This window comes from Kineococcus sp. NPDC059986 (assembly GCF_040702905.1).
Taxonomy (GTDB): Bacteria; Actinomycetota; Actinomycetes; order Actinomycetales; family Kineococcaceae; genus Kineococcus.
Map to the genome: position 1 here is coordinate 1 of NZ_JBFBND010000030.1, position 55,899 is coordinate 55,899.

Genomic DNA, 55,899 nt, shown 5'->3' on the forward strand with positions numbered 1-55,899 from the left:
TGACCCTTGGACTCCAAACCCCACCCCGAGCTGGCAAGCCGAGATGAGGGTAGATCCCAAAGGAATCCCCGATCCCCACCCACTGTGGAGTGAAGACCATTGGGGGTTGATACATATGGCATCAACATATTTCTAGCGCACTGTTGAGTTCTCAAGAACCGGACGCACCCACCCCGACAAACCCACCATCAAGCGGGCCAGCGGAAGAGGGGCAACTTTCCCACCTTAACCGAACACCAGGCCAAACCTCAACCCAGCCCCGCTCAGGCATCTTCCGGTTTCGCCTGCCCCGCGCGAACCCCTCAGGCTGTGACCGTCGGCGTCCGCCCCGTTGCTCGCGGCGACATGAAGAACATTAGACGGGGAGGCGTCGCGGAGGCAAATCGCCTCCGTCCTCCCGGGGTGACCTGTTGGCCTGCAACGGTTCACACCCGTTCTGCCGGTCGCCACGCCATCGGCGGCCCGTCTTGGGAGACTGACCCTGTGACAGAGGCCACGAACTCCACCGAGCCGGCTCCCGACCACCGGAGCGCCGAGCACGCCCGGATGGCGGAATCGCCCGGGGCCGACGGTCCCTGGCGGCTGTGGGGCCCCTACGTGTCCGGTCGTCAGTGGGGCACCGTGCGGGAGGACTACACCCCGGGCGGCGACGCCTGGTCGGCGTTCCCGTTCGACCAGGCCCGGGCCCGCGCCTACCGCTGGGGCGAGGACGGACTGGGTGCGGTCTGCGACCGCTTCGGGTTCCTCAACCTCGGGGTCGCCCTCTGGAACCGCAAGGACCCCTTCCTCAAGGAGCGGCTGTTCGGCCTCACGAACGGGGAGGGCAACCACGGCGAGGACGCCAAGGAGTACTGGTGGGCCCTCGACGGGACCCCTAGCCACTCCTGGATGAAGTGGCTCTACCGGTACCCGCAGGCGGAGTTCCCCTACGCCGAACTGCGCGCCGAGAACGCCCGCCGGGGTCGGGACGAGCGCGAGTACGAGCTCGGCGACACCGGCGTCCTGGACGAGAACCGCTTCTTCGACGTCGAGGTCACCTACGCCAAGGCGGGACCGGACGACCTCTGCATGGTCGTCACGGCCACCAACCACGGCCCCGACCCGGCCCCGCTGGACCTCGTCCCCCAGGTGTGGTTCCGCAACACGTGGGCGTGGGGCTGGGACCGGCGGCGCGGCTCGATGACGCAGCTGGTGCCCCCGACGCTGGCCGTGGGGGGACTGGAGTCCGTGGAGTGCGAGCACGGGCACCTCGGGCGCTACCACGTGAGCGCCGAAGGCTCCCCCGAGGTGCTGTTCTGCGAGAACGAGTCCAACCTCGTCGAGCTCTTCGGGGCGTCGTCCAACCCCACCGCGTTCACCAAGGACGGCGTCGACCGGCGCATCGTCCACGGGGACACGTCCGCCGTGAACCCCCGCGGCCAGGGCACGAAGGCCGCCTTCTGGTACTCCTTCGACGCCGTCGCCCCCGGGGAGACCGTGCAGGTGCGCCTGCGGCTGTCCCCGCAGGCCCCCAGCAAGGGGACCTTCGGGCCCGGCTACGACGCCGTGCTGCGCGACCGGGCGCTGGAGGCCGACGAGTTCTACGACCAGGTCATCCACCGCGACCTCGGCGAGTCCGACCGGCACGTCGCCCGGCGCGCGTACGCGGGGCTGCTGTGGACCAAGCAGCTCTACCGCTACGACGTCCGACAGTGGCTGGGCGGTGACCCCGAGACCGAACCGGCGCCGGACTCCCGCAAGGCCCGCGGTGCGCGCAACGTCGACTGGAGCCACCTCTCGCTCGCCGACGTCATCTCGATGCCCGACGAGTGGGAGTACCCCTGGTTCGCCGCCTGGGACCTCGCCTTCCACGCCATCCCGCTGGCGCACGTGGACCCCGAGTTCGCCAAGGAGCAGCTCGTCCTCATGTGCCGCGAGTGGTCCATGCACCCCAACGGGCAGCTGCCCGCCTACGAGTGGGCCTTCGGCGACGTCAACCCTCCCGTGCACGCGTGGGCGGCGTGGCACGTCTACCGGCTCGACGGCTACCGCGACCAGGGCTTCCTCGTCCGGGTGTTCACCAAGCTCCTGCTGAACTTCTCGTGGTGGGTCAACCGCAAGGACTCCAGCGGGTCGAACCTCTTCGAGGGCGGCTTCCTCGGGATGGACAACATCGGCCTGTTCGACCGCTCCGCCGAGCTGCCCCCGGGGTACCGCCTGGAGCAGTCCGACGCCACGAGCTGGATGGCGTTCTACTGCCAGCAGATGTTCAAGATCGCCCTCGAGCTGTCGCGGCACGACCCGGCCTGGGAGGACGCCGCGACGAAGTTCCTCGAGCACTTCCTGTCCATCGCGCAGGCGATGAACTCGTTCGGTTCGCACGACGCGTCGCTCTGGGACGAGGAGGACGGCTTCTACTACGACGTCCTGCTGCGTCCGGACGGGTCCACGGACCCGATGCGCGTGCCCTCCATGGTCGGCCTGCTGCCGATCCTGGGGTCCACCGACGTGCCGTCGTGGATCGCCGAGGAGACGCCCGACCTCACGGCGCGACTGCGCTGGCTGCAGAAGCGCCGGCCCGACCTGACGCTGCCGCTGCTGACGCGCTCGACGCCGGAGGGCCGGCGGATGCTGCTGTCCCTCGTCGACCGGCCGCGGCTGGTGCGGATCCTGGAGCGGATGTTCGACCACGACCAGTTCCTGTCGCCCTTCGGCATCCGCTCGCTGTCCGCCGCGGTCAAGGAGGAGGTCTGGACGTCCGTGGAGGGGCAGAACTCCTCGGTCGTCTACGAACCGGGTGAGTCGCGGACGGGCATGTTCGGCGGCAACTCCAACTGGCGTGGTCCCATCTGGTTCCCCGTGAACGTCCTGCTGGCTGACAAGCTGCGGACGCTCGGACGCTTCTTCGGCGACGACCTGACGATCGAGGTGCCCAAGGGGTCCGGGCGCCGCATCAACCTCGTGCAGGCCGCCGACCTCATCGACAACAGCCTCGTCAGCCTGTTCCGGCCCGTGGAGGGACGCCGACCCGCCGACGGGCAGCGGATCGAGGCCAGCGACGACCCGCTGTGGCGCGACCACATCACCTTCAACGAGTACTTCGACGGGGACACCGGCGAGGGGCTCGGCGCCACCCACCAGACCGGGTGGACCGCGCTCGTCGCGCACCTGCTGCACCCGCGCCTGCCCCCCAGCCCGCCGGCGCGCTGACGCGGGTGGGCGCAGCGCACCGCTGCTGACCCTGCGCGACCGGGACGGGCCGGACGGGGACGCCCGGACGGCGCATGTCCTGTCATCCGACGCGGGTCGATGTCAGGCTGGAGGGACCGGCCACCGCGGCCGGGCTGGGACCGGGGGGCGAGGACGTCGATGGCACCGCTCGCGCTGCTGATCGCCGCGGCTGCGGCGATCACGGCGGCGACGGGTGTGCTGACGTTCCGTCGACGGCGCGAGACGCCGGCTGCACTCCCCCTCACCGCCGCGCTGGCCTCGGTCAGCCTCTGGGGGGCCTCCGTCGTCCTGCAGAACGCGACGCTCCCGGAGCGCTGGATCGACCTCACGGTCTTCCCGCAGTTCCTGGGGGTGGGTGCGTGCGTCCTGTCGCTGCGGCTGTTCGTCGACGCCGTCAGCGGCCGGACCCTGCGGGCGCGGCGCGTGCTGCTGTTCAGCGTCGAACCCGTCCTGCTGCTGGTCGTCCTCGCGGTGGACCCGCACCTGCACCTGTTCCACGCGACCGTGCAGCACGTCGGGGACCCCGTCCGCCGCGTCGTCACGGCCGGGCCGCTGTTCTGGGTCACCGTCGTCTACAGCTACGCCGTCGTCCTCAGCGCCGCCGGCACGCTGTGGAACCTGCTGCGCGGCACGCGCGGGATGCTGCGACGGCAGGCCACCACGATGCTGGTGGCGATCCTCGTCCCCTTCGCCTGCAACGTCCTCGTGGTGGCACCGGGCATCGCCTTCCCGATCGACATCACGCCCCTGGCCTTCGCGGTGACCGGGGTCCTCTTCGCGTACGCCGTCCTCCAGCAGGACCTGCTGCGGCTGGTGCCCGTCGCCCGCTCGCTCGTCGTCGAGACGGTGACCGACGCGGTCTTCGTCGTCGACGCCCGCGAGCGCCTGGTCGACGTCAACCCCGCCGGTCTGGCCCTCCTGCGACCGGGCGCCGGCCCGCGCGACACCGTCGTCGGCCGCCCGTTCGGGGACCTCGTCGCCCCGGTCGTCGCCGAGGCCGTCGCCGCGGGCGAGGGCGAACGGGACGTCCGGCTGCCGGCCGGGGAGCACCTCGACGTCCGCACACGGTGGATCCGCGACGACCGCGGCAACCCCCTGGGCCGGGTCGTCGTCGCCCGCGACGTCACCGAGCGGTACCAGGCCGCCCAGGCGCTGGAACGCGCCAACGACCGGCTCCGGGCCCAGGTCGCGACGATCGAGCGGCTGCAGGCGGACCTGGCCGAGGAGGCCTCCCGCGACCCGCTGACGGGGCTGCGCAACCGCCGCCGCTTCGTCGACGACCTCGCCACCCGCCTCGCCACGGCGGCCGAAGCCGGTCACCCGCTCTCGCTCGTCCTGCTCGACGTCGACCACTTCAAGTCGATCAACGACGCGCACGGGCACGCCGTGGGGGACGACGTGCTCGTCGAGGTCGCCCGGGCCCTCGGCGCGCACGCGCGACCGGAGGACGTCGTGCGCTACGGCGGGGAGGAGTTCGTCGTCCTGCTCCCCCAGCTCGGCAGCGACGCGGCGCGGGTGCGGGCCGAGGAGCTGCGCGCCGCGTGCGCCGGGGTGCGCGTCGGGATCGAGTCCCTGCGCATCACCATCAGCGCCGGTGTCGCGACCGCCCCCGAGCACGGGGCGACGCCCGACGAACTGCTGCTGGCGGCCGACCGCGCCCTGTACGAGGCCAAGGGCGGCGGCCGCGACCAGGTCGCCCTCGCGGACTAGCGGCTCACCAGATCCGGACGCGGTCCGCCGGGTCGAGCCACAGGCCGTCGCCCGGCGCCGTGCCGAACGCGTCGTGGAACTCCACGAGGTTGCGGACGACGGCGTTGCAGCGGAACTCCGGCGGGGAGTGCGGGTCGATGGCGAGGCGGCGCTCGACCTCGGCGGGGCGGACCTTGCCGCACCACACCTTGGCCCAGCCGAAGAACAGCCGCTGGCTGCCGGTGAGGCCGTCGACGACCGGGGCCTCCTCGCCGCCGAGGGCGATCTCGTAGGCCTTGTGCGCGATCGTCAGACCGCCCAGGTCCCCGATGTTCTCCCCCACCGTCAGCGCGCCGTTGACCTTCTTGCCCGGCGTCTCCGGCGGTTCGAGCGCGTCGTACTGCGCGACGAGCGCCTGGGTGCGCTCGCCGAACTCGGTGCGGTCGGCGTCGGTCCACCAGTCGTTGAGGTTGCCGAGCCCGTCGTACTTCGAGCCCTGGTCGTCGAAGCCGTGGCCGATCTCGTGACCGATGACCGCACCGATGCCCCCGTAGTTCTCGGCGTCGTCGGCGTCGAGGGAGAAGAACGGCGGTCGCAGGATCGCCGCGGGGAAGACGATCTCGTTCATCCCCGGGTTGTAGTAGGCGTTGACCGTCTGCGGGGTCATGAACCACTCGCTGCGGTCCACGGGCGCGCCGAGCTTGGCCAGTTCGCGGTCCACCTCGAAGGCGAACGCGCGGCGGACGTTGCCGAGCAGGTCCGTCCGGTCCACCGTCAGGGCGGAGTAGTCCCGCCAGCGGTCCGGGTGGCCGATCTTCGGCGTGAACTGGCCGAGCTTCTCCAGCGCCCGGTCCTTCGTCTCGCGCGTCATCCAGTCCAGGGCCTCGATGTCCTGGCGGTAGGCCTCGACGAGGTTCGCGACGAGCTCCTCCATGCGGGCCTTCGCGGCCGGCGGGAAGTGCTCGGCGACGTAGAGCTCGCCCAGCGCCTCGCCGAGGTTGCCCTCGACGAGCCCGACACCACGCTTCCAGCGCTCCCGCAGCTGCGGGGCACCCGTCAACGTCGTGCCGTAGAAGGCGAAGTTCTCCTGCACGAAGTCCTGGGACAGGAACGCGGCGCCCTGGTGCAGGACGCGCCAGCCGAGCCAGTCCTTCCAGGTCTCGACGGGTGTCGCGAGGAGCACCTCGGCCATGCCCGTGAGGTAGCTGGGCTGGCGGACGACGACCTGGGCGAAGGCGGAGGCGGGCAGTTCCGCGGCCTCCAGCCAGGCGGCGAGGTCGAGGCCCGGCAGGAGCGCGTCGAGGCCGGCGCGGTCGACCTTGTTGTAGGTCGCGTTGGCGTCGCGGTTCTTCACGCGGTCCCAGTGGTGGGCCGCGAGCGCCGTCTCGAGGTCGAGGACGCGCTGCGCCGCACCGGCCGGGTCCGGGCGGTGGCCGAGGGCGAGGATGCGCTCGACGTGGCCCCGGTAGGCCTCGCGGATCGCGGCGTACTGCTCCTCGCGGTAGTACGACTCGTCGGGCAGGCCGAGGCCGGACTGCGTCAGGTAGACGACGTACTCGTCGGACTTGGCGTTGTCGGTGTCGACCCAGTAGGCGAAGGGACCGCCGACGCCCGAACGCTCGAAGGCGCCGAGCTGGCGGACGAGGCCCGCGTGGTCGGTGATCGCGTCGACGGCGGCGAGCTCGGGGTCGAGGGGCGTCGCGCCGAGCGCCTCGATGCGCTCGGTGTCCATGAAGCTGGCGAAGAGGTCGCCGATCTTCTGGCGGACGGTGCCGGGAGCCGCCTCACCGGTGGCCGCGGCCTCCGCGGCGGCCTCGACGATGGTGCGGCACTCGGCCTCGGACTGGTCGCGCAGGCGGATGAAGGCCCCGTCGACGGCGCGGTCGTCGGGGATCTCCGTCGTCGCGAGCCAGCGGCCGTTGACGTGCCGGAAGAGGTCGTCCTGGGGACGGACCGACGGGTCGACGTCGCTGCCCGCGGGCTGGGCGTCCGTGATCGAGGTCATGACCTCACAGTAGGACGGATCCTCCGCCACACCGAGAGCAGGAGGGCGACGTTGATCACGACGGCGCCGAGGACGACGAACGCCATGGCGTGCGCGTCGCCGCCCAGCAGGCCGACGAGGACGCCGACGAGCCCACCGACCCCGGACTGCAGGGCCGTCACGAGGGCCGCGGCCGCTCCGGCGCTGTCGCCGTAGGGCTCGAGGGCGAGGGTCACGGCGTTGGGCATGATCAGGCCCAGGCAGAGGAGCAGCAGGTACAGCGGGGCGGCGAACCAGAGGATCTGCCCGGACCCGGCCAGCAGCGAGACCGTGAGGGCGACGCCGAACACGAGCGCCCCGGCCACCCCCACCCGCAGCAGACGGGCCGAGCCGAAGCGCTCGACGAGGGCCGCGTTGAGCTGGGTGCCGCCGATGAGCGCCGTCCCGTTGAGCGCGAAGAAGACCGCGAACCCGGTGCCGGTGAGGCCGAAGCCGTCCTGGAGCACGAAGACCGACGTCGAGACGTAGGCCATGATCGTCGCGAGCGCGAGACCGGGCATGGCCGCGAGCGCGAGGAAGCGCGGGTCGCAGACGAGCTCGCGGTAGCCGGCGAAGGTGCGCAGCACGCGCCGGGCGCGTTCGGGGACGACCGGTGCGGCCTCCACCTCGGCGCGCGCCTGCGCGGCGGAGTCGCACAGCTCCCGCCGCGTCTCCGGCAACGCACGCCACACGGCGATGAGGACCCCGGCGCCGGCGAGGACGAGCAGGCCCAGGACCGGTCGCCAGCCCGTGTGGTCGGCGATGAACCCGCCGACGGTGGGCGCGAAGAGCGGCGCGACGCCGATGACGAGGACGAGCCGGGACTGCAGGCGCGCCGCCGCGGGGCCGGTGAAGAGGTCGCGGATGACGGCCATGCCGATGACGGCCCCGGCGGAGGCGCCGACCCCGGACAGCACGCGGAAGGCGACGAGCGTCGGCAGGTTCGGGGCCAGGGTGCACAGGGCGCTGGCGACGACGTAGACGCCGAAGCCCACCATCGCGGGCCGGCGGCGGCCGAAGGCGTCCGAGAGGGGCCCGACGACGAGCTGGCCGAGCGCGGACCCCACGAGGACACCGGTGATCGTCAGCTGGGTGCGCGCGTGCGTCGTGCCGAGGTCCTGCGCGACCTCCGGCAGCGACGGCAGGTAGAGGTCGATCGTCACGGCGCCGAGGGCGGCCATGGCGCCGAGCAGGACGACGAGGCCGACGGTCGAGGGGCGGCGGGTGGTGGGCGCGGTCTGGAGCGCGGACATGCGCGGGAGGTCCTCGGGGGCAGTCGCGGGGTGCCTCGCACAGCTCCGGGCGGGGCTCGACGCGGCAGGACGCCGCCGTCCCCTCCACCCTAGGGCGAAGGGGGCGACGGCGTCCTGCCGGATTGCGGACCCGGTACCGGTCTAGTCGCGCGGCCGGCGGTCAGCCTTCACGGGGAACTCCCCGGTGTAGCCCATGCGCTCCTCGGCGGCCGCGAGGACCCGCTTGCGGACGGAGAACCAGCCCAGCACCAGCAGCGGGACGATCACCACGAGCGCGAGGACCGTCGGACGGCTGTCGGGGTCGTAGGCCATGATCACCAGCACCGCGACGAGGAAGGCCAGGACGAGGTAGCCCGTGAACGGTGCCCCGAAGAGGCGGTAGTCGGGGCGCTGGACGATGCCCTTCTTCGACCACGCGTGCAGCCGCATCTGGCACAGCACGATCGTCCCCCAGCTCGCGACGATGCCCAGCGCCGAGGCGTTGAGGACGATCTCGAAGGCGCGGCCGGGGGCGACGTAGTTGAGGACGACGCCCAGGACCGCGACGACAGCCGTGATGGCGATCCCACCGAAGGGGACCCCGCCCCTGTTGACCTTCATGGCGAACCGGGGCGCCGACCCGTTCTGAGCCATCGACCGCACGATGCGGCCGGTGGAGTACAACCCGGCGTTGAGGCTCGACAGGGCCGAGGTGAGGACGACGAAGTTCATGATGTCGCCCGCCCCGGGGACGCCGATCTTCGAGAAGAAGGTGACGAAGGGGCTCTCCCCGTCGCGGTAGGCGGTGTACGGCAGCAGCAGCGCCAGCAGGACGAGCGAACCGCAGTAGAAGACGACGATGCGGATGATCACCGTGTTGATCGCGCGCGGCATGATCTTCTCGGGGTTCTTCGTCTCCCCTGCCGCCGTCCCGACCAGCTCGACCGCGGCGTAGGCGAAGACGACGCCGGAGATGACGACGACCAGCGGAACGGCGCCGGTGGGGAACCAGCCGCCGTTGTCGCTGATGACGCTCAGCCCCGTCGGCTTGCCCTCGATCGGGAAGCGGCCGGCGAGGAAGACGATCCCGATGAGCAGGAAGGCCGTCAGCGCCACGACCTTGATGAGGGCGAACCAGAACTCCATCTCGCCGAAGATCTTCACCGAGACGAGGTTGAGGCTCAGGACCACCACGAGCGCGATGAGCGCGAGCAGCCACTGCGGCGCCGACGAGAAGGTCTGCCAGTAGTGCATGTAGGTCGCGATCGCCGTGATGTCGACGATCGCGGTCATCGCCCAGTTGAACCAGTACATCCAGCCCGCGACGAAGGCGGCCTTCTCGCCGTAGAACTCACGCGCGTAGGAGACGAAGGACCCCGAGGAGGGGCGGTGCAGGACCAACTCCCCCAGGGCCCGCAGCATGAGGAAGACGAAGAACCCGCAGACGGCGTAGACGATGAAGAGGCCTGGACCCGCGTCGTGCAGGCGCTTGCCCGCCCCCAGGAACAGCCCCGTGCCGATGGCCCCCCCGATGGCGATCATCTGGAGCTGCCGGTTCCCCAGGCCCTTGTGGAGGCCGTCCTCCTCGTGCGAGAAGTCGCGCTGAGCGGTCGCCTGCCCCGCTCCGTTCCCCCGGTCGTCGACTGACATGCAGCTTCCTCTCATCGGTCGTCGCCGTCGTCGCTGACGGAGTGGACCGGGGAAGGCAACCAGATCCGGATCACCTGCGCATTCCCAGGACGTTTCCGGTGTGTCACACGACCCGGTCAGACGACCAGGGAGAGGCGCTCCTCGAAGGTGTACTCGTCCACGAGGGGGACGCCGAGGACCAGCGCCGCCCGCACGGCGGTCGAGCCCGAGCCGGCGTCGTTGGCGACGAGGACGTCGGTGCGCTCGGTGACGGCCGCGTCGACGTGCAGACCGGCCCGGCGCGCGCGGGCCTCGAGGTCGGCGCGGGCCGTGAGGAAGTGGCCGCTGAAGGCGACGTGCTGACCGGGACGGAGGGTCACGCCGTGGTGATCGGCAGGCGCCGCCCGGTCCTTGACCCGGCCCCTACCCTGGCGGGGGTGCAGCGATCGACCGTCACCGCCCTGCTCGTCATCGCCACCGCCCTGTCCGGCGCGGTGCTGGTGCTGCTGACGCCCTCGTTCTTCGACGGCACGCCGCCACCGGCGTGGGTCCTGTGGCCGGTCGTGGGCGTGCTCGTCGCGTCCGGGGCGGCGCTCGTGCTGCACCGCTCGCAGCCGTAGGTCACGCGCGGTCCTGCAGCGGGCAGGCCTCCGGAGACCGCTGCCGCTGACCGGGCACGGCCGCGGAGTGGCGCGGGGTCCGGCGGCCGGCGCGAACGCTCACGACGAGCCCGGCGACACCCGCGACGACGACCAGCGCCGCGTAGCCGTCGACGACGGGGCGCAGTCCCAGGTGCGGGGCGAGGAAGCCGGCGACGACGGCGGGCAGGCCGAAGGCCAGGTAGCTGACGACGTAGACGGCGGCCAGGACACCGGCGCGCTCGTGCGCGGGGGCCGTCCCGAGGACGGCGCGCAGAGCCCCCTGGAAGCCGGCGCCGAAGCCGACACCGGACAGGACGGCACCGGCGAAGAAGACCGGGACCGACAGCAGCGTGAGCCCCAGCGTCATCACGGCCGGCCCCAGGACGAGGCCCGCCATGCCCAGGGTCACGACGCGACGCGGCTCCTGGCGGCGGGTGAGGACGCCCGTGACGGCGCCGACCCCGGCGACGGCGGCGACGACGAGTCCCCCGACGACGTGGTTGCGCAGCCCGAAGACCCCCGCGACCACGGACGGGCCCAGCCCCAGGCACAGGCCACCGAGGCCCCAGCTGCCGAGGAAGCCGGGGAGGTTGGCGGTGAAGGCGCCGCGGGAGGACGTCGGCAGCTGCACGACGGGTCGCAGCGAGCGCAGGGCGCCGGGGGCGCGCTCGACCACGTCCGGGGTGAGGGCGACGGCGACGACCGCGACGAGGAGCAGCGCGGCGAGCACGAGGTAGGTGAGCTCGGTGGGGGCGGGCCCGAACTGCACGAGCACCCCGGCCCCCAGTCCGCCGGCCATGAGGCCCGTCGGGGGTGCGGCGCCGTTGACGAGCTGGGCCAGCGGTGCCCGGTCCGGACCGGCCAGGTCGAGCAGCCAGGCGCCGAGCGCGCCGATGGCCGTGCCCGTCGAGAAGCCCTGCAGCGCCCGGCCGGCGACGAGGGTGGCGACGTCGGAGGCCTGGGAGAAGACGAGCATCGAGACGACGACCCCCACGAGGGCCGCCAGCACCACGGGACGGCGGCCGAGGTGGTCCGACAGCGACCCGACGGTGAGCAGCGCGACGAGCAGGACCGCGGCGTAGACGGCGAAGACGACGGTGACCGCGGCCGGGCCGACGCCCCAGAGCTCCTCGTAGACGGGGAAGACCGGCGAGGGCGCCGAGCTGGCGGCGATGAGCAGTCCGAGCGTGAGGGTGACCAGGACGAACCCCGTGCGGGGACCGGTCGCGGTGCGGGACACGTGCGCTCCTGGGGGCGTCGAGGGAGGTGTCTCCAGGAAACTACCCGTGACCCCCAGCTAACGCAACACGGTTTGCGTTAAGGTGGGCCTCATGACGCCGGCGATGACGCGCCCCGGCGGGCGCAGCGCGAAGGTCACGGCTGCGGTCCACCAGGCCGTCGTGGAACTGCTCGCCGAGGGCGACGCCCTCACCGTCCCGCAGGTGGCCGCGCGGGCCGGCGTCAACGCGACGAGCGTCTACCGGCGCTGGGGCGACGTCGCTGGACTGCTCGCCGACACCGCGCTCGTGCGGTTCGGGACGAGTTCCGCCGTCCCGGAGACCGGCTCGCTGCGCGGGGACCTGCTGGCGTGGGGCGCGGCGCTCGTCGAGGAGGCCGGACGTCCCGAGGAACTGGCCCTGCTGCGGGCGGCCGTCGCCGTCGGACCGGCCGATCCCGGTGCGCCGGAGGGTTTCGAGTCCGCCTGCTCGGCCTGCCTCGTCGGCCGCAGCAGCCAGGCCGAGGCGGTCCTCGCGGCAGCGCAACGGCGGGGGGAGGAGGTCCCGACCGCGACCCGCGTCCTGGACCACCTCGTCGCCCCGATCTACTTCCGTGCCCTCTTCGGGCTGCCCGCCCCGTCCGTGGAGGTGCTCGTGGAACTCCTCGTCGAACGGCTCGTGTCCCCGGCTGCCGCCCAGGCGACGTCCAGCCCGCCCGGGTAGGTTCGGAGCATGGGAGTGACTCTCGCCAAGGGTGGAAACGTCTCGCTGGCCAAGGTGGCCCCGAACCTCGACGAGGCGCTCGTGGGCCTGGGCTGGGACGTGCGCACCACGACCGGTCTGGACTTCGACCTCGACGCCAGCGCCCTCATGCTCGGGACGAACGGCAAAGTGCTGTCCGACGGGCACTTCATCTTCTACAACCAGTTGGTGAGCCCCGACGGGACCGTCCGCCACACCGGCGACAACCGCACGGGTGAGGGCGACGGCGACGACGAGAGCATCGAGATCGACCTGCGCAGCGTCCCCGCCACCGTCGACAAGATCGTCTTCGCGGTGTCGATCCACGACGCCGAAGCGCGCCGGCAGAGCTTCGGGCAGGTCGTCAACGCCTTCATCCGGCTCGTGAACCGCACCGACGGCACCGAAGTCGTCCGCTACGACCTGTCCGAGGACGCCTCGACCGAGACGGCGATGGTCTTCGGCGAGGTGTACCGCTACAACGGCGAGTGGAAGTTCCGGGCCGTCGGGCAGGGGTACGCGTCGGGGTTGCGCGGGATCGCGCAGGACTTCGGGGTCGACGTCTCCTGACGGCGCCGGGGACGCATCGTTGGACCCTCACTGTCGTTCATCGACAGTGAGGTCCCAACGATCCGGACCCCGCGGAGCGGCCGAGGGGCGTCAGATGGCGCAGCCGTCCGGACCGCAGGCGTCGGCGTCCTGGTCCCCGACGAGGGTCAGCGGGTGGCTCTCGGCCCACGCCTGGCGCAGGACCTGCGCGAACTGCTCGGTGGGCTGGGCGCCGGAGATGCCGTAGGTGCGGTCCACGACGAAGAACGGCACCCCGCTGGCGCCGAGGGCACGGGCTTCTGCGACGTCGGCGCGCACCGCGTCGAGGTAGCGGTCCTCGGCCAGGACCGCGCGGGCCTCCTCGGCGTCCAGACCGACCTCGGCGACGAGCCGCACGAGGGTCTCGTCGTCACCGACGGGCTCACCCTCGGTGAAGTGGGCGCGCAGCAGACGCTCCTTGACCGCCCCCTGGAGCCCGCGGTCGGCAGCGAGGTGCAGGAGCTGGTGGGCCTTGACGGTGTTCGCGGGGACGGAGACGTCCTGGTGGAACTCCAGGCCCTCGGTCGCGGCGGTCTCGTCGACGTGCGCGATGAGGCCCTTCACCTGCTCGACGGGCTGCCCGAACTTGGCGGCGAGCCGGTGGGCGTGGGCGTCGCTCGGGCCGTCGGCCCGCTCGTGCACCGTCTCGGTCGTCGGGTCCAGCTCGAAGGACCGCCACACCACCTCGACGTCGTCGGCGTGCTCGAAGTCGCGCAGGGCGCTCTCGAACCGGCGCTTGCCGATGTAGCACCACGGACAGACGACGTCGGACCAGATCTCCACCTTCATGGACGCTTCAACCACTCCGGGCGCGGGGCTCTTCCCCGCGTCCGGGTGACGTCCGCCGGGTGGGCTCAGTCGCCGCCGCCCCCGCCGCCACCGGAGTCGCCCCCGAAACCGCCGCCGGAGTCACCACCCCAGCCCCACCCGCCCCCGGAGTCGTGGGAGTGGCTGTGGCTGTGGCCCCAGCCGGAGTGGTGGTGGGTGTCGGGCAGGTCGACGAACCCGCTCGAGGAGCCGGAGTCGCCGCCGAAGACGGCCGGCCAGCTGATGTCGTCGCGGTGCTTCTTGGGCGGGGCCGCGGGACCGAGCCTGCGGTCACCGGGCCGCGAGGCCGAACACAGGTGACCGACCACACCGGCCACGACCACGATCACTGCGAACGAGACGAAGAGCGTCACCACGACTGCCTCCTCCGGCCTGGAGCCCCAGCAGGGGCTCGATGCCTCACGGTGGCACGGAACCGCCTGCCGCGCTAGTGGTTCACTCCGACGGACGGTCCGCTGGGCGGGCATCGCGCCGCCACGTCACGACGCGGAAGCGGGGGCCGGTCGAGGACGTCCGCCACTGCCCCTCCTCGACCCGTCGCCAGGGGTCACCGACCGCGGGGGCGTACGTGTCACCGGCGACGTCGAGGTCGACCTCGGTGACGACGAGGACGTCCGCGCGGGCGTGCGCCGCCGCGTAGACCGCCTGCCCGCCCACGACCCAGACGTCCGCCCCGAGGCCCAGGGCGACGTCGAGGTCGGTGACGACCTCCGCTCCGGGGGCGTCGTACCCGGCAGCGCGGGACAGGACGACGTTGCGGCGTCCCGGGAGCGGGCGGAAGCGGGGCGGCAGCGACTCCCAGGTCGCGCGCCCCATGACGACGGTCGCCCCCGCGGTCAGCGCGGAGAAGTGCGCCATGTCCTCGGGGATGCGCCACGGGATGCGGCCGTCGACCCCGATGACGCCGTCACGGGACTGGGCCCAGACGAGGCCGATCATCAGACGGCCACGGGCGCCTTGATCGTCGGGTGGTGCTGGTAGCCGACGACCTCGAGGTCCTCGTACGCGACGTCGAAGAGGGGCTTGGGGGCCACCCGCAGCGTCGGGAACGGGTACGGGGTCCGGGTGAGCTGCTCGCGCACCTGGTCGACGTGGTTGTCGTAGATGTGCACGTCCCCGCCGGTCCACACGAAGTCACCCGGCTCCAGACCCACCTCGGCGGCGACGAGCACGGTCAGCAGGGCGTAGCTGGCGATGTTGAACGGGACGCCGAGGAAGAGGTCGGCGGAGCGCTGGTAGAGCTGGCACGACAGCTTCCCGTCGGCGACGTGGAACTGGAAGAACGCGTGGCACGGGGCCAGCGCCATCTTGTCGAGCTCGGCCACGTTCCACGCCGAGACGACCATCCGGCGGGAGTCGGGGTTGGTCCGCAGCGTCTGCAGGACCTCGCTGATCTGGTCGACGTGCCGGCCGTCCGGCGTGGGCCAGGAGCGCCACTGGACGCCGTAGACCGGGCCGAGGTCGCCGTTCTCGTCGGCCCACTCGTCCCAGATCGTGACGCCGCGCTCCTGCAGCCAGCGCGCGTTGCCCTCGCCGCGCAGGAACCACAGCAGCTCCAGCGCGATGGACTTGAAGTGGACGCGCTTGGTGGTGACCAGCGGGAAGCCGCGGGAGAGGTCGTAGCGCATCTGGTGGCCGAAGACGCTGCGCGTGCCCGTGCCCGTGCGGTCGGACTTGGGGGTCCCGTTGTCCAGGACGTGGCGCAGGAGGTCCTCGTACTGGGTGTCGATGCGGGACTCGCTCGTCTGGTCGGCCACGGTCAGGAGCCTACGTGGACGTCGAAGTCCCGGTCGTCCGCCGCCTCGCCGCGCACGACGGCGGCGAGGCGGGCCAGCCAGGCCGCACCGGCCACGTCGTGGACGGTGTGCCGGGGTTCCAGGACGGGGTACGGGGTCGTGGGGACGCCGTCGGCGGGACGGACGTCGACGTGCACGACGTCGTGGCCCTGGGCGTGCAGCCAGTCGGCCATCGCGTAGTCGGTGCGGGAGTCGCCGACCGTGCGCCAGGCCCGGGGCATCTCGCCGTCGCGCGCGAGCATCCGCAGGGCCATCTCGGCCCCGCGGTCCTTGCCGAGGAGCACGGACTCGATGTCGGTGGAGATGATCGTCGGGTCGATCCGCCAGTCCACCGCGCCGCGGGCGTCGGGCAGGGTGGCGCCCTTCCACGTCACGCCGAGGTCGAGGTCGGCGAAGACCTGCAGCGCGGCCTTCTCGTAGTCGGGCTGGCGCGCGAGGTAGGTGGCGGAGTCGACGTCGAGGCGCTGCTCCAGCGACACCATCGCCCGCTTGCCGCCGTCGACGAAGAGGACGTCGGCGAAGTCGGTGCGCGCCAGGGCCTCCAGGCGGTCGACGGCCTCGCGCGGAACGGCGACGGCCTCGTCGACCTCGACCGGGCCCATGCCGTCGGCCGTCACGCTGAAGGTCACCGCGCCCTTCTCGCAGACGGCGTGCAAGCGGGCCGCGGCCGGCAGGCCCGCGGCGAGCACCGGACCGACGACCTGCTCGCGCAGGAACGCGTCGGACCGCCCCGTGTTGAAGACGACCGGGATCCCCGCGGCGAGGAGTTCGAGGAGGCTGTCGAGCAGGCCGGGGGCACTGATCGACCGCGTCACGGGGCTGGCGATCGGTCCGTCGACGTCGAGGAGCAGGCCGAAGGCGGGGGCGGTCGTCACCGTCCGATCCTCCCACCCGCGGGGGGCTCCCCCGCGGTTCCGTCAGGTGAAGGCGTCGAAGACCGCGCCGACGACCTTGAACGGGAGCTTCACGACGGCCCACCCCAGGGACAACAGGTCCACGGCGTCGCTCGCCCCCTCGACCACCTCACCGGCCACCTCGCGGCGTCGCCTGCGCCGACTCCCGTGCTCGTCCCTGCGTCCCAGCACCACGTCAGTCCCCCGAGCTCTTCTGCAGGTCCCGTGCGAAGTCCAGGGCGATCACCCCGACGAGGAGGAGCGCCCGCAGGTCGCGCTCGAGCGTCGGGTCCGTGCGGAGCACGAACTCGTCCGCGTCGACGAGCGCGCGACGCAGGGACCGGGGCCGTCGCTGCACCCCGCCCAGCAGGTCCCCGCCCTTGCGCAGGCTCGTCGGTCGCGGATCGGCGTGCAGGGTGACCGTCCACTCGCGGCCGCCCCACGCCCCGCCGGTCAGGCGGGCGAGGACGCCATCGAGGGTGGCGAGCTCGAAACGGGGCGCGCCCCAGGAGTTCTCCTGCCGCACGCGGCCCAGCTCGGTGCCGTCGGGCCGCACGGCGTGGAAGTCCTGCCGGCCGGGACCTCCCGGCCGCTCGACGAAGAGCACCGGGTCGCCGGCGACGAGGACGACGGAGCGGGACGACCTCACGTGCCCGAGGAACCCCGGCCGCAGCTCCTCCTCGACGGCGGCCAGCGCGGTCCCGTCCGCGCCGAGCACCTCGTACTGGTGGCGGTGGGAGAACGGCTGCTCGTGCTCGTGCAGCACGAGCTCGGGGGTGTCGAAGACCGCGACCACCTTCGCAGCATGGCGCAGCGGCGGGGCGTTCACCGGCCGTTCAGTGCACGGAGTGCGTGAGGGGGACCCCCGGCCGGTAGGCGAGGTGCGTCACGGACGGGGCGTCGAGGACGTGCAGGTCGGCGCGGGCCCCGACGGACAGGTGGCCGACGTCCGTGCGGCGCAGCGCGCGGGCGCCCCCGGCCGTGGCCGCGTGCACCGCCTCGGCGACGGTGAGGCCCATCTGCAGGACGGCCGTCGCGACGCAGAACGCCACCGAACTCGTGTAGCTGGAGCCGGGGTTGCAGTTGCTGGCGATCGCGACGGTGGCACCCGCGTCGAGCAGTCGGCGGGCGGGCGCGAGCGGTTGGCGGGTCGAGAGGTCGCAGGCGGGCAGCACGGTCGCGACGACGTCGGAGCCGGCGAGGGCGTCGACGTCGGCGTCCGAGAGGTGGTTGCAGTGGTCGACGCTGGCGGCGCCGACCTCGACGGCCAACCGGACCCCGGGCCCCTGCCCGAGCTGGTTGCCGTGAACGCGCAGTCCGAGCCCCGCGGCCCGGGCGGCGAGCAGGACCGTGCGGGACTGCTCCTCGTCGAAGGCACCCGTCTCGCAGAACACGTCGGCCCAGCGCACGTGAGCGCGCACGGCCTCCAGCTGCGCTCCGACGAGCTCGGCCAGGTAGTCGGCCGGCTCCTGCCCGGGGGCCACGATGTGGGCCCCGAGCCACGTCACCTCGTCGGTGAACTCGGCCGCCAGCAGCGCCGCGCGCAGTTCCTCGGCCGGCGTGAGGCCGTAGCCGGTCTTCGTCTCCAGCGTCGTCGTGCCCTGGGCGCGGGCCTCGGCGACGTGTCGGCGCAGGCCGCGGCGCAGCTCCGCGTCGGTCGCCGCGCGGGTGGCGGCGACGGTCGTCGCGATGCCCCCCGCCGCGTACGGGCGCCCCGCCATCCGGGCCTCGAACTCGTCGGTGCGGTCACCGGCGAAGACGAGGTGGGAGTGCGAGTCCACCCAGCCCGGGAGCACCGCCCGCCCGCACACGTCGATCCGGTCGTCGGCGTCGGGGGCCTCGCGGGCCGGTCCCGTCCACGCGACGACCCCGTCGTCGACGACGAGCGCGGCGTCGCGGATCCGCCCCAACGGGTCCTCGGCCGTGGCGCGTCCGGGGTCGTTCGTCGTGAGTTCGGCGATGCCGGTGTAGAGCGTGCTCACGCGAACCTCCGCAGGACCTCGGCGACGCGGTCCTCCCGCACCGCACCGTGCACACCCTGGCGGACGCGGACCTCTCCCGCCACGACGACGTCGCTCACGTCCTGGGCGGTGGCCGTCAGCGCGAGCTGCGCCGGCTCGGACCCCGCGGTGCGGACGGAGTCGGTGCGGACGGCGACGAGGTCGGCCGGCTGGCCGACGGCGATCGTCCCGCCCTCCAGGCCGAGGCTGCGGTGGCCGCCGGTCGTGAGGGCCGCGACGAGGTCGGCGGGGTCGAAGACACCGCGCCGCAGGGACCCCAGCCGGGCCGCGGCCTCCAGACCGCGGGTCTCCAGGAACGGGTCGACGACCGCGTGCTGGTCGGTGCCGAGGGCGAGGACGGACCCCGCATCGGCCAGCGCGCGGGCGCGGCCCACCCCGTCGCCGAGGTCGGCCTCCGTCGTCGGGCACGCCACCACGGACGCCTGCCGCGCGCCGAGGAGCGCGACGTCGGCGTCGGTGACGTGGTTGGCGTGCACGACGGACAGGGCCGAGCTGAGGGCGCCGGCGCGGTCGAGGAGTTCGGTCGGGGTGCAGCCGTAGGCGCGGCGGCAGGCCTCGTTCTCGGCGGGCTGCTCGGACAGGTGGACGTGGACCGGGCCGCCGAGGTCCCAGGCCGTCTCGGCGACGACCGAGAGGTCGGCCGGGCCGACGGCGCGCACCGAGTGGGCGGCGACGCCGACGCGGAAGAACTCGTCCGTCGGGACCTGCCGGACCCGACGGGCCCACGCCCGGGCGTCGCCGTCGGAGAACCGGCGCTGCTCGGGCAGGACGGGTTCGCCGGGAGCCGAGGTGAGGTAGAGGGCGTCGAGCAGGACGAGACGGATCCCCGCCGTCCGCGCCGCGTCGCGCAGGGCCAGCGCCATGGCGTTCGGGTCGTCGTACGGGGTGCCGTCGGGGCGGTGGTGCAGGTAGTGGAACTCCCCGACGGCGGTGAAGCCCGCGAGGACCATCTCGGTGAACGCGGCCGTCGCCAGCTCCCGGTAGGAGTCGGGGTCGAGGCGCCCGGCCACCGCGTACATCGCGGTGCGCCAGGTCCAGAACGTCCCGCCGTCGCCGTGGGTGCGGCCGCGCAGGGCGCGGTGGAACGCGTGCGAGTGCGCGTTCGCGAACCCGGGGAACACCACGCCCGTCAGCACCTCGTCGCCGGGTTCGGCGGCGACGCCCGGGGTGAGCGCCGTGATCCGGCCGGCCGCCACCTCGAGGCGCACGTCGCGGACGACCCCGCCGTCGATCCAGGCGGCTTCCGCGTGGAAGGTCACCGTTCCCACATGGGGACGCGCAGACCGCGTTCGCGGGCCACCTCGGCGGCGCGGTCGTAGCCGGCGTCGACGTGCCGCATGACGCCCGTGCCGGGGTCGTTCGTGAGGACGCGCTCGATCTTCTCCGCGGCCAACGGGGTTCCGTCGGCGACGGTGACCTGACCGGCGTGGATCGACCGGCCGATGCCGACCCCACCGCCGTGGTGCAGGGACACCCACGTCGCCCCCGACGCGGTGTTCAGCAGCGCGTTGAGCAGCGGCCAGTCGGCGATGGCGTCGGAGCCGTCGGCCATGGCCTCGGTCTCCCGGTACGGGGAGGCCACCGACCCCGAGTCCAGGTGGTCGCGACCGATGACGATCGGCGCGGAGATCTCGCCGTTGGCGACCAGTTCGTTGAACTTCAGCCCCGCGAGGTGGCGTTCCTTGTAACCGAGCCAGCAGATGCGCGCGGGCAGACCCTCGAAGTGGACCTTCTCCCCCGCCGCGGTGATCCACCGGCGCAGCTTCTCGTCGTCGGGGAACAGTTCGAGGATGGCGCGGTCCGTGCGGGCGATGTCCGCGGGGTCACCCGACAGCGCGGCCCACCGGAAGGGTCCGCGGCCCTCGGCGAACTGCGGGCGGATGTAGGCCGGGACGAACCCGGGGAACTCGAACGCGCGGTCGTACCCGCCGAGGCGGGCCTCCTCGCGGATCGAGTTGCCGTAGTCGAACACCTCGGCGCCGCGGTCCTTGAACTCCACCATCGCTTTGACCTGCTTGGCCATCGCCTCGCGCGAGCGGCGGGTGAACTCCTCGGGGTCCTTGGCCGCGAGCTCGTGCCACTCCTGCACGGTGACGTCCTCGGGCAGGTAGCTCAGCGGGTCGTGCGCCGACGTCTGGTCGGTGACGACGTCGATGGGCGCGCCGCGGTCGAGCAGTTCCGTGAACACCGTGGCGGCGTTCCCGACGACACCGACGGACAGCGGACGGCGGGCGTCGCGGGCGGCGACGACCCGGGCCAGGCCGTCGTCGAGGTCGTCGGCCAGTTCGTCGAGGTAGCCGTGGTCGACGCGGCGCTGCAGCCGGGCGCGGTCGACGTCGACGACGAGGACGACCCCCTCGTTCAGGGTCACGGCGAGCGGCTGCGCGCCCCCCATGCCGCCGGCGCCGCCGGTGAGGGTGATGGTGCCGGCGAGGGTTCCGCCGAAGCACTTGTCCGCGACGGCCGCGAACGTCTCGTACGTCCCCTGGAGGATCCCCTGGGTGCCGATGTAGATCCACGACCCGGCGGTCATCTGGCCGTACATCGTCAGACCGAGGGCCTCGAGGCGGCGGAACTCCGGCCAGGTGGCCCAGTCGCCGACGAGGTTGGAGTTCGCGATGAGGACGCGCGGTGCCCAGGCGTGGGTGCGGAACACCCCGACGGGTTTGCCGGACTGGACGAGCAGCGTCTCGTCGTCCTCGAGGGTCTCCAGGGTGCGGACGATGGCGTCGTAGGCCTCCCAGGACCGCGCCGCCTTGCCGGTGCCGCCGTAGACGACGAGGTCGTCGGGGCGTTCGGCGACCTCGGGGTCGAGGTTGTTCATGAGCATCCGCAGCGGGGCCTCCGTCTGCCAGCTCTTCGTGTGGAGTTCGTTCCCGCGGTGGGCGCGGACGGGACGCGGACCGGACATGGGGTTCTCCTCAGTCGATCTGGGTGACGGAACGGGCGGCGGACACGAGCTGCCGCGAGGCGACGAGACCCGTGACGGCCTCGATCTCGGGGGCGAGGAAACGGTCGGGGCCGGGGCCCTCGACGACGGTGCGGACGAGGCGCAGGAGTTCACCCGTGACGGGCGAGGGTTCCAGGGGTGCCCGCAGGTCCAGGGCGCGGGTGGCGGTCATCACCTCGATCGCGAGCACGCGGGTGAGGCCGTCGAGCGACCGGCGCAGCTTCCGCGCCCCGGCCCAGCCCATCGAGACGTGGTCCTCCTGCATGGCCGAGCTCGGGATGGAGTCGACGCTCGCGGGGACGGCGAGACGTTTGAGTTCCGACACGATCCCCGCGGCCGTGTACTGGGCGATCATCAGACCGGAGTCGACACCGGCGTCGTGCGCGAGGAACGGCGGCAGTCCCTGGTTGCGGGCCTTGTCGAGGAACCGGTCGGTGCGTCGCTCGGAGATGCTGGCGAGGTCGGCGACCGCGATGGCGAGGAAGTCCAGGACGTAGGCGACGGGGGCGCCGTGGAAGTTCCCGTTCGACTCGACCCGGCCGTCGAGCGTGACGACGGGGTTGTCGACGGCGGACGCGAGTTCCCGTTCGGCGACGGCGCGGGCGTGCGCGGCGGTGTCGCGACCGGCGCCGTGGACCTGCGGGGCGCAGCGCAACGAGTACGCGTCCTGGACGCGGGTGCACTCCGGGCCCTGGTGGCTCGCGACGATCGGCGAGTCCGCGAGCGCCCGGCGGATGTTCCCCGCGGCGACACGCTGGCCGAGCTGGGGTCGCAGCTGCTGCAGGTCGTCGGCGAACACGGCGTCGCTGCCCAGCAGGGCCTCGACGGACAGGGCCGCGGCGAGGTCGGCCGTCGCGAACAGGACGTCCAGGGTGTCGAGCGCGAGGGCGAGCTGGCCGAGCATCCCGTCGGTACCGTTGATGAGGGCCAGGCCCTCCTTCTCGGCCAGGACGACGGGTTCCAGCCCGGCGGCGGCGAGGGCGTCGGCCGTGGCGTGGAGCTCGCCGTCGCGGGTGCGGACGTGGCCCTCACCCATGACGGCGAGCGCGCAGTGCGCGAGCGGGGCGAGGTCGCCGGAGCAGCCCAGGGAGCCGTACTCGGTGACGACGGGGGTGAGGTGGGCGTTGAGGAGGTCGGCGTAGGCCTGCGCGGTACGGGCGCGGACGCCGGTGCGGCCCGTCACGAGGGTCGACAGGCGCAGCAGCATCGTGGCGCGGACGACCTCCGTCTCCACCTCGGCGCCGGAACCGGCCGCGTGCGAGCGGACGAGGCTGCGCTGCAACGCGGTGCGCTGGTCGGCGGGGATGTGCTTGGTGGCCAGGGCCCCGAACCCCGTCGAGATGCCGTAGTGGGGTTCGACGTCGTCGGCGAGGGCTTCGATGCGGGCGCGGGACTCCTCGACGGCGGCGAGGGCCGCCGGGTCGAGCTCGACGCGGGCGCCGTGGCGGGCGACCGCGACGACGTCGGCGACGCTCACCGGTCCGGTGGTCACGAGGACGTTCTTCACGTCCCTCACTCTGCAGCGCGGACAGGCCCGCGTCAGCGTCCCGCGCGGCGTCGGTGTCCAGGATGCTGGACACTCCAGGGGTGTCGTCCTCAGCGGGTGCGCCGACCGTCGGGGCGGCGCTGCGGATCCTGTCCTTCATGGCCGCGCAGCAGGGACCGGTGGCCGCCGCGACGCTCGCGCGGGCCCTGGACCTGCCCCGGTCGAGCGTCTACCGGTTGCTGGGGGAACTGGCCGAGCACGGGTTCGTCCTGCACTTCCCCGAGGCACGACGGTACGGGCTGGGCATCGCGGCGTTCGAGCTGAGCTCGGGGTACGTCCGGCAGGAACCCGTGACGCGGTTGGGGCGGCCCGTGCTGGCCGCGCTGGTGGACCGCGTCGGGGAGTCCGCGCACCTCGCGGTGCTCGTCGGGCGCGAGGTCGTCTACCTCGTGGAGGAGCGCGCGCCGCGGCGTCCGGCGCTCGTCACCGACGTCGGCGTGCGGTTGCCCGCGCACCTCACGGCCAGCGGGCGGGCGCTGCTCGCAGAGCTGCCGCGCGAGCAGGTGCGGGCGCTGTTCCCCGACGCGGCCGCCCTGGACGGACGGGGAGCGACGACGCTGCGGCACCTGCGCGCCGAGCTCGTGCGGACGCGGCAGCGGGGGTTCGCCGTCGAGGACGGGGAGATCACCGCGGGGTTCGCCTCCGTCGCGGTCGCCGTCACGGACCGGGCCGGGTGGCCCGTCGCGAGCCTGGCGGTGACGTTCGAGAGCAGCGGGGTGGACGACGGGCGGCGGGCGGAACTCGTCACGGCGGTGCGGCGGTACGCCGGGGAGTTGCGGCGGCGGCTGGTCGGGGGGTGAGATGAGCGGGTGGAGGAACCCGCGCACCGGTCGTGGTGGAACGTCGAGCTGAACGTCCGCCCGCTGCCCAGCCAGTGCTCACCCCGACCGGGGCCGGTCACCGACGCCGAGGACCCCGACCTCGCCGCGTTGCGTCGCCGGGTCGTCGACCCCGTGGTCCGCGGGATGCTGCGGCCCCACGAGGTCGACCGGCTGAGCGTGCACCGGGGCGTCGACGGTCGCGACGGCGACGTGTGGGTCGTCCTCGACACCCCCGGCGAGCGGTACGTCGACTGGCTGCCGTCGCCGTGGTGGCGACCGGAACCGCACGAGCTGGACCCGCCGGGTTCGGACGAGGAGATCGCCGCGCACCTCGCGGACCGGCTGCAGGACTGGTTCGCGGAGTCGTCCACCGGCTGGGGGCAGCTGCGGCCGGCCGTCTACGAGCTGCCCGTGGAGTGAGGTCAGCCCTTCGGCGCGGCCAGTTCCAGGGCGATGCCGTCGGGGTCGCGGAACTCGAGGATCCACAGGCCGCCCGCGTCCTTGACGCCGCCGTGCGAGGCACCGAGCGCGTCGAGGGTGTCCACCGCCGCGTCGAGGGCGGCGCGGTCGGCGACGGCGAGGGCGAGGTGGTCCAGCCCGACGCGGTCCTCGGAGAACGCGTCGTCCGCCGACGCGACCGGGCGCAGGCCGAGCAGCCCCCCGCCGGGGGTGCTGTAGATGACGCCGCCGAAGAGGAACCACAGCTGCTCGCGGGTCGCCTCGTCGGCGTCGGCGGGCAGTTCGTAGGCGACGTCCCAGCCGAAGAGGGCGTCGTAGAAGCGGCGCGACGTGGCGAGGTCGCGGACGGTGAGCCGGACGTGGCTGACCCCGGTCGTGGCGACGGGGGTGGGGGTGCTCGTCATGGCGGCAGGCTGGCACGGGACGGGTCGACCTGCAGTTCGACGTTCAAGCGCCTCGGTACCCTCCGGGGGGACGCCACCCCGGGAGGTCCTGTGTTCGGCCCGCTGTCCGCCTTCGTCCTCAGCCCGTTCGACGGCGACGTCGTCGACGAACGGGGCTTCACCTCGTTGGTCGAGCGCAGTGCAGCCGCGGGTGTGGACTCGGTCGGCGCGCTGGGGTCGACCGGGAGCTACGCCTACCTCGACCGGGCGCAGCGGGCCCGGCTCGCGCGGCTGGCCGTCGAGGCGGCGGGCGGGGTGCCGGTCCTCGTCGGGATCGGGGCGCTGAGCACGCGCGAGGTGCTGGCCGCCGCCGAGGACGCCGAGCGGGCGGGCGCCGCCGCGCTGCTGCTGGCACCGGTCTCGTACCAGCCGCTCAGCGACGAGGAGGTGTTCGGGCTCTACGAGGACGTCACGGCGGCGACGTCGGTGCCCGTGTGCGTCTACGACAACCCGCGGACGACGGGGTTCGCGTTCTCCGACGAGTTGCGGTCGAGGGTCGCGCAGCTGTCGGGCGTGGGGTCGGTGAAGCTCCCCGGCGTGCCCGAGGACGTCGACGCCGCCCGGACCTGGCTCGCGGGGCTGCGCGCCGCGCTGCCCGCGCACGTGACGCTCGGTGTCTCCGGGGACGCGCACGGGGTGCGGGGACTGCGGGCCGGGTGCGACACCTGGTACTCCGTCGTCGCGGGCGTCGTGCCGCGGACCTGCGTGGCGCTCGCGGCGGCGGTCGCGGCGGGTGACGACGCGCAGGTGGACGAGATCGCCGCGCGGCTCGCGCCGTTGTGGCCGGTGGCCGCCGCCCACGGCAGCGTGCGGGTCGCCGCGGCCTTCGCCGAGCAGTTGGCGGTCGTGCCGCGGGCGGGGTTGCCGCGACCGCTGCGGGACCTGCCGGCGGACGGGCAGCGGGTCGTGGCCGAGGTCGTCGCGGCGGGCGGCTGGGAGTAGGGCCCAGCGTGGGTGTCCCCACGGGTGCGGGTGTGGGACCGGGGTGCGCGTCGTCCTGACGACCGCGCGGCCGGTCCCACGGCTGCACCCACGTGGGACCGGCTGTGGGTGCGGAAGGGGTGCGTCAGACGGGGCGTCGCCGGGCGGCGAGGCGCAACGCGACGAGGGCCAGCACCCCTCCGACGACCGAGCCGAGGGTGTTGGCGAGCCAGTCGCCCGTGTCGCAGGAGCGGCCGAGGGCCGGCAGGAGCGCCTGGACGACCTCGATGAGGGCCGACGTCGCGCTGCCCAGCACCGCGGCGACCCACCACCGTCGGGTCGCCACCCCGGCGAGGAGCACGGGCGGGACGAAGAGGACGAGGTTGGCGAAGGACTCGACCCGCGCCGGTGTGGGCAGGGCCCACTCCGCGACGCACCGGGCGTAGAGCTCGCGGTCGACGGGGAGCAGCGTCAGGGCCGCGACGGGGACGAGGGCGAGCACCGTGAGGGCGACGGCGAGCCGGCGGTGCCGGACCAGCCACGCCCCCGCGAACGGCCCGACCACGACGACCGCCGCGAGGAGCAGGGGCGTCACCCACGGGTGGGTGACGAGCAGGGTGCTCAGCACCGCCTCACGCCGACCCCTCCGCACCGCGCAGCGCCGCCCACTCGTGGGCCAGGAGGGCGTACTCGTACCCGTCGACCCAGCCCAGCTCGGCGTGCCAGGAGTCCTGCACGCCGTGCTGCTCGCGGCGCATCCCGGCCTTCTCCAGGACACGGGCCGACGCGGGGTTGTCGGCGTAGCAGCCGGCCGTCACCCGGCGCAGCCCCAGCACGTCGAAGGCGGCCCACAGCAGGCCGCGGGCGAGATCGCTGCCGAGACCCCGCCCCCACACGGCCGGGGTCAGCACGTAGCCGATCCCGGCCTGGGTCCGCGTCGGCATCCCCGGCTGACCCATCCCGTCGACGACGTCGAGGAACCCCAGCCCGACGGCCCGCCCGTCGAGCTCGGCGACGCACGAGAAGTCGGTGTCGGAGTCCGGCACGGCCAGCCAGGCGCGGCGGAACGCGGCGGGTTCGGAGCGGGTCGTCAGCATCCAGCGGTTCACCGCCGGGTCGTTGCGGAGGGCGAGCAGCTCGTCGAGCTCGTCGGGGCGCGGGTCCCGCAGGACGAGGGCGCCGGAGCGGGCGGGCCAGGGGGAGGTCGGCACGCGGTCATCCTCGCAGCGACGACGACCGCGGCCAGGGGGCGAGGGCGACGTCGTGTGCAGGAACGCTGCACCCGTCCCGCGACACGCCGGGAGACCGACGGCGCGGGCACCGTTCCGGACGGATGGCTGCAGCGTTCCTGCACACCCCTGCTCCGACGTCCCTCAGCCCGCGGCCTTCAGCAGGTCCGAGCACTTCTCCCCGATGGACATCGTGAGGATGTTCGGGTTGACCGCCGGCAGGAACGGCATGACGGACCCGTCGGCGATCCGCAGGCCCTGCACCCCGCGGACGCGGAGTTCGGGGTCGCAGACTGCGAGGGGGTCCGAGGCCGGCCCCATCTTCGCCGTCGCGCTGGGGTGGTAGACGGTGTTGTGCGTCTTCTTGACGTAGTCGGCGATCTCGTCGTCGGTGACGACGTCCTTGCCGGGCGCGAGTTCCGCGCCGGCCCAGCCGGCCATCTCGGCCTGCTCGACGATGCGCCGCGCCAGCCGGACCCCCGCGGTCATGACGGCGAGGTCGTGGCCCTCGGGGTCGGTGAAGTAGCGGGGGTCGACCTTGGCGCGGTCGCGGAAGTCGCGCGAACGCAACCGCACCGTCCCGCGGGACTTCCCCTGCGTCACGTTCGGCGTGAGGCAGAACCCGTTGTCCGTCGTGGGGTAGCCCCAGCGGACGGTGTTCATGTCGAACGGCACGGAGCCGTAGTGCATCATCAGGTCCGGCAGCGCGGCGTCCGGGCCGGCGACCTCGGTGGTGGCGAAGACGCCGATCTCCCACCACTGCGAGGACCGCGTCACCATCGGCTGCAGCGCGTCCCAGAACACGAGGCCCTCGACGTGGTCGTCGAGGTTCTCCCCCACCCCGGGGGAGTCCACGACGACGTCCAGGCCGAACTCCCGCAGCTGCGCGGCCGGACCGATGCCAGACAGCATGAGCAGCTTCGGGGTGTCGATGGACCCCGCCGACAGGACCACCTCGCGCCGGGCCCGCACCTCGCCGTGGTGGATGCCGTCCGGGGACAGGAACTTCACCCCGGTGGCGCGCGGTGCGCCGTCGGGACCGGCTTCGAGGACGAGCTGCTCGACCCAGTACCCGGTCCGCACCGTGAGGTTGGGCCGGGACCCCATGACCGGGTGCAGGTAGGCGTGCGAGGTGGACATGCGGGTGCCGTCCTCGCCGGCGTTGATCTGGAACCAGCCGGCGCCGTTGCGCACCGTCGTCCCGCGGTTGAACTGCACCGTCGGCAGCCCGGCGGCCGCGGCCGCCTGCAGCAGCGCGACCCCGCACGGGTCGTTCGGGGGGACGTCGCGCAACCGCACCGGACCCGACGTCCCGTGGTGCGGGCCGCCGGCCGCGTTGTTCTCCAGCCGGCGCACGAGCGGCAGCACGCTGTTCGCACCCCAGCCCGTGCAGCCCAGTGCCTCCCAGGCGTCCAGCCCCTCGGCGGGCGGGTGGAACGCGATGCAGGAGTTGTGCGACGAACACCCGCCGAGCACCTTGGCCCGGGCGTGGCGCAGGAACGAGTTCCCGTTCTCCTGGGGTTCGACGGGGTAGTCCCAGTCGTAACCGGAGTCCAGGAGGTGCATCCAGTCCTCCAGGACGAGGACGTTCGGGTCGCCCACGTCGGACGGGCCGGCCTCGAGCAGGCACACCGTGACGTCCGGGTCCTCCGAGAGCCGGGCCGCCACGACGCACCCGGCCGTCCCGCCACCGGCGACGACGTAGTCGAACTCGTCCACGGGGGTGGACGTCTGCGAGGTCACAGCGGACCCTCCTTCTCCTGCGGGTCGACGATGGTCGAGAGGCCGGGGCTCGAGGACCCGGTGGTGACGGTGGGCGTGCTGGCGTGGTCGGCGAGGACGCCGGAGTGGTGCCGCAGCCGCAACCGGTAGTACACGATCCCGCCGCCGACGACGACGGCGATGAACAGCAGCGCACCCCACTTGAGGTACCAGTGGAACGGTGCCGCCGGGTTGTAGACCTCGGCCCGCGGCCAGAGGAGGTTCACCATCATCCCCACGCCCCACAGGACGGCGACGACGTTGACGGGCAGACCCCAGCGGCCCAGGGTGAACGGCGCCTTCGACCCGTCGGGCATGGGGGCCGGCCAGCGACCGCGCAACCGCGCGACCAGCAGCGGGATCGTCACCAGCAGGTAGGCGAGGTAGATCATCCCGACGGCCAGGCTCGTGAGGACGAGGAAGATCTGCGGCTGACCGACGTTCACGACGAGGATGACGACGGCCAGCACGCCGACGACCACGGCCGGGACGACGGGCGTGCGGTGCTTGGGGCTGATCCGGGCGAGCTTGGCCCCCGCGGGCAGGTTGTTGTCGCGGGCCATCGCGAACATCATGCGGATCGTCGCGGTGTGGACGGCGAGCGAGCAGACGAGGACGGCGACGACGACGCAGACGAGGAACGGCTTGCCGAACCCGGAGCCGACGGTGGACAGGACGAGGTGCTGCAACCCGCCGCCGGAGGAGGCCAGCTCCGGGTCGTCGAGGTTCGGGACGGCCATGAGGCCGAAGAGCAGGATGAGGCCGCCGAGCACGAAGGAGGCGACCACGGCCCGCAGCACGGCCCGGGGGGCGGTGCGCCGCGGGTCCTTCGTCTCCTCACCGAGGGAGCTGGCCGTGTCGAACCCGTACATGACGTAACCCGACGCCAACGCCGCGACGAGGAACGCCCCGAGGTACCCGCCGGAGTGGTCCACCCCGACCCCGCGGTTCTCCAGGACGACCTCCGGTCCGCGCGTGATGTGGACGGCGAGCAGCACGATGATGACGACGGCCGCGATGAGCTCGACGAACACCCCGGTGGAGTTGATGCGCGACATGAGCTTGACGCCGAAGGCGTTGACGAGGGTCGTGAACACCACGACGACGGTGCCCAGCACGACGGCGTTGAGCGCGTAGTCGGTGGCGTTCGTGCCGTCCCCGAAGAACTGGAACCCCGGCCACAGCTGCGGCAGCGTGAGCTGCACCGCGAGCACGACGGCCGCGAGCGTCACGACGGACGCGACGAGCATCGTCCACCCGGCGGCCCACGCGACGGTCGGCGACGCCAGCCGCTTCGTCCAGTTGTAGAGGGACCCGGCGACGCTGTAGCGGCTGGACAGTTCCGCGAAGCACAGGGCGACCATGAGCTGCCCGACGAACACGGCCGGCCAGGACCACAGGTAGCTCGGCCCGGCCGTCCCGTAGCCGAAGTAGAAGAGCTGGAACGTGCCCGTCAGGATCGAGATGTAGCTGACGCCCGCCGCGAAGCTGGCGAAGGAACCGATGCTGCGCTCGAGGCCGGGTTTGTAGCCGTACTCGTCCAGACCGTGCGAGTCCTCGGCCGCTGCCGTACCACCACCAGTGGGTTCCACCGTGCCTCCGTGTGATCGAAGAGTTCTCCTGCGGTCCGTGCGCCGGCCGGTGTCAGCCCTGGAACCACCCCGGGGCCGCCGGCCGGGTGGTGCGCCACACGTGCTTGGTCTCGCGGTACTCCGCGAGACCGGCGGGTCCGAGTTCCCGGCCGTTGCCGGACATCCGCTGCCCGCCCCACTCGGCCTCCGGCACGTAGGGGCCGAAGTCGTTGATCCAGACCGTGCCGTGCCGCAGGGCGGCCGCGACGCGCTCGCCCCGGTCGACGTCGAGGGTCTGCACGGCCCCGGCGAGGCCGTAGGTCGTGTCGTTCCCGAGGAACACCGCCTCCTCCTCGGTGCGGAACCGCTCGACGGTGAGGATCGGCCCGAAGGTCTCCTCCTGGACGATCCGCATGCTGCGGTCGCAACCGTCGAACACGGTGGGTTCGAGGAAGAACCCGCGCTGCAGGTCCGGGGCGTCCGGGCGGCGGCCCCCGGTGAGCAGCCGCGCCCCCTCCTCCAGTCCGAGGGCGACGTACCCCTCGACCTTCTCGCGGTGCTGCGCGGAGACGAGGGGACCGCTCTCGACGCCCTCCTCGAGACCGTTGCCGAACCGGATGCGCCGGGCGCGCTCGACCACACCCGCGACGAGGTCGTCGGCGATCGACTCCTCGACGATGAGCCGCGTCCCCGCGGAGCAGACCTGCCCCGAGTGCAGGAAGACGCCCGTGAGCACCGTGTCGACGGCGACGTCGAGGTCGACGTCGGCGAAGACGATGTTGGGGTTCTTGCCGCCCAGTTCGACGGTGACGCGCTTGACGGTGTCGGCGGCCACCTTGGCGATCGACCGGCCGGTCGCCAGACCGCCGGTGAAGGAGACGAGGTCGACCGCGGGGTGGCTCGTCAGCGCCGGGCCGACGGCACCGCCGGCCCCGAGGACGAGGTTCACGACCCCGGGCGGGGCGCCGGCCTCCTCCAGCAGCTTGACGAGGTGGACCGTCGTCAGCGGTGTGACCTCGCTCGGCTTGAGGACGACGGTGTTCCCCGCGACGAGCGCCGGGGCCACCTTCCAGGAGATCTGCAGCAGCGGGTAGTTCCAGGGGGCGATGAGGGTGCAGACGCCCACCGGGTGGTGCACGACGCGGCTGTGCACCTCGGGCCGGCCGACGTCGACGGTGCGGTCGACCTCCACCACGCCCTCGCGGGCGTAGTAGCGGAAGACGGCGGTGACGTCGTCGACGTCGATGCGCGACTCCGCCAGCGTCTTGCCCGTGTCGAGCGTCTCGGTCCGGGCGATCTCCTCGCGGTCACGCTGCAGGAGGTCGGCGACGCGGTCCAGGAGGGCGGCCCGTTCGGCGACCGGGGTCCGCGCCCACGGACCGTCGTCGAACGCCGTGCGCGCGGCGAGGACGGCGGCCTCGGCGTCCTCGGCGGCCGCCTCGTCGACGACCGCGAACACCTGCGCGTCGAACGGGTTCACCACGTCGCGGGTCCCGCCGGCCGCAGCGGAACGCCACTGGCCGGCGACGAAGAGTTCAGGCACGTGGACTCCTGGTGGTCTGTGGCCGGGTCGGGACGGACCCCCGGTCGACGGGACTGGTATGTCAGTGCGCGAGTCAACGTAGGGCCGCACCCACCGGTGGTCAAGGGTTGTGACGGAGCATGTTTCGACTGACCGTCCGGTAGGTAACCTGCCCCTGTGGCGACCCGGCGCGACATCCTCGACGGCACCCTCGACCTGCTGCGGCACGGCGAACCCGTGACGCTCGACGCCGTCGCCCGGACGGTGGGGATCACCAAACCCGGTGTGCTGCACCACGTGGGCAGCAAAGCCGAGCTCATGCTCTCGGTGGTCGACGACGTCGTCGACCGGTGGGACGTCGCGCTGCGGGCGCGCCTGGGCACCGATCCCGGGACGGCCGGTCCGGTCCGGCGGACCGCGGCCTACGTGGAGTTCGTCCTCTCGACGCGGTTCGACGCCTCCGACGTGGCCGTGTTCGCCGACCCCCGGCTGCGCGAACCCCTCACGGCGCGCTGGCAGGAACGCATGGCGACCTGGTTCGACCTCGACGGGTTGTCCCCGCAGGTCCGGGCGCGGCTGCAGGTGGCCCGCATGTGCGCGGACGGCGTCTGGTTCTCCGAGGCGACGTCCCTGTTCCCCGTCCCCGACGCCGAGCTGGCCGCCCTCGCATCGGTCCTGCGCGACCTCGTCGCACCGGACGGCGGCGCCGGGGCGCCCCGCGGTCCGTCGCCGGCGGGCGACTGACCGCGGGGCTCACCGCGTCAGGCCAGCGGGAGACGTTCCCACTCGCTGGAGAAGACGAGCCCGCTGCGCTTGAACAGCTGCGTCACGGGGCAGCGCCGCTCGGTCTCCTCGCGCAGGGTGGCGAACGTCGCCTCGTCGGCGTCGGTCTCGACCCGGACCCGGACGGCCACCCGGTCGAAGTTGGCGTTCCCCTCGGCCCCCGCACCGATGACCGCCGGGTTGAGGTCGCCCTGCACGTGGAACGACCAGGCGCCGAGCTGCACGTCGAGGCCCTTGGCGACGATGCTCCCCGTCACCTGGTTGCACGACGTCAGCGCGCCCAGCACGTAGCTCAGCGGGCTCGGCGCGGCGTCCTGGCCGCCGAACGACGGGTAGGTGTCGGCCTTGAACGTGTGCGGGTGGTCGCCGGGGACGGTGAGGTCCTGGGCGACCCCCGTCCCCTGGGCCTGGACGACGAACGGGACGGTCTGGGGGCTCACGGGTTCTCCTCTGCTCCGACAAGTACGTGAACCTTCACCCATCAGCCGGGTAGCGGCAACAGGGCCGACGTCAACGGGGCCCGCGCGCGGGGGTGAGGGTCATCCGGACGGCGACGACGTCCCCGAGCTCCAGGCCCTCGGCGTCGCGCACGGCCTTCTTCACGGGCAGGACGTACCCGCCGTCGCGCGGGAAGAGCGAGGTGGTCCAGTCCGTCGCACCCGTCCGGGCGGTGACGGGGATGCAGCCCCACCCGTAGCTCACGTCCCCGGCGACGGCGGCGATGTCGTCGGACTGCTCCGGCGGCACCGTGACGAAGTGGAAGGGCGCGGGGCCGCGCCAGTACCAGAGCTCGCCGCTGAACCGCAGGTCCCCGTGCACGGCACCAGGGTGCCGTGCACGTCAGGTCCAGTACAGGTAGCGGGCGGCGGGGAGCCGGTCGGCGATCGCCGTCTCGAACCACGAGCGGAGGGCGCGCATGGTGTCGCGGTCGTAGACGTGCTTCACGGCGCCGAACTTCCCGTGCTTGCGACTGCGGGTGGACTCGTCGAGGTCGAGCTTCGTCGCCGGGTACCAGCTGAGCTGCACGTCCTTGCTCTTCGGGGTGAAGCGGTGGGTGATGCACTCGACCGTGAGGTCCGCGTCGGCGGGGAGTGCGGTCGCGGCCGCGTCGAGGAGGCCTGCGTAGGCCGTGCGCCAGTCCTCGACGGGCATGATCGGCGCGATCGTCAGACCGACCGGGTACCCGGCGCGGGCCAGCCGGCCGAGGGCGCCCAGCCGTTCCCGCACGCGGGCGGTCCCGCCCTCGAACCGTTCGACGCCCGCGACGTTGACGGAGGCGCGCACGCGGGTGCGGCCGTGGTGGGGAAGGGCGAGCAGACCCTCGACGTCGTCGTACTTCGTCGTGAGCCGCAACTGGACTGGTCCGGGCCAGGAGTGGGTCCCGAAGTGGCTGACCGTGGCCGCGAGCGAGCCCGTGACGTGCTCCAGGGCGAGGGGATCGGTGTAGCAGGACGCCTCGAACGTCGTGCCCTCGTGACCGCGCGCCTCGGTTCCCGAGGTCACCGAGCCCGTGCCGACGACCTCGTCCAGACCGGCGAGGATCCGCGGCAGGTCGGCGTACACGCGCGTGATCGGCGGCCCCGTCAGCGACCCGGCGAGGTAGCAGTACTGGCAGTGCCCGGGGCAGCCCTCGGCGAGCGGGAAGGAGAAGTCCGCGCTCGGCGGGATGGGCGTCGGACGGCGCTTGGAGACGGCGCTCGTGACGACGGCGAGCGTCCGCTTCGCCCGGGCGTAGGTCTCGCGCTCGTCGGCGCCCTTGAGGGGTGGCAGCCGGTCGCCGGACAGCAGGCGGACGTCCTGCACTCCCGCCGCGGCGAGGCGGTCGAGGATCGCGCGGCCGTGGGGTTCGGCCTGGGCGGAGGCGGTGACGAGGACGTGCCGCGGGGTCCACAGGACGGGACCGCGGGTGGGGGTCGAGCGGGAGGTCGGGGCGCTGGAGGCCATCACCCAGTGCAACCGGTGGACGGCCCGACGGCATCCCGGAGCGGGCGGTGGGGTAGGTCACGGCCTCGGGGGGCTCGGGTTGGGGCCGGGTGTGGGACCGGCGCGGACGTCGTGGGGGCGACCGGCGGGCCGGTCCCACGGCCGCACCCACGTCGGACCGGGCGTGGGACCGGGCGTGGGGCCGGGCGTGGGGCCGGGCGTGGGAACACCTGTGGGTGTCCGCTCGACGTCGTCGGGGTGACGTGGACGGGACACCCACGGCTCACTCCACGTGGGTGTCCGGATGGGTGTCCCGACGGGTCAGGGGTGTCACTCGCAGACGGTGCCGTCGTGGTGTATCCGCAGCACGTTGAGCAGTGTCCTTGATGTCCACGTAGACGGCCCACGAAAGGGTGTCACGGGTCCTCTGGCGGGTTATCTGCATGTCGTTCTAGGTTCGGCGCCGTGACGGCCTACCGGGCGTGTCGAATGCGGTTACCTGACGGAACAACGTCCTCAACGCTTCTGGGCCCAGACGGGGTGGTCGCTCCGGCTGAGACCTACCTAGCTTTCTTGCACGACCTGGGGCGCTCCCCGCACACCATCCGCGGCTACGCTAGTGACCTCGCGTTGTGGTTCGAGTTCCTGCAGCAGACTCAGCGACGCTGGGATGAGGCGGTGATGTCGGACCTGGCCGCCTTCTCCGCCTACCTGCGCCGAACCAACCGCGCCAGGCCGCAACCGGACACGGTGATCGTGCACCCCGCCGGCGTCGTGCGATCTGCCCGCAGCTGCCAGCGAGCGTTGAGTGCCGTCTTCGGCTTCTACGACCACCACAGCCAGACGCCGTTGTCGGTGGCGTTGAACCGCAGCCGGCAGCAGCGTCAGCACACTCGCCAGCACGCCTCTCGCACGCGTCGGCATCCCCTGGGGGTCAAGGTGTCCCACGCCATCCCTCAGTCCTTGACAGGCGAGGAGCTCGCCATGGTGCTCGCGGCTCCACCGCGATATCGCGACCGGCTCCTGTTGGCCCTCATGGGTCTGAACGGCCTGAGGGTCGGCGGGGCATTGGGTCTGCGTCACGCCGATCTCAGCTTGCGCCGTCAGGAGCTGCGAGTGGTCCCGCGCTCCGACAACGCCAACGGTGCCCGCGCCAAGCGGTGGAACGTGCTGACCGTTCCCCTGCACCCGATGGTCGCGGACCTGTACGCCGACTACCTCGAGTACGAGTACGGCGAGCTGGACTGCGACTACGTCTTCGTCAACCTCTGGGGCGGGCAGATCGGACAGCCGCTGAGCTACGACAGCGTCCGCAGCCTCATCGCCAAGACGACTCACGCCACCGGTATCGGCTTCACCGCGCACACGTTGCGGCACACCTTCGCCACGACGCTGCGCCGTGGAGGAGCGCCGATGGAAGTGGTCAGCGAACTGCTGGGTCACAGCAGTGTCACCACCACGCGCCAGACCTACGTGCACACCACCGTTGAGGATCTGCGGGAGCGGTTGTCCCACGTCGAGGGGTGGTCGGGGATTCATGCCTGAGCCGTTGCGTCTGCTGCCCGTCCTGACCACAGGATCGGGGCCGTCTGCAGCGGGCCGGCCGTTCACGGACAGTGACAACCCGCACGAGCGGGTGCGGGCCCTGCTGCAGCCGCGTTTCCTGCAGCCGGTGGTCGTCCCCGAGCCGGGGGACGTGGCGTTGTGGGGCCGCACCTGCACCATCACCGGCTGTGAAGGCTGGGATGCCCACGGAACCCCGGTTCTGTGCGCGGTGCACCGAAACCGCCTGCGCTACCTGCGGACCTCCTTGAGTCGTCGTCGCGGTGAGTCTCGCGGTTCGGACCTGACGCGTCAGGGCTACTGCCAGGACGCTGACCTCCATGGCGGCCCGGCGGGCCGGAACCACCCCGGCTACGACTTCACCGACCTCCCCCCACGTCTGGAGATCGAGCTGCGGTTGCTGCTGCAACTGCGCTGCGAGCAACAGCGCACCCTCCTGCGCCGACACGAACTGCAGACCATCAAGAAGACCGCGCGAACAGCTGGACTCACCAGCCTGTTACCGTCGACGCCACAGCCGGTTGAGAACCGGTGGATGACCTCCCATGAGGTCCCTGCCGCCACGTGGGCGGTCCGCAGGACCTCAGCCGGCAGCTGCTGCTGGACTACTGCGCCTGGATTCATCGCCAGCCCGGCGTGGCCCCCAGCCAACGTCAGGGCCTGGTCAGTGGCGTGAAGATCCTCCTGGACGACCACCGGCTCAAAGGCTGGTCACCCTCGATCCCCGAGAACGTCGCCCTACGGCGCGGTGAACTGCCTCGGCGAGAGGAACCGCTACCGCGCCCCATCCCCGACGTTCTGCTGCGCCAGATCATGGCCGAGGACAATCTGCAGCTGGTCCGTCCAGACTTCCGGGTGATGCTGCTGATCCTGCACGAGCACGGCTTCCGCGCCGGCACCCTGGTCAGCTTGGCCATCGACTGCCTCGGTGAAGACGCCGACGGCTTCCCCACCGTGCGGTGGTGGAACACCAAGCGTCGCCGTGAGCGGCTGCACCCGGTGCGCAACCCGGCCGTGGTCGCTGCCATCCAGCAGCAGCGCCACCGCGCTCTGCGGTGCCACCCGGGTACGCCGTGGTTGTTTCCCTCCTCCCACGCCAATGCTCTCGGAGACCGGCACACCTCCGCGGCCACGGTCGTGGGCCGGTTCACTGCCTACCAGGCGCGCATCGGCCTCACCGACCCCGCCGGCGCAGCGGCGCAGGTCACCTTGCACCAGTTCCGGCATACCTTCGGCACCCGGGAGCTGAACAACGGCGCCAGCCAGGAGGTCGTGCAGGAACTGCTGGACCACGACGATCCTAAGGTGACCCGCGGCTACGCCCGTCTGACGGACAAGAAGCTGCGCGAGGAGTTTCTGACTGCTGCGCGCTTCAACATCGCCGGAGAGCGGTTGGACTCCCTGGGGGCGGGCGGCCCGCTGGCTGATGTGGCGTGGATGAAGGAGAAACTCAACCGCGCCCGCGTCAGTCTTCCCAACGGCTACTGCTCGCTACCGTTGCAACAGGACTGCGAGGTGCAGAACGCCTGCCTGGACTGCAAGGCGTACTTCGTCACCACACCCGATTTCCTGCCGGCGCATCAGGCGCAACGAGACCGGACAGCCGAGCTGATCCGTACCGCGGAGGAGGAGGGAAAGCTGCGCATCGCGCAGAAGAACCGGCAGGTCCTGGTGAAGCTGGACACGCTCATCGCCTCCCTGAAGATTGCCTCCTCGAAGGCGACGCAGTGACCAGCGGCTTGGAGCGCTACCGCGTCCAGCGCAAAGACGACATCTGCCGACGCGTCGAGACGACCTTGCGCAGCCTCGATACCGCCGGGGAGGCGATCACCATCGCTCGGGTGGCTCGCGAGGCGGGCGTCTCACGACAGTGGCTCTACACCAGCAGCTATCGAATTGAGATCGAGCAGCTCCGCGCTCGGCACATTCACGGTGGCGGGAGCAGGTCACGCTCGGCACGGGAGCGTGCCAGTGAGGCGTCCCTGCGCAGTCAGAACGAAGTCCTCAGGACACGGCTGAAGGCCGCACGGGCAGAGACCGAGCAGTTGCGCAATGAGTTGCAACGAGCGCTCGGGGCGCTGCGAGCCGGGCGGCCGTCGGCGACCGCACACGACCCCTGAGATAGCCGCTGCCCCGTCGCGGCTCACGCCGTGACCATGCGCTTCAGCGGTGGAATCGCATCTCATGCCAAACCGATACGCAGTGGAGGCTGAGGCCGAGGAAGCCCAGCCCGATCATCGCAGCAGACCCGTCCCTGCTCTGACGGAGGTATGCGATGGCGGGCGATGGTTGGGGTCGACAGCAGGAGCACGACACTGGAGGCGGAGACGATGGCGCTGGGGTGCGGGGCAGTGGCAGCGGCGACGGGGGCAGTGGAGGGGACGACGATGCACCCACCACGTGATCTCAGGCTGGCCATGTGAGCGCCGTGGTCCTCTCGGCCGGTCCCGGGTAGGTCCGGTCGGCCAGTCCTAGCCAGCGACGCCGTCAGCGGGGACTTCGTGGTCCAGTGGGCACGCCGTCAGGAGGGTCGAGATAGGTGAGTTCCTGGGCTGCCTGGGTCTGCTTCACCGGCTTCCTGCGGGAGGGAAGCACCGTCCTGGTGAACCAGGCGAGGAAGTCGTGGAGTCGCCGAGAAGGTTGACTCATCGCCACCACCGCCGTCTTGTCATGACGGTCAGGATGCTCTCCTCGAGGGCTCACCGCCATGGTGTCCGCACGCTCGTCGCGGGATGACCGTGATGTGTGGTCGGAGCTTCAGCCGGCCCAGGCCAATAGCCGGCGCGCTGGAACGGGACCGGTGGAGGGCCACAGCCGGATGCGCCACTGGTCTCCAGGCGTGGTGGAGCCCGGCCAGCCCCGGGTGATGAAGCCCCGGCCGGTGATGAGTGCGTGGTACTCCCCGCTGGGCACGGACAGCTCGACGCCTTCCAGGGTCGGGGACTGGTAGGAGAGGCCGTACTCGTTCACGCTGAGGTGGGCCTCGTAGGCTTCTTGCCAGTCCTGCAGGTCGTCCTCAGCCGGGGCGCTCCAGCGTTCCAGCCTCAAGGGCATCTCGAAGTTGTTCTGGTGCGGGCAGGTGATGACCAGGCAGGGGCCTTCCTGGGCGATGTGGTCGCCTTGGAGGGCTTCCTGGAGCAGGGCCTCGGTGTCGAGGTCGTCGTCCCAGTAGTCGGTCCACAGGTCGAACTGGCCGTAGTCCATGGCCACGACGACGTCGTGGACGTCGATGAGGTGCGCTTGATCCACATTCAGCACTGTGGCATGCCCGCCCGCCGTGCACCGGATGATGCAGATGATCGTCGCGCTCAGCGACCGCCCGCTTTTCGTCAAGACCGCGACGTCGCCGGCCCCCAGCAACAGCGCACACAACGCGGGATGACCGTGAAGTCGGTGGACGCCAGACTGCCGGGATGGCAGGTCCCCCGACGTTGAACCGCAGTCTGGCTCGGATCAGTTAGCGTCGATACGTGGTCCTTCGCAAGCTTGTCCTAGTGCTCCTCCTGGTGGCGCTGATCCTCCTCGTCGCAGGAGTCATCGTCTCGCTGGTCCAGGCTTCTTCAGACGCGTGGAAGGGAACTGGCGGCATCTTTGTCTGCGTGGTGCTGCTCTTCGTCGTCCGCACCCGTATGCCGAAGGGGCGCCCCTGAGACAGGGGCAGTCCCAACGGACTTCCAGTGATCGTTCAGTGGGATGACCGTGCGCTTCGCGCGCACCGCGGGATGACCGTGAAGTAGCTGGCTTCGGCGCCGTGCCGTGAACACACGGCTAGGAGCCTGTCTGGTGAGGGACTGTCAGCCCAGAGAGGGGCGGGTGACCTCACCGACGAGCAGGGCGAGGGTGGTGCCGTCGTCGGCTTCCCAGTGCTGCAGGGTGCCCTCAGGTTCCTCGAAACGGACGAAGCCGGCTGCGGCCAGTCGACGACGTGTCTTTTCGCTGGCGATGACCTTGGAGCCGCAGTGACCGGTGCCGGGGCAGCAGCCCATCGAGTTGAGCACGATGACGTCAGCGGTGGACAGCAGCACGCCCTGACGCTTGGCGACGTCGTCGTGGATGAGGTGGTGCAGGCGGGTGCCGTCCCAGAAGCGGTCGTCGTCGGTGTACTCCGGCTCCCCGCGACGCAAGGGGGAGCCGCTGTGGTCCAGCACCATGCCTTCAGTGTGCAGGCAGCCGGGGGCCGATGGGGGAGGTCACCTCGTTGGGGCATCCGAGGACCCGGGGACGCACGAACCTCGCGGGATGACCGTGATGTCGCAGACCCGCCATGGCCACCCTCAGATAGCCGGATGACCACGTTTAAGCCCGGTCGCCGACGTGGGCTCCGTGCACTTGCAGGGTGCGCTGCTCTCCAGCATTGCCTCTCCGGTCAGCATCCCCAGCTGACTACCACCACCGGCTGACCCTCGCCGGTGGACGGTGTGAAGTACCAGATGGTCCCTTCAGCCCCGTTGGCTGGATCAGCGACATCCGTGGAGCGAGAAAAGACACGGGCCTGGATCAGCAGGTCCAGACGCTCTGAAGGGTGCACGTCGCGTTCGGCGTGCTCTTCCTCCAAGACGACGATGGCCTTCTGCCGCGCTGCTTTCATGTCTCGGCTGCGTGCGCTGCCGCCCCAGCGGTACTCCGTCACCCCGTCGGTGAGCACTTCGAGGTAGTCGACCCAGGTCCAGGGGTTGACGACGTCGTGCGTCTTGTCTGCTCTGGCCACGACTGATCTTGACAGCGCGCAGCGCTGAGTGTCCTGGCAGCTGAGCCTCACGTTCCGGTTCCCCAGATCGCGCTAATCGGCGGGATGACCGTGACTTCGGTCCAACCCGCAGAGCGCAACGTGGCCAGGAGCGCCAGCTTCGGCGGTGACGCGGTTGCTCCGCGGTGCCTCCGTTCACTGCGCGTATGGGGTTGGCGACGTACGCTCAGGCGCGCCGCGACAGACGGTGCCTGGGGCAACGATGGGGGATGACCAGATGAAGGCCTGCGCGCGCAGCGTTTTCGCGGTCGCTGGAGTGGTCGTCGTGTTGAGTGCGGCGGCGTGCGGTGGTGGTGAGGACAGCAGCTCACCCTCGCCCAGCGCGACGGCAGCTTCCTCGGCCAGCACGACGCCTTCGGTCAGCACGACGCCCCAGCCGTCCGTGTCGGCGTCCCCGTCCGCTTCCTCCTCGTCTGGCCCCGCGGGCGCCGTTGCTGCTGCATCCGGTGGCTCAGCAGTTGCGCCGCCTGCCGGGCAGCCGGCAACTCCGGACCCGACGTCCAGCCCGGCGCAGACCACCGCGCCGGGAGAATGTGCGGCGGACCAGCTCACGATCGCTCTGGGCAAGTTCGAGGCCGCGGGTGGGTCCAGCTTCGTGCCGGTGGTGTTCACCAACTCTTCTCAGCGGGCGTGCTTCGTGCGCGCCTATCCCGGGGTGGCCGCCGTCGACGAATCCGGTGTCCAGATCGCGCAGGCTGAGCGGACCCTGGGTTCGATATTGGGTGGCGCCAAGGAGGTCTCGACCATCACCCTGGCCCCTGGGCAGAGCGCCTCGGCGGGGGTCGGCGGTGTGGACGTGCCCCTCGGGGACGCCACCGACTGCGTGCAGCCCGTCGGTCTCTTCGTCACCCCACCAGACACCCGGACCTCCACCGAGGTCCGCGGCGAGGTCCCCCCACTGTGCGGTGGGTTGACAGTGCATCCTGTCGTCGCCGGCAGCTCGGGCGGGCACCTCGCGAACTAGTGGGCAAGTGGCTGGTCGTACGAGACGTTCGGCCCCGGCGGGACCACAGGTCGGGTGCAGGGAGCGTCGCGCTCGTCGCCACGAGCGCGACAGCGCGGTCATCGACACGACCGCGACGGCGCGGTCATCGACACGAGCGCCCGCGCTCCACGATGTGACCGCAAAGTCGGAGCAACTCGCCGTGGCTCCTGCTCACCGGGAGACGCGTCCACCATGATCAACGGTATGACCGACGCCCGCTCAGGTGATGAGACCACCGCGACCCTGCCCTCCGCACGGTCGAAGCAGTCACCCGTTGGAGGGTTCGGGGCGGCGGTCCGCGAGACCGTGCTGGTCCTTGCCGTGGCCCTGGTGGTCTCGCTGGTGGTCAAGACCTTCCTCGCCCAGGCCTTCTTCATCCCTTCCGAGTCCATGGAAGACACCCTGCTCAAAGGGGATCGGGTCATCGTCAGCAAGCTGACCCCCGGCCCCTTCGACCTGCACCGCGGCGACGTCATCGTCTTCTCCGACCCCGGACACTGGCTGGACCCGACCGTCGCCACCCGACGCGGGCCGGTCGGCACCGTCGTGGCCGACGCCTTGACCTTCGTCGGGTTGCTGCCCGAGGACTCCGACGAGCACCTGATCAAACGGGTCGTCGGACTGCCCGGGGACCACGTCGTGTGCACCGAGGCCCGGAGCCGGGTGAGCGTGAACGGGGTCGCGGTCGATGAGTCGGCTTACCTCAAGCCCGGAGTGGCTCCCTGCGGGAAGGTCTTCGACGTCATCGTCCCGGCGGATCGGTTGTGGGTGATGGGCGACAACCGCGACCACTCGGGAGATTCTCGCTACCACCCGGACGCGCCCTACGGTGGTTTCGTCCCGGTCGAGCTGGTCACCGGGCGGGCGGTGGCGGTGGTGTGGCCGCTGGGACGGGGTACGTGGTTGGGCACTCCGACGGACTTCGACTCCGTGACCGGCGTATCGGGGGTTTCCTAAGCTTCGAGCCGGCACGACTGCGATGTGGAAGGCAGCGCTGAATGCAGTCGAAGCCGATCCGGGTGAAGTCAGCGCAACCAGGAGACACGGCATCTACTACCTCGACTCGCTGACCTCGATCTGCTGACCGCGATTCCCCGCATGCCACCTGAAGTTGACGCCTACTCTGACCACGTGCACGGACAGCGTCGTCGACAGCCGGCTGGTGAGGTCAACGGCCCAGGACGTCGGGCGGAGGCTCGCTGGCAGTCCCGCCCGGTCGTCCTCGACCGTGCTCATCGGCGTGCTCATGGGCGTCCTCCCTGGAGAGGATCCAGCGTGCTCGCTCTGGCCGCGTCTTCCGCCGTCGCCTTGATGCTCAGTGCCTGCGCCACCACGACCGTCTCACCCTCCGGGCTCACCCCGGGTGCCGGGTCCAGCGCCGAGGTGGTGCTGCCGGCGGCGCCCAAGGTCCTAGCCCGTTTCGACGGCCTTCACCAGGAAGAGCGACCCCTCTGCCGTGACTGCTACGTCAACGTCGACACCCAGACCGCTGTCGGGGATCACCAGGTCGTCCAGCAGGTCGCCTCCGAACTCCTCGTCTACACCAAACCCAGCGACACCGACCTCACCGCCGGAGCGGCACCGCAACTGCTGTCCCTGCGCACCGAAGCCGAGATCCTCGGCTTCGGTGACGTCATCGGCCAGCACGCTCTGAACGCCCGCCTGCTCTACGACGCCGCCTCCCGCCGCTACGTCATCTCCGACATGAGCGAAGACGCCGTTTACGTCGCAGTCTCGGCCACCGAGGACGCCACCGGCCCCTGGTACGTCTGGCACCAAGACCTACCCCACAACGGCATCGACGAACCCAAACTCACCGTCACCACCGACAAGATCATCGTCGGCAGCTACGGCGTGTGGTGGGTCCTACAGAAGGCTGACGTCCTGGCCGCCACCAGCTCTCCCATGACGCCCCGCGTCAGCGTCATCGACACCGGCATCGACACCTACGGCAGCGACGACTGGGCCGCCACCAGCACCGGAACCCCCGACGCTCACCTAGTCCGCACCCTCTACAAGTCCACCCGCGGGTACGGCATGGACGGTCTCGCCGTCCTCACCGTCACCGGCACCCCCGCCGAGAACAACCTGCACGTCGCGCGCACCAACCTCACCTTCACCCACCCCCAGAACCCCCCGATCTCCGCGCCGCAACCCAACGCCTGGCACGGAGTGGGGATCGGAGCCATCAAGGCCGATGTTTACAGCGCGGTGTGGGCCGATGACCGACTCTGGGTCGCCCTCGTCGACTCCTGCACCTCCCCCGGCGCCACACCCCCCACGCCCACCGCACCCGCCACCATCACTGCTGCCGCGACCGGTGGCGCAGCCGTAGTGACCTGCATCCGGCTGGCCCAGATCGACACCGCCGGCACCGCCCCCGTCCTGCTGCGCGACCTCGACCTCGGTATCGCCGGGACCTACCTGCTACTCCCTGCCATCGACCTCGACCCCACCGGCAGCGTCAGCGTCGTCGCCTCCGCGACCTCTCCCACCCGTTACCCCAGCGTGGTGGCTGCCCAACTCAACCGCGCCGGTCACGCCTCGCCCTGGGTCACCATCCGCGAAGGTACGCACGCCCGCGATGCCGATCTCACCGACGGGCAGAACTACTGCTGGTTCGGCGACTATGCCGCCATCAGCACCGACCCCAGCAACCCTCACCGGTTCTGGCTGGGCAGCCAGGTCGCCGACCCGGACCCCAACGCCCCCGGGCACTGGATCACCGCCTTCGGTGTCGTCGACGTGGCCCCCTCCCGCCTCGTCGAGGCTCGCCCGCGGTCTATCCGGCGATAAGAAGCAGCTGCGCGTCGATGCTATTCAGATGCGGAAGCTGCGTTCAGCGGTTACTTAATCTCCAACATGTGAGCGAGGTCGTCAGCCGTCCGGGGCAGTTCGCGCGCCGCGGGATGACCAGTAGGTCGACGGGGTCCCTACGGGCCGCCGAGCAGCGAGTAGCTGACGAAACCGCGCGCTGTCTTGGCGTAGACGCCCACGGGGGCGTACGAGCCGTTGCTTACCCCGTACAGGTGGGTGCCAGCGCTGGTCACCCCCAGCTCGGTGGCACCTGAGGCAGATGCAGGCGAGGGGGGACCTTCATCGCGGCGGTAGTCGCGGTCGTCGAAGTGAATCTTGGGAGGCGTGGCAGAAGCCTGCAGCCGCCACTCCCAGGTCTGATCGTGCACCTGAAACACCCGCACGCCGAGGCCGAGGGCGACGATGCCCACCACGATCAGTGCAGCCACCTTGAGTCGCTGCAGGCTTTGAGAGTGCATCTGCTCACCATGGCAGTTGTCGAACACGGTTAGTGACGGTCCGCAATGTCTCCGCAATCAATCACCGACTTCACACGTAACGCTCTTCGTCAGAAGCGTGCGTTTGGTCAGGTGCCGGAGGCCATGTAGGCGGCGAGGATGTAGTTGGGGTGGCGGTCCAAAGTGGTTCTCGCTCGGTCATAGCGCATCGTCGTCCTGGGGTCGGCGTGGCGGGCAGCGATCTGGACGTCTCGGAGGTCGACGCCGGCGTCGAGCATCGTGGTGACGTAGGTGTGGCGCAGCATGTGCGGGTGCATCCGCGGCAACCGGATGCGGGCGTCAGCGGCGAGATGCTTGAGGCGGCGCGTGGCGGAGTGACGGTCGATGCGTCCTCCGCGGGTGTTCAACATCAGCGCTCCGCTGCCACGGTCGCCGATGGCGCGGTCCACTGCTCGTCCCACGGCCGGTGCCAGCGGGACGAGGACAATCTTGTGGCCTTTGCCGACCACCCGCAGGACGCGGTGCCCGTGTTCCTCTCCAAGGTCGGCGATGTCCAGGGCGCAGGCTTCGAAGATGCGCAGGCCCAGCAGCCCGAGCAGGCACACCAGGGCGAAATCGCAGGGGTTGGTGGAGTCTCGGGCGGTAGAGAGCATCGCTTCCAGCTGCAGGTGACTCAAGCCCAGGGTGGGTGACTCCGGCGGCACGTTGGGACGTCGGACGTAATCGGCGGGTGAGTGCTCCAGCAGTTCGTCGACGACGCAGGTCCGGTAGAAACCCGCGACCACTGACATCCGCCGCGACACCGTCGACGCGGCGAAGCGCTGGGTCTCCTGCATCCACCGGACGTAGAGCTCGATGTGCGGGCGCCGCGCCTGCAGCGGATTCAGCCCGCGCAGTTGGCACCAGGTGAGGTAGACGCGCAGGTCCGACTCGGCGTGGCGTCGGGTCTGGCCGCGGTAGCGGGCGAGGTAGGCGGCGACGGCCAGACGCAGGGGGTCAGTGCGCCAGGTCCCATCCCCGAGGGCGATGGGCAGGTGGGTGGAGGTGTCTGAAGGCTGGACCATGACCGAGCATGCGCTGAAGACAGGACGCCCGTCAGGAGTGCTTGGCGACCTCGTGCGCGATGTTTAGCGACTTCGCCCGCAACGAGGTCGTCGACGGCGACGATGATCATCACTAGCACTGACATGTCGAGTCGGGCCCTCATGACGTCGTCAAGGTCGCCGCCCACACGGCGTACCCATCGTCGCCGACCGTGCCGTGAGGACGAAACGCCCGGCGCGAAAGGAGTCGGGCCATCTCCTGGTTCTGCTCGTGGACCACCGCGGCCACGACGACCTCGCCCGCCTGCAGTTGCGCCGCGCCGGCACGCAGCAGCTGCAGGCGGGCGTCCACCGCCGAGCCACCGACCCCGCTGTGCCGGGCATCAGCCCGCACGGCCAGGACGCTGAGCTGGCCGGCGGCAATACCACTGGGGCGGAGGGTTGCCGGCTCGTACTCGCAGACGCCTTCCAAGAGCCCGTCCTCGCCCCGGTAGAGCAGTGCTCGTGGACGCCGGTCCGGTTCGCGGCGCGGGGAGGGCAGTGTGCTGGCCAGGTACTGCAGTTCCTCGATGACGTGGCGCTCCCACAGCGGTGCACGGCGGCTGAGGGCGGTGATGAAGTCCTTCAGCTCTCGCCGTGAGGTCGAGCCGTCGTGCAGCGGGATCCAGTCGTTCAGGACTGGACCTGAGACCGGCCTTGAGGCTGGACTCGTCGTGGCGCCAGGACGGTCTGCTCGATCAGCTGGTCCATCTGGGCTCCGCTTAGCCGCGGACGCCCTGTCGGGGGTGCCGGGAGCGGGCGGGGGCGGCGCAGCAGACCTCGCGCAGCGTCCTCGAGGTGGTCAGCGCCGCGCCAGCGAAGGACGCGAAGCGCCTGCCGGGTCTGATGGCTGAGCATGGCTTCATCGTAGTCGCCGGCGGCTCACCGCGCTGGGGGCTCGGACAGTCGCTGACCGGGGCTCGGTCTGGTGCAACTGACCGGATGAGGCAGTGGGCTGCTAGGGGTAGTGCGAGGAATCGGCGACGTCCACGACGCGGGATGACCGTGATGTCGGTCCTCGTCGATCAGCCTGCGATGAGACGCTGCTCTGCATGACAAGCCCTGGCCCCCGGATGCGCCGCGTCCTCGTCTACCTGGGCCTGGCCGCGAACCCTGATGGGCCTCCGCCACTGCCTCGCAGCGCCGCCAAGCCCTACCTGATCCTCTCCGGGCTGGGTCTGTTGCTGGTCGTGGTCGGCGGCATCCTGCTGCTGCTGGGCAAGATGCCCCTCTGGTTCGCCTTCTCGGCCCCTGGAGCGGTGCTGGTCGCGACCAGTGCTCAGCTCGAACGCCGCGCGCGGCGACGTCTCGGTGGAGCATCGTCGTCACCGAGTAAGGGGTAACCCGCAGACGGCGCCGATCGGAGGCCTTGATCGCCGTCGGCAACCCGCCCGCACCGCGGGATGACCGTGCGCTTCGCGCGCACCGCGGGATGACCGTGCGCTTCGCGCGTACCGCGGGATGACCGTGCGCTTCGCCCGCACCGCGGGATGACCGCACGTTCCGTGGTTGGTGGGATGACCCGTCACCCGGGGTGATCGTCGCTGACGCCGGCGAGCAGGGCGACGACCTCAGCAGGCTGCTCGTACAGTCCTACCCAATCGTGATCTTCCTCGGACCAGATCACGCCGGCCGCCACGATGCTGACGCCGTAGAACTGCAGGTCCAGGGCGAGGTCTGCGGGGAGGTGGTCGCCGGCCCGGAGGTTCAGGATCCGCTTGCGGGAGACGTCATCGGTGGTGGTCCACCACATGCCGAAGCCGGACGACTCAAGACTCACACTTCAAGCGTCGGCTGGTGAGCTCCCTGACGCGACCCGGTCGCGAAAACCCCTCGGCTGCATCCACTGGATGACACAGCCCTCACGTCCGAAGGGGTGAGGACCGCCTGCTCCATGCGGGGGAGGCAAGTCGTCGTCACAGTCCGACGCTGCCAGGAGGAGGAGTCCGTGGCCGACGACAGCACGCGCGGATCGCAACAGGACGACCGGTTGGTGCTCCTGACAGATTCGAGGCCGAGCTGATCGAGTGCCAGATCGAGTGCCAGATCGAGTGCCAGGAGGCTTCCGCCAACCCCACCTCGCTCCCGACGTCGTTCTGCTCGGCGTCCTCCTCGTCTGCTCGGCGTCTGCTTGTCGTTCTGCTCGGTAGGTGACGAGTTGTCCCCGCCCGCGATCGGGTAGGGCTGGGTGCGTGCCGGGGGTGGGTGGGCTGCGCGAGATCAGAAGCGGAAACGGCTGACGAGGGTCTGCAGCCCCGCTGCGGAACGCGACACCTCCGTCGCGGTGGCCGCGGTCTGGGTAGCGCTCTCGGTGGTCTGCTCCGCTGCCGCGGCGATCCCGGAGATGTTCGCGGAGATCTCCTGGCTTCCGCTCGACACCTCGGTGACGTTGCGGACCATCTCCGAGGTGGTGGCCGACTGCTCCTCCACCGCCGCCGCGATCGTCGACTGCAGTCCATCGATGCGGGCGATGACTTCCGCGATCTGCGAGATCGCCGTCGTCGCTGCCTCAGCATCTGCCTGAGTGGCTCCGATGCGGGTGACGATCTCCTCCGTCGCCCGGGCGGTCTGCTGGGCCAGTTCCTTCACCTCGCCGGCGACGACGGCGAAGCCCTTGCCCATCTCCCCGGCCCGGGCCGCTTCGATGGTGGCGTTCAGGGCCAGCAGGTTGGTCTGTTCGGCGATGGAGGTGATGAGCTTGACCACGTCACCGATCTCACGGGAGGAGGTGCCCAGACGCTGGATGGTGGCGCCGGCCTCATCCGCGGACATCACCGCGGTCGTGGCGGTGGCGGAGGCCTCGGCGGTGGCGGTGGCGATCTCGCGGATCGCGGAGGTCATCTCCTCACCGGCGGCAGCGACGGTGGCGATGTTGGCGGAGATTTCCTCCGTCGCGGCGGAGACCACCTGCGTTTGGGTGGCGGAGTCTTGCGCGCCCGCGGAGAGGGTGCCGGCGGTGGAGGTCAACTGCTGGGAGGAGGCGGCCAAGGCGGAGGCGGTCGTGGTGATCTCGCGCATCACCGTGGCGAGGTTGTCCATCGAGGTGTTCGTCGCGGTTGCGAGGCGACCCACCTCGTCCTTGCTGAGGTGAGTGATGCGCTGGTCCAGGCGCCCTTCACTGAGGCCTTCCACGACGGAGAGGGTCTGGGCCAGCGGTCGGGCGATGGAGCGGGCGATGAGGACGGAGATGGCGATCGCGAGTCCCAGCGCGAGGGCGGCGCAGCTCAACAGCACAGCGAACGCCTGGTGGTAGGCGTCCTTGCCGTCGCTGGCCATGGTGACCGCGGCCTTGGCCTCGACGGTGGCGAGGGTGTCCAGAGCCGATGCGGCCTTCGCGGCGGTCGGGTCGACGGCGGAGGCGCGTTGGGCGACGAACCCGGCCAGGTCGTTGGCGTCGGCGAAGGGCTGCAGTGCTTTCGCGGCGCTGCGGTAGTCGGCCAGGGCGCTGGTGTAGGTGTTCTGCTGGGTGGTGGTGCTGCCCGGGTAGGTCTTGAGGTAGGCCGTCCACGCGGCGTCCAGGGCGTCCTGATCGCTGCTCAGCTTCTGGTTCGCCGCCGCCGATGTCGTGTCGTCGGGGGACAGGGCAGAGTTGGCGAGGTCTTCACGGACCAGTCCGAACGCGGTCTGGACTTTGTCGACGCCGTCGACGGAGGCCACACCGGAGACGGAGAGGGTGTTGAGGTTGTCCTGGGCCGCTCCCAGTCGCGATAGGGCGAGTGCGGTGATGATCAGCAGGAGCAGGCAGACCACGCCGAAGCCTGCGAAGAGCTTGGACGCGACGCGGAGGTCGCGAAGCCGAGAGATCATCGAGGAACCACCCGTGACGAAGGGGACAGCGCTACCCGCTCCGGACGCCGTCTCTCCCGTCGGCTCGAACGGTGTCAACGTGAGCGTTGTCCGCACGTCGATCACTTCTCGCGAAGGCAGTGCCGCTGCGACGTCTCACTTGGGGGACGTCTTCGGGCAGTGTTGCGGCGTCGGTCCCGGGGCTTGGCGCGTCCTGCCGAACGCTGGAGAGTTGATGCACGCGGAGGATCGATCGACTTGTTCGGGGATGTCCTGCAGCGCGCCGCTCGCTTCGCGCGCTCCGCGGGATGACCGTGAGGTCGCTCCGCGGGTGATCAGTCCAGCAGCGTGCCCCAGCGAAGAGGGAAGTGCGCAAGCAGCAGGTGCTCACCCTCGTCGCTGCGCAGCAGGGCGAGCCTGCCCTTGAGTCGACCTTGCTGACGCACCTCGGGGGCACCGTCGCCGGCGGCCTGGGCGACCTGCTCAGCGTCGTGCCAGCGGTAGCCGCAGTCTCCACCGCAGCCGCAGGCATCCCACCCCAGAGCGGCACCTTCACGGGCGACCTCACGGGCCTTCTGTGCGCTGATGTCGGCGTCGAGGAGGCGGTAGCCGACTCCGCCGGGGCCGTGCAGGTCGAAGGGGGCCGGCGGCGGCGGGGTGGCCCGGACCTCTTGGACGACCTGGGCGAAGGGCACGGTGCGGTGCTGCTTGGCCATGAGGTCGAGTGTCGGCCATCTCTGCGGTGTTCGCGGGGCGATGGCGTCGATGCGGCCAACCGGTCTCGACAGGACCGCGGAGGTGCCATCCGTCCGGAACCACGCACTGTCCGCGGGATGACCGTGCGGTTGTCCCTCGATTGCTGAGTCAAGCTGCTGCCGTACAGGCCGATGGACGCTCATGACTCGTCTACGTCCAGCTTTGGTCGTCGTCTTGGCCGTAACCATCGCCGGTGCAGGCGCAGTCGCCGTCACCCCTACCGTCCAGGGCCACCTGGATCGCCCCTCGCGTGAGCAGGCTCAGCGTGTCGCCCATGCCTTGCCCGCACCTGTCGGGGCCACTGCTTCAACCGTCTGCCACGGCGACGGTCAAGTGGCGTGCTGGGAGACCGGCGCCTCCGTCGTTGACGTCGCGCAGCAGATGTCACGAGCCGTGCAGCAGGAGGCGGGGACGGCCGCCACGAGCACCTGCGATCAGGTGTCGGTGGGCACGGCGAAGCCGGCGGTCTTGGCCGACTCTTGTTTCGTGCGGGTGCGTTTCGGTGATCACGGAACGTTCGTCTTCATCGACCCCGTCAGCGACCGCGATCCGGCCACGGGGGCCGTCTCGGTCGTGGGAGCCCGAGTCAGCCTCAGCGCCGCCTGAGCGTCGCTGCTCGCGTGAGGCTTTGGCTGCGGGGGTAGTCGGGGCCAGCTAGAGCTCGGTGATCAGCGCCTTGCGTCGTCGGCCTCGTGCGATGGGGGCTGCTGGTACAGGAAGGCCAGGTTGGGGTGGGCGGTGGTGACGTCCGGCTCGGGCAGCATCGGCGCAGCGTGGTCGGGGGTGCGCTGGGTCATGGTGCGGGCGTCTTCGTCTGGGCCGGCCACCCACACCTGGCGCAGCCACCAGATGGTGGCCCAGATCAGCGGCAGACCGAAGCCGACGGCGATGGCTCCGGTCACTCCGCGCGGGGTGAGGGCACCGCCTGCGGCCCAGACGCCCAGTACGGCGAACGGGGGCGTGCTCAGCAGGAGCTTGCCGCGCCAGCCGAAGGTGACGGTGGTGGCGCGTAGGCGGGTGGTGCGGTGCACCGCGGACCAGGTGATGCGGTCGCTGACGTAGTGCCCGCCGCGGACCGCATCGGGTCGAGGCCCGTCAGGGCTGAAGGGGTCGCTCATCGGTGAGGTCCCTTGCAGTCGGCGGTGAGGTCAGCACTGCATCGGCAGCTCGAGGCGGGTTCTGGAGCAGGCTGGTGACCGAGGTGCTGACCGCTCGCTTCTCGACACGACCGTGACGTCACGGCGCTCAGGCGACCGCGCGCACAACGCGCGGGATGACCGTGACGTCGCAGACCCGCCATGGCCACCCTCAGATAGCCGGATGACCACGTCTAAGCCCGGTCGCCGACGTGGGCTCCGTGCACTTGCAGCGTGCGCTGCTCTCCAGTATTGCCTTTCCGGTCAGCATCCCCAGCTGACTACCACTACTGGCTGACCCTCGCCGGTGGACGGTGTGAAGTACCAGATGGTCCCTTCAGCCCCGTTGGCTGGATCAGCGACATCCGTGGAGCGAGAGAAGACACGGGCCTGGATCAGCAGGTCCAGACGCTCTGAAGGGTGCACGTCGCGTTCGGCGTGCTCTTCCTCCAGGACGACGATGGCCTTCTGCCGCGCTGCTTTCATGTCTCGGCTGCGTGCGCTGCCGCCCCAGCGGTACTCCGTCACCCCGTCGGTGAGCACTTCGAGGTAGTCGACCCAGGTCCAGGGGTTGACGACGTCGTGCATCTTGTCTGCTCTGGCCACGACTGATCTTGACAGCGCGCAGCGCTGAGTGTCCTGGCAGCTGAGCCTCACGTTCCGGTTCCCCAGATCGCGCTAACCGCGGGATGACCGTGCGCTTCGCGCGAACCGCGAAGACTGCGAACAACTGAAGGGCGGGCAGGGCGCCACCTCTCGACTGTCACACTGCAGGCATGGCACACCGGCCGCCGATGTCGAGGACTCGCCTCCGAGTCGTCATCACCTGCTGGGTGGTCCTCATTGCCGTCGGCCTCGTTCAGGTGGGCCGTGGGTTCAGGAGCGGCGGCGATCACTTCATCGGCGTGATCGGCGTCCTGCAAGCACTAGCGGCCGTGGGCATGGCGATTGCGACGCTGAGCGAAGATCGCCATCGTCGTCGGAACGCTACTCAGACAGCGGGCGACGTCGACGAGTAGCGCACCGCGGGATGACCGTGCTGTCGAGAGTCGATGGCTGCTTCTACCGGGTTGAGCAGGTGGCGATGTCAGCGGTCGGGGCGTCCAGCGGTCCGGCGGGGATGACCAGCGAAACTGTCTGCAGCGAGGATGGGGATTGTGAGCCGCTGCGTAACGTTGGAGGAGATCAGCGCGCTGGAAGCGCTGTACACCGCAGGTGCCAGCAAGACCCTCGCCCCGGCTCGAGCTCAGCTGGCTGGACGTTGGCAGGCGGGTGAGCGTGATCGTGAGACAGCGCTGCGCTTGGCGTTCTTGGACTGGTACTCCTGCTCCGAACCGCAGTTTCTGACGGGGCTACCCGATGTGTCCAGCTCCCAAGCGGTGGAAGAGGGCTTCTTCCTGCCAACCTGCGAGCACCTGCTGGCGGCTCACCCGGGCGATGTCGAGGTGCTCTTCGCCCTCGGATGGATGCTCACCTCCCATCCCTGGTGCGCTGGCGGTGCGTCGACGAGCGACGTCGAGGCCCGCGGGCGCGTGGTGTGGACGGCCTACCTCACCTCCCCGATCGAGCTCGGCGATGCGGTCTTCACCGATCGCGGCACCTACGGGATCTACTTCGCGCACATCCAGGCGACTCAGCGCCGGTGAGCGTCGTCGCGGCGCAGCGTGAGGTCGTGCTCCTTCAGGTACTTGAGGCATTGTCCGCTTTTCGTCATGTGCGGGCGTAGGACCGCGCGGACGGCGGGATGACCGGAAAGTCGATAGGGCAGGTCTCTGCGACGAAGCTGCGGTGGTGGGCGACCGTGGTCAGGATCAGCTTCTGCGGTGCTGCTTTCGATGATGACGGTCGACTGCAATCCCCACCCCGAGGCTGACGAGGGGCAACGCGATTCCAACGAGGCGGAGAGGCAGCGACTCCGTGTAGATGCCGATGATCGCCAGGGCGCCTCCTAAGAGGATCCCGACGACGAAGTAGCCCCGCCACGTCTTCACCTCTCGATCATGGCCGATTCGGCCGTGTGGAACGGCGGATCGGGACGACATGGGGCTGCGAGTAGCCCGTCTGGGTGACTAGGCCGACCGTCCGCTTTTCGTCAGAAGCGTGCGGTTGGTCAGGTGCCGGAGGCCATGTAGGCGGCGAGGATGTAGTTGGGGTGGCGGTCCAGGGTGGTGCGGGCCCGGTCGTAGCGCATCGTCGTCCGCGGGTCGGCGTGACGGGCGGCGATCTGCACGTCCCTGAGGTCGACGCCGGCGTCGAGCATGGTGGTGACGTAGGTGTGGCGCAGCATGTGCGGGTGCATCCGCGGTAGCCGGATGCGGGCCTCAGCGGCGAGGTGCTTGAGGCGGCGGGTCGCTGAGTGACGGTCCAGGCGCCCACCGCGGGTGTTCAGCATCAGCGCACCCGTCGGGCGGTCGCCGATGGCGCGGTCCACCGCCCGCCCCACCGCCGGCGCCAGGGGGACGAGGACGATCTTGTGGCCTTTGCCCACCACCCGTAGGACCCGGTGGCCGTGTTCCTCGCCGAGGTCGGCGATGTCCAAGGCGCAGGCCTCGAAGATGCGTAGGCCCAGCAGTCCGAGCAGGCAGACCATCGCGAAGTCACACGGGTTGGTGGAGTCCCGCGATGTGGACAGCAGCGCCTCCAGCTGCAGATGGGACAGGCCCAGCGTCGGTGACTCGGGTGGCACGTTGGGGCGGCGGACGTAGTCGGCGGGTGAGTGCTCCAGCAGCTCGTCGATGACGCAGGTGCGGTAGAAGCTGGCCACCACCGACGTCCGCCGCGAGACGGTGGAGGCGGCGAAGCGTTGGGTCTCCTGCATCCAGCGGACGTAGAGCTCGATGTGCGGGCGGCGGGCCTGGAGGGGGTTGAGTCCGCGGAGTTGGCACCAGGTGAGGTAGGCGCGCAGGTCGGAGTCGGCGTGGCGGCGGGTCTCGCCGCGGTAGCGGGCGAGGTAGGCGGCGACGGCGAGGCGGAGGGGGTCGGTGCGCCAGGTGCCGTCGCCCAGGACGATGGGCAGGTGAGCGGAGGCATCGGAGGACTGGGTCATGCTCGAGCGTGCCTCCGCGTCTGCGGTCTGCACGAGGCGCGGCTGGGTGATGAGGGCCTCAGATGACCCGCTGGAGCGGTGACGGGCGCGATCCACGATGCTGACGCGGTGCCCGCCACGACCCTGAGTCCTCCACGACGCCTGGAGGACCTGTCGCGGCCGGCGGCGTGGTCGACGGTGCGGAGGCTGCGGTGAGCGTGCACGTCTTCGTCGACGAGACGAAGGCGAACGGGTTGCTGATCGCCGCCGCCCGGGTCCAGCCCCGGCAGCTGGCCCCGACCCGCACCCTGCTGCGGGGGCTGCTGCTGGCGCGGCAGGAGCGGTTGCACTTCACCAAGGAGAACAAGGCCCGCCAAGGTCAGATCGCGGTGGCGTTGTGCGGCAGCGGGGTGGTCGTCGACCTCTACGACGCCCGCACGATCGCCGATCAGCGCCTCGCCCGGCGGCTGGTGCTGGAGCGCCTGGTCGCTGACTGCGCTGTGGCGGGGGCGCACCGCCTGGTGCTGGAGCAGGACGACTCCCTGCTGGCCAGTGACCGCCGCACCCTGCGCGCCGCGGTGCGGACTGCGGGGGTGGTCGATGACCTGGTCTACGAGCACCTGCCCCCGCGCAGTGAGCCGCTGCTGTGGATCGCGGACGCGGTGGCGTGGTGCTGGACCCACGGCAGCCTGTGGCAGGACCGGGTGGGTCCCATCATCGGAGAGGTCCAGCAGGTGCGCTGAGCCCTTCCGTGGCGCGGCGGGGCGAGAGGTCAGAAGGCCAGCAAGTCAGTGCTCGGGCTTAAACGGACCCGGACAGCGCGAAGCCCGGCTCACCCACCGTCCGGAAGGCTGCCGGGCCCACTTCACACCCCTACAGGGATGCGCACCTTTCAGTATCGGCGTCGAGTGCGGTGGGCACAAGCCGCCTGTGCCAGCACAGGCGCTCTCCTGCCGCGGCGGGTGATCGCGCGACCAGCGGGATGACCGTGCGCTCCGCGCGCACCGCGGGATGACCGTGCGCTGCGCACACCGCGGGATGACCGTAAAGTCGCTGACGGTCGCGACCTCAACGGACGAGACTGATCCTGTGGCTCAGGACCCCGCAACGGACACCCCTGGCGACGAC

58 protein-coding genes are annotated in these 55,899 nt (G+C 71.2%); 20 read left to right on the plus strand and 38 right to left on the minus strand.

Annotated features, from left to right (window positions below):
* The first annotated feature begins 546 nt into the window (after positions 1-546).
* Complete coding sequence (locus AB0637_RS18880) at positions 547-3,189, plus strand: glucosidase (RefSeq protein WP_366174277.1); 2,643 nt, start codon at positions 547-549, stop codon at positions 3,187-3,189.
* Between the two features lie 159 nt (positions 3,190-3,348).
* Positions 3,349-4,920 (plus strand): diguanylate cyclase, encoded by a 1,572-nt coding sequence (locus AB0637_RS18885; RefSeq protein WP_366174225.1) that lies wholly within the window; start codon positions 3,349-3,351, stop codon positions 4,918-4,920.
* A 4-nt stretch (positions 4,921-4,924) separates the two neighbouring features.
* On the opposite strand, the gene AB0637_RS18890 is transcribed toward AB0637_RS18885, so the two are convergent.
* From AB0637_RS18890 to AB0637_RS18905, 4 genes are all read right to left on the minus strand, one after another.
* Complete coding sequence (locus AB0637_RS18890; protein ID WP_366174226.1) at positions 4,925-6,904, minus strand: M13-type metalloendopeptidase; 1,980 nt, start codon at positions 6,902-6,904, stop codon at positions 4,925-4,927.
* A complete protein-coding gene (locus AB0637_RS18895) occupies positions 6,901-8,175 on the minus strand; it encodes a multidrug effflux MFS transporter (protein ID WP_366174227.1) in 1,275 nt (424 codons plus the stop codon). The genes AB0637_RS18890 and AB0637_RS18895 overlap by 4 nt, the downstream gene beginning before the upstream one ends.
* A gap of 141 nt (positions 8,176-8,316) precedes the next feature.
* On the minus strand, positions 8,317-9,804 hold the full coding sequence (locus AB0637_RS18900) for an amino acid permease (protein ID WP_366174228.1): 1,488 nt from the start codon (positions 9,802-9,804) through the stop codon (positions 8,317-8,319).
* A gap of 116 nt (positions 9,805-9,920) precedes the next feature.
* Complete coding sequence (locus AB0637_RS18905) at positions 9,921-10,163, minus strand: hypothetical protein (protein ID WP_366174229.1); 243 nt, start codon at positions 10,161-10,163, stop codon at positions 9,921-9,923.
* A 57-nt stretch (positions 10,164-10,220) separates the two neighbouring features.
* Between AB0637_RS18905 and AB0637_RS18910 the strand changes: the two genes are divergently transcribed.
* Positions 10,221-10,403, plus strand: a complete 183-nt coding sequence (locus AB0637_RS18910) for a hypothetical protein (RefSeq protein ID WP_366174230.1) — start codon at positions 10,221-10,223, stop codon at positions 10,401-10,403.
* A gap of 1 nt (position 10,404) precedes the next feature.
* Here the strand turns inward: AB0637_RS18910 and AB0637_RS18915 are convergent, their stop codons facing one another.
* The gene (locus AB0637_RS18915) at positions 10,405-11,664 is read right to left on the minus strand and encodes an MFS transporter (protein ID WP_366174231.1); all 1,260 of its coding nucleotides are present in this window, start codon (positions 11,662-11,664) and stop codon (positions 10,405-10,407) included.
* Positions 11,665-11,755: 91 nt separating this feature from the next.
* On the opposite strand from AB0637_RS18915, the gene AB0637_RS18920 reads away from it, so the two are divergent.
* Together AB0637_RS18920 and AB0637_RS18925 are read left to right on the plus strand one after the other, a co-directional pair.
* Complete coding sequence (locus tag AB0637_RS18920; RefSeq protein WP_366174232.1) at positions 11,756-12,364, plus strand: TetR/AcrR family transcriptional regulator C-terminal ligand-binding domain-containing protein; 609 nt, start codon at positions 11,756-11,758, stop codon at positions 12,362-12,364.
* Positions 12,365-12,373: 9 nt separating this feature from the next.
* Positions 12,374-12,952, plus strand: coding sequence for a TerD family protein (locus AB0637_RS18925; RefSeq protein ID WP_366174233.1), 579 nt, complete (start codon positions 12,374-12,376; stop codon positions 12,950-12,952).
* A 90-nt stretch (positions 12,953-13,042) separates the two neighbouring features.
* Here the strand turns inward: AB0637_RS18925 and AB0637_RS18930 are convergent, their stop codons facing one another.
* From AB0637_RS18930 to hutH, 11 genes are all read right to left on the minus strand, one after another.
* Positions 13,043-13,828, minus strand: a complete 786-nt coding sequence (locus tag AB0637_RS18930) for a DsbA family oxidoreductase (RefSeq protein ID WP_366174278.1) — start codon at positions 13,826-13,828, stop codon at positions 13,043-13,045.
* Positions 13,825-14,154, minus strand: a complete 330-nt coding sequence (locus AB0637_RS18935; protein ID WP_366174234.1) for a hypothetical protein — start codon at positions 14,152-14,154, stop codon at positions 13,825-13,827. The genes AB0637_RS18930 and AB0637_RS18935 overlap by 4 nt, the downstream gene beginning before the upstream one ends.
* A gap of 79 nt (positions 14,155-14,233) precedes the next feature.
* Positions 14,234-14,737, minus strand: coding sequence for a dihydrofolate reductase (locus AB0637_RS18940; protein ID WP_366174235.1), 504 nt, complete (start codon positions 14,735-14,737; stop codon positions 14,234-14,236).
* A complete protein-coding gene (locus tag AB0637_RS18945; RefSeq protein WP_366174236.1) occupies positions 14,737-15,555 on the minus strand; it encodes a thymidylate synthase in 819 nt (272 codons plus the stop codon). The genes AB0637_RS18940 and AB0637_RS18945 overlap by 1 nt, the downstream gene beginning before the upstream one ends.
* 2 nt (positions 15,556-15,557) lie before the next feature.
* Positions 15,558-16,469 (minus strand): hypothetical protein, encoded by a 912-nt coding sequence (locus tag AB0637_RS18950; protein WP_366174237.1) that lies wholly within the window; start codon positions 16,467-16,469, stop codon positions 15,558-15,560.
* A 42-nt stretch (positions 16,470-16,511) separates the two neighbouring features.
* Positions 16,512-16,679: a hypothetical protein gene (locus tag AB0637_RS18955; RefSeq protein WP_366174238.1), complete on the minus strand. Its 168-nt coding sequence runs from the start codon at positions 16,677-16,679 to the stop codon at positions 16,512-16,514.
* A gap of 4 nt (positions 16,680-16,683) precedes the next feature.
* Positions 16,684-17,316 (minus strand): hypothetical protein, encoded by a 633-nt coding sequence (locus AB0637_RS18960; RefSeq protein ID WP_366174239.1) that lies wholly within the window; start codon positions 17,314-17,316, stop codon positions 16,684-16,686.
* Positions 17,317-17,323: 7 nt separating this feature from the next.
* Positions 17,324-18,469, minus strand: a complete 1,146-nt coding sequence (gene hutI / locus AB0637_RS18965; protein ID WP_366174240.1) for an imidazolonepropionase — start codon at positions 18,467-18,469, stop codon at positions 17,324-17,326.
* Positions 18,466-19,767 carry a formimidoylglutamate deiminase gene (locus AB0637_RS18970; protein WP_366174241.1) on the minus strand — a complete coding sequence of 434 codons (1,302 nt, stop codon included), beginning with the start codon at positions 19,765-19,767 and terminating at the stop codon, positions 18,466-18,468. Before AB0637_RS18970 ends, hutI begins: the two co-directional genes overlap by 4 nt.
* Complete coding sequence (gene hutU, locus AB0637_RS18975) at positions 19,764-21,419, minus strand: urocanate hydratase (protein ID WP_366174242.1); 1,656 nt, start codon at positions 21,417-21,419, stop codon at positions 19,764-19,766. The genes AB0637_RS18970 and hutU overlap by 4 nt, the downstream gene beginning before the upstream one ends.
* A gap of 10 nt (positions 21,420-21,429) precedes the next feature.
* Positions 21,430-22,974 carry a histidine ammonia-lyase gene (hutH, locus tag AB0637_RS18980; protein WP_366174243.1) on the minus strand — a complete coding sequence of 515 codons (1,545 nt, stop codon included), beginning with the start codon at positions 22,972-22,974 and terminating at the stop codon, positions 21,430-21,432.
* Positions 22,975-23,027: 53 nt separating this feature from the next.
* On the opposite strand from hutH, the gene AB0637_RS18985 reads away from it, so the two are divergent.
* Together AB0637_RS18985 and AB0637_RS18990 are read left to right on the plus strand one after the other, a co-directional pair.
* The gene (locus tag AB0637_RS18985; RefSeq protein WP_366174244.1) at positions 23,028-23,804 is read left to right on the plus strand and encodes an IclR family transcriptional regulator; all 777 of its coding nucleotides are present in this window, start codon (positions 23,028-23,030) and stop codon (positions 23,802-23,804) included.
* Between the two features lie 9 nt (positions 23,805-23,813).
* Complete coding sequence (locus tag AB0637_RS18990; protein WP_366174245.1) at positions 23,814-24,245, plus strand: hypothetical protein; 432 nt, start codon at positions 23,814-23,816, stop codon at positions 24,243-24,245.
* A gap of 2 nt (positions 24,246-24,247) precedes the next feature.
* On the opposite strand, the gene AB0637_RS18995 is transcribed toward AB0637_RS18990, so the two are convergent.
* Positions 24,248-24,688, minus strand: a complete 441-nt coding sequence (locus tag AB0637_RS18995; protein ID WP_366174246.1) for a VOC family protein — start codon at positions 24,686-24,688, stop codon at positions 24,248-24,250.
* 90 nt (positions 24,689-24,778) lie between these two features.
* On the opposite strand from AB0637_RS18995, the gene AB0637_RS19000 reads away from it, so the two are divergent.
* Positions 24,779-25,669, plus strand: a complete 891-nt coding sequence (locus AB0637_RS19000) for a dihydrodipicolinate synthase family protein (RefSeq protein WP_366174247.1) — start codon at positions 24,779-24,781, stop codon at positions 25,667-25,669.
* Between the two features lie 124 nt (positions 25,670-25,793).
* Here the strand turns inward: AB0637_RS19000 and AB0637_RS19005 are convergent, their stop codons facing one another.
* The 5 genes from AB0637_RS19005 to AB0637_RS19025 all read right to left on the minus strand — a co-directional run bounded on the left by AB0637_RS19005 (position 25,794) and on the right by AB0637_RS19025 (position 31,752).
* On the minus strand, positions 25,794-26,276 hold the full coding sequence (locus AB0637_RS19005) for a VanZ family protein (RefSeq protein WP_366174248.1): 483 nt from the start codon (positions 26,274-26,276) through the stop codon (positions 25,794-25,796).
* A gap of 4 nt (positions 26,277-26,280) precedes the next feature.
* Positions 26,281-26,859: a GNAT family protein gene (locus AB0637_RS19010; protein ID WP_366174249.1), complete on the minus strand. Its 579-nt coding sequence runs from the start codon at positions 26,857-26,859 to the stop codon at positions 26,281-26,283.
* Positions 26,860-27,021: 162 nt separating this feature from the next.
* The gene (locus AB0637_RS19015) at positions 27,022-28,596 is read right to left on the minus strand and encodes a GMC oxidoreductase (RefSeq protein ID WP_366174279.1); all 1,575 of its coding nucleotides are present in this window, start codon (positions 28,594-28,596) and stop codon (positions 27,022-27,024) included.
* Between the two features lie 20 nt (positions 28,597-28,616).
* Entirely contained in the window at positions 28,617-30,230 is a 1,614-nt protein-coding gene (locus AB0637_RS19020) for an APC family permease (RefSeq protein ID WP_366174250.1), read from the minus strand.
* 52 nt (positions 30,231-30,282) lie between these two features.
* A complete protein-coding gene (locus tag AB0637_RS19025; RefSeq protein ID WP_366174251.1) occupies positions 30,283-31,752 on the minus strand; it encodes an aldehyde dehydrogenase family protein in 1,470 nt (489 codons plus the stop codon).
* A 156-nt stretch (positions 31,753-31,908) separates the two neighbouring features.
* Between AB0637_RS19025 and AB0637_RS19030 the strand changes: the two genes are divergently transcribed.
* On the plus strand, positions 31,909-32,475 hold the full coding sequence (locus AB0637_RS19030) for a TetR/AcrR family transcriptional regulator (protein ID WP_366174252.1): 567 nt from the start codon (positions 31,909-31,911) through the stop codon (positions 32,473-32,475).
* A 17-nt stretch (positions 32,476-32,492) separates the two neighbouring features.
* Here the strand turns inward: AB0637_RS19030 and AB0637_RS19035 are convergent, their stop codons facing one another.
* The 3 genes from AB0637_RS19035 to AB0637_RS19045 form a co-directional block, all read right to left on the minus strand.
* On the minus strand, positions 32,493-32,954 hold the full coding sequence (locus AB0637_RS19035; protein WP_366174253.1) for an OsmC family protein: 462 nt from the start codon (positions 32,952-32,954) through the stop codon (positions 32,493-32,495).
* 70 nt (positions 32,955-33,024) lie between these two features.
* Positions 33,025-33,333, minus strand: coding sequence for a DUF1905 domain-containing protein (locus AB0637_RS19040; protein ID WP_366174254.1), 309 nt, complete (start codon positions 33,331-33,333; stop codon positions 33,025-33,027).
* Positions 33,334-33,354: 21 nt separating this feature from the next.
* Positions 33,355-34,458 (minus strand): spore photoproduct lyase family protein, encoded by a 1,104-nt coding sequence (locus tag AB0637_RS19045; protein WP_366174255.1) that lies wholly within the window; start codon positions 34,456-34,458, stop codon positions 33,355-33,357.
* A 468-nt stretch (positions 34,459-34,926) separates the two neighbouring features.
* Here AB0637_RS19045 and AB0637_RS19050 point away from each other — a divergent pair, with 468 nt between their 5' ends.
* From AB0637_RS19050 to AB0637_RS19065, 4 genes are read left to right on the plus strand one after another with little or no spacing between them, the layout of a single operon-like run.
* Positions 34,927-35,982: a tyrosine-type recombinase/integrase gene (locus tag AB0637_RS19050; RefSeq protein WP_366174280.1), complete on the plus strand. Its 1,056-nt coding sequence runs from the start codon at positions 34,927-34,929 to the stop codon at positions 35,980-35,982.
* On the plus strand, positions 35,975-36,676 hold the full coding sequence (locus tag AB0637_RS19055; protein WP_366174256.1) for a hypothetical protein: 702 nt from the start codon (positions 35,975-35,977) through the stop codon (positions 36,674-36,676). The genes AB0637_RS19050 and AB0637_RS19055 overlap by 8 nt, the downstream gene beginning before the upstream one ends.
* Positions 36,673-37,731, plus strand: a complete 1,059-nt coding sequence (locus AB0637_RS19060; protein WP_366174257.1) for a tyrosine-type recombinase/integrase — start codon at positions 36,673-36,675, stop codon at positions 37,729-37,731. Before AB0637_RS19055 ends, AB0637_RS19060 begins: the two co-directional genes overlap by 4 nt.
* The gene (locus AB0637_RS19065; protein ID WP_366174258.1) at positions 37,728-38,120 is read left to right on the plus strand and encodes a DUF6262 family protein; all 393 of its coding nucleotides are present in this window, start codon (positions 37,728-37,730) and stop codon (positions 38,118-38,120) included. The genes AB0637_RS19060 and AB0637_RS19065 overlap by 4 nt, the downstream gene beginning before the upstream one ends.
* A 637-nt stretch (positions 38,121-38,757) precedes the next feature.
* Here AB0637_RS19065 and AB0637_RS19070 read toward each other — a convergent pair.
* Positions 38,758-39,249 carry a hypothetical protein gene (locus AB0637_RS19070; protein ID WP_366174259.1) on the minus strand — a complete coding sequence of 164 codons (492 nt, stop codon included), beginning with the start codon at positions 39,247-39,249 and terminating at the stop codon, positions 38,758-38,760.
* Positions 39,250-39,494: 245 nt separating this feature from the next.
* Between AB0637_RS19070 and AB0637_RS19075 the strand changes: the two genes are divergently transcribed.
* A complete protein-coding gene (locus tag AB0637_RS19075) occupies positions 39,495-39,650 on the plus strand; it encodes a hypothetical protein (protein WP_366174260.1) in 156 nt (51 codons plus the stop codon).
* Between the two features lie 144 nt (positions 39,651-39,794).
* Here AB0637_RS19075 and AB0637_RS19080 read toward each other — a convergent pair whose 3' ends face one another.
* The 3 genes from AB0637_RS19080 to AB0637_RS19090 all read right to left on the minus strand — a co-directional run bounded on the left by AB0637_RS19080 (position 39,795) and on the right by AB0637_RS19090 (position 41,359).
* Positions 39,795-40,151: a hypothetical protein gene (locus AB0637_RS19080; protein ID WP_366174261.1), complete on the minus strand. Its 357-nt coding sequence runs from the start codon at positions 40,149-40,151 to the stop codon at positions 39,795-39,797.
* A gap of 215 nt (positions 40,152-40,366) precedes the next feature.
* On the minus strand, positions 40,367-40,708 hold the full coding sequence (locus AB0637_RS19085; RefSeq protein WP_366174262.1) for a hypothetical protein: 342 nt from the start codon (positions 40,706-40,708) through the stop codon (positions 40,367-40,369).
* Between the two features lie 174 nt (positions 40,709-40,882).
* Entirely contained in the window at positions 40,883-41,359 is a 477-nt protein-coding gene (locus AB0637_RS19090) for a hypothetical protein (protein WP_366174282.1), read from the minus strand.
* On the opposite strand from AB0637_RS19090, the gene AB0637_RS19095 reads away from it, so the two are divergent.
* The 3 genes from AB0637_RS19095 to AB0637_RS19105 all read left to right on the plus strand — a co-directional run bounded on the left by AB0637_RS19095 (position 41,307) and on the right by AB0637_RS19105 (position 44,528).
* Positions 41,307-41,711: a DUF4232 domain-containing protein gene (locus AB0637_RS19095; RefSeq protein ID WP_366174281.1), complete on the plus strand. Its 405-nt coding sequence runs from the start codon at positions 41,307-41,309 to the stop codon at positions 41,709-41,711. The genes AB0637_RS19090 and AB0637_RS19095 overlap by 53 nt on opposite strands.
* 54 nt (positions 41,712-41,765) lie before the next feature.
* On the plus strand, positions 41,766-42,689 hold the full coding sequence (gene lepB / locus AB0637_RS19100) for a signal peptidase I (protein ID WP_366174263.1): 924 nt from the start codon (positions 41,766-41,768) through the stop codon (positions 42,687-42,689).
* Between the two features lie 318 nt (positions 42,690-43,007).
* A complete protein-coding gene (locus tag AB0637_RS19105) occupies positions 43,008-44,528 on the plus strand; it encodes a hypothetical protein (protein WP_366174264.1) in 1,521 nt (506 codons plus the stop codon).
* A 137-nt stretch (positions 44,529-44,665) separates the two neighbouring features.
* Here AB0637_RS19105 and AB0637_RS19110 read toward each other — a convergent pair whose 3' ends face one another.
* From AB0637_RS19110 to AB0637_RS19135, 6 genes are all read right to left on the minus strand, one after another.
* Positions 44,666-45,034: a hypothetical protein gene (locus tag AB0637_RS19110; protein WP_366174265.1), complete on the minus strand. Its 369-nt coding sequence runs from the start codon at positions 45,032-45,034 to the stop codon at positions 44,666-44,668.
* Between the two features lie 80 nt (positions 45,035-45,114).
* On the minus strand, positions 45,115-46,050 hold the full coding sequence (locus AB0637_RS19115) for a tyrosine-type recombinase/integrase (protein ID WP_366174266.1): 936 nt from the start codon (positions 46,048-46,050) through the stop codon (positions 45,115-45,117).
* Positions 46,051-46,189: 139 nt separating this feature from the next.
* Entirely contained in the window at positions 46,190-46,501 is a 312-nt protein-coding gene (locus tag AB0637_RS19120; RefSeq protein ID WP_366174267.1) for a hypothetical protein, read from the minus strand.
* Between the two features lie 1,092 nt (positions 46,502-47,593).
* On the minus strand, positions 47,594-47,848 hold the full coding sequence (locus AB0637_RS19125; protein WP_366174268.1) for a hypothetical protein: 255 nt from the start codon (positions 47,846-47,848) through the stop codon (positions 47,594-47,596).
* Between the two features lie 440 nt (positions 47,849-48,288).
* Complete coding sequence (locus AB0637_RS19130) at positions 48,289-49,980, minus strand: methyl-accepting chemotaxis protein (protein WP_366174269.1); 1,692 nt, start codon at positions 49,978-49,980, stop codon at positions 48,289-48,291.
* 209 nt (positions 49,981-50,189) lie between these two features.
* The gene (locus AB0637_RS19135; RefSeq protein ID WP_366174270.1) at positions 50,190-50,570 is read right to left on the minus strand and encodes a hypothetical protein; all 381 of its coding nucleotides are present in this window, start codon (positions 50,568-50,570) and stop codon (positions 50,190-50,192) included.
* A gap of 214 nt (positions 50,571-50,784) precedes the next feature.
* Here AB0637_RS19135 and AB0637_RS19140 point away from each other — a divergent pair, with 214 nt between their 5' ends.
* On the plus strand, positions 50,785-51,216 hold the full coding sequence (locus tag AB0637_RS19140) for a hypothetical protein (RefSeq protein ID WP_366174271.1): 432 nt from the start codon (positions 50,785-50,787) through the stop codon (positions 51,214-51,216).
* A gap of 62 nt (positions 51,217-51,278) precedes the next feature.
* Here the strand turns inward: AB0637_RS19140 and AB0637_RS19145 are convergent, their stop codons facing one another.
* Both AB0637_RS19145 and AB0637_RS19150 read right to left on the minus strand, forming a co-directional pair.
* A complete protein-coding gene (locus tag AB0637_RS19145) occupies positions 51,279-51,728 on the minus strand; it encodes a hypothetical protein (RefSeq protein ID WP_366174272.1) in 450 nt (149 codons plus the stop codon).
* 282 nt (positions 51,729-52,010) lie between these two features.
* Positions 52,011-52,334 carry a hypothetical protein gene (locus tag AB0637_RS19150; RefSeq protein ID WP_366174273.1) on the minus strand — a complete coding sequence of 108 codons (324 nt, stop codon included), beginning with the start codon at positions 52,332-52,334 and terminating at the stop codon, positions 52,011-52,013.
* Between the two features lie 587 nt (positions 52,335-52,921).
* Here AB0637_RS19150 and AB0637_RS19155 point away from each other — a divergent pair.
* Positions 52,922-53,392: a hypothetical protein gene (locus tag AB0637_RS19155; RefSeq protein ID WP_366174274.1), complete on the plus strand. Its 471-nt coding sequence runs from the start codon at positions 52,922-52,924 to the stop codon at positions 53,390-53,392.
* Between the two features lie 464 nt (positions 53,393-53,856).
* Here the strand turns inward: AB0637_RS19155 and AB0637_RS19160 are convergent, their stop codons facing one another.
* Entirely contained in the window at positions 53,857-54,792 is a 936-nt protein-coding gene (locus AB0637_RS19160; RefSeq protein ID WP_366174275.1) for a tyrosine-type recombinase/integrase, read from the minus strand.
* Positions 54,793-54,983: 191 nt separating this feature from the next.
* Here AB0637_RS19160 and AB0637_RS19165 point away from each other — a divergent pair, with 191 nt between their 5' ends.
* Entirely contained in the window at positions 54,984-55,514 is a 531-nt protein-coding gene (locus AB0637_RS19165; protein WP_366174276.1) for a hypothetical protein, read from the plus strand.
* Positions 55,515-55,899 lie beyond the last annotated feature (385 nt).

Coding starts and splice junctions, on each gene's coding strand:
- AB0637_RS18895 (WP_366174227.1), bottom strand. CDS start 8,175: ATGTCCGCGCTCCAGACCGCGCCCACCACCCGCCGCCCCTCGACCGTC.
- hutU (WP_366174242.1), bottom strand. CDS start 21,419: ATGTCCGGTCCGCGTCCCGTCCGCGCCCACCGCGGGAACGAACTCCAC.
- AB0637_RS18985 (WP_366174244.1), top strand. CDS start 23,028: ATGCTGGACACTCCAGGGGTGTCGTCCTCAGCGGGTGCGCCGACCGTC.
- AB0637_RS19135 (WP_366174270.1), bottom strand. CDS start 50,570: ATGGCCAAGCAGCACCGCACCGTGCCCTTCGCCCAGGTCGTCCAAGAG.
- AB0637_RS19115 (WP_366174266.1), bottom strand. CDS start 46,050: ATGGTCCAGCCTTCAGACACCTCCACCCACCTGCCCATCGCCCTCGGG.
- AB0637_RS18995 (WP_366174246.1), bottom strand. CDS start 24,688: ATGACGAGCACCCCCACCCCCGTCGCCACGACCGGGGTCAGCCACGTC.
- AB0637_RS19160 (WP_366174275.1), bottom strand. CDS start 54,792: ATGACCCAGTCCTCCGATGCCTCCGCTCACCTGCCCATCGTCCTGGGC.
- AB0637_RS19150 (WP_366174273.1), bottom strand. CDS start 52,334: ATGCACGACGTCGTCAACCCCTGGACCTGGGTCGACTACCTCGAAGTG.
- AB0637_RS19080 (WP_366174261.1), bottom strand. CDS start 40,151: ATGGTGCTGGACCACAGCGGCTCCCCCTTGCGTCGCGGGGAGCCGGAG.
- AB0637_RS18940 (WP_366174235.1), bottom strand. CDS start 14,737: ATGATCGGCCTCGTCTGGGCCCAGTCCCGTGACGGCGTCATCGGGGTC.
- AB0637_RS19055 (WP_366174256.1), top strand. CDS start 35,975: ATGCCTGAGCCGTTGCGTCTGCTGCCCGTCCTGACCACAGGATCGGGG.
- AB0637_RS19050 (WP_366174280.1), top strand. CDS start 34,927: ATGCGGTTACCTGACGGAACAACGTCCTCAACGCTTCTGGGCCCAGAC.
- AB0637_RS18885 (WP_366174225.1), top strand. CDS start 3,349: ATGGCACCGCTCGCGCTGCTGATCGCCGCGGCTGCGGCGATCACGGCG.
- AB0637_RS18925 (WP_366174233.1), top strand. CDS start 12,374: ATGGGAGTGACTCTCGCCAAGGGTGGAAACGTCTCGCTGGCCAAGGTG.
- AB0637_RS19145 (WP_366174272.1), bottom strand. CDS start 51,728: ATGAGCGACCCCTTCAGCCCTGACGGGCCTCGACCCGATGCGGTCCGC.
- AB0637_RS18920 (WP_366174232.1), top strand. CDS start 11,756: ATGACGCCGGCGATGACGCGCCCCGGCGGGCGCAGCGCGAAGGTCACG.
- AB0637_RS19045 (WP_366174255.1), bottom strand. CDS start 34,458: ATGGCCTCCAGCGCCCCGACCTCCCGCTCGACCCCCACCCGCGGTCCC.
- AB0637_RS18890 (WP_366174226.1), bottom strand. CDS start 6,904: ATGACCTCGATCACGGACGCCCAGCCCGCGGGCAGCGACGTCGACCCG.
- AB0637_RS18880 (WP_366174277.1), top strand. CDS start 547: ATGGCGGAATCGCCCGGGGCCGACGGTCCCTGGCGGCTGTGGGGCCCC.
- AB0637_RS18900 (WP_366174228.1), bottom strand. CDS start 9,804: ATGTCAGTCGACGACCGGGGGAACGGAGCGGGGCAGGCGACCGCTCAG.